General features: G+C 69.0%; 54 protein-coding genes and 1 pseudogene (2 of these 55 cut by a window edge). 31 read left to right on the forward strand and 24 right to left on the reverse strand.

Annotation, left to right across the window (positions count from 1 at the left end):
• Positions 1–1046 carry the 3' portion of a hypothetical protein gene (locus CFB34_RS00530; protein WP_089443149.1) on the forward strand. The gene continues 166 nt to the left of window position 1, outside the view, so 1046 of the gene's 1212 nt are visible here — the last part of the coding sequence; its start codon lies beyond the left edge, outside the window; its stop codon occupies positions 1044–1046.
• 97 nt (positions 1047–1143) lie between these two features.
• Here the strand turns inward: CFB34_RS00530 and CFB34_RS00535 are convergent, their stop codons facing one another.
• Complete coding sequence (locus CFB34_RS00535; protein ID WP_069252865.1) at positions 1144–1782, reverse strand: LysE family translocator; 639 nt, start codon at positions 1780–1782, stop codon at positions 1144–1146.
• Between the two features lie 150 nt (positions 1783–1932).
• Between CFB34_RS00535 and CFB34_RS00540 the strand changes: the two genes are divergently transcribed.
• From CFB34_RS00540 to CFB34_RS00555, 4 genes and pseudogenes are all read left to right on the forward strand, one after another.
• A complete protein-coding gene (locus CFB34_RS00540) occupies positions 1933–2397 on the forward strand; it encodes a GNAT family N-acetyltransferase (protein ID WP_089443150.1) in 465 nt (154 codons plus the stop codon).
• Between the two features lie 48 nt (positions 2398–2445).
• Positions 2446–3024 (forward strand): hypothetical protein, encoded by a 579-nt coding sequence (locus CFB34_RS00545; RefSeq protein WP_089443151.1) that lies wholly within the window; start codon positions 2446–2448, stop codon positions 3022–3024.
• Positions 3025–3232: 208 nt separating this feature from the next.
• Positions 3233–4612, forward strand: a complete 1380-nt coding sequence (locus tag CFB34_RS00550; protein ID WP_089443152.1) for an FAD-containing oxidoreductase — start codon at positions 3233–3235, stop codon at positions 4610–4612.
• Positions 4611–4742: pseudogene (locus CFB34_RS00555) on the forward strand (zinc-binding dehydrogenase); the annotation flags it as partial. The gene CFB34_RS00550 and the pseudogene CFB34_RS00555, both read left to right, overlap by 2 nt.
• 55 nt (positions 4743–4797) lie before the next feature.
• On the opposite strand, the gene CFB34_RS00560 reads toward CFB34_RS00555, so the two are convergent.
• Positions 4798–5691: an SDR family oxidoreductase gene (locus CFB34_RS00560; RefSeq protein ID WP_089443153.1), complete on the reverse strand. Its 894-nt coding sequence runs from the start codon at positions 5689–5691 to the stop codon at positions 4798–4800.
• A gap of 95 nt (positions 5692–5786) precedes the next feature.
• Between CFB34_RS00560 and CFB34_RS00565 the strand changes: the two genes are divergently transcribed.
• The 4 genes from CFB34_RS00565 to CFB34_RS00580 all read left to right on the forward strand — a co-directional run bounded on the left by CFB34_RS00565 (position 5787) and on the right by CFB34_RS00580 (position 9747).
• The gene (locus CFB34_RS00565) at positions 5787–6644 is read left to right on the forward strand and encodes a helix-turn-helix transcriptional regulator (RefSeq protein ID WP_089443154.1); all 858 of its coding nucleotides are present in this window, start codon (positions 5787–5789) and stop codon (positions 6642–6644) included.
• Between the two features lie 196 nt (positions 6645–6840).
• A complete protein-coding gene (locus CFB34_RS00570) occupies positions 6841–8070 on the forward strand; it encodes a cyanate transporter (protein WP_089443155.1) in 1230 nt (409 codons plus the stop codon).
• 142 nt (positions 8071–8212) lie between these two features.
• The gene (locus CFB34_RS00575) at positions 8213–8983 is read left to right on the forward strand and encodes an ABC transporter substrate-binding protein (protein WP_089443156.1); all 771 of its coding nucleotides are present in this window, start codon (positions 8213–8215) and stop codon (positions 8981–8983) included.
• A 275-nt stretch (positions 8984–9258) separates the two neighbouring features.
• Entirely contained in the window at positions 9259–9747 is a 489-nt protein-coding gene (locus tag CFB34_RS00580) for a RidA family protein (protein WP_089443157.1), read from the forward strand.
• A 54-nt stretch (positions 9748–9801) separates the two neighbouring features.
• On the opposite strand, the gene CFB34_RS00585 is transcribed toward CFB34_RS00580, so the two are convergent.
• On the reverse strand, positions 9802–10185 hold the full coding sequence (locus CFB34_RS00585; protein ID WP_089443158.1) for a hypothetical protein: 384 nt from the start codon (positions 10183–10185) through the stop codon (positions 9802–9804).
• 203 nt (positions 10186–10388) lie between these two features.
• On the opposite strand from CFB34_RS00585, the gene CFB34_RS00590 reads away from it, so the two are divergent.
• The gene (locus CFB34_RS00590; protein WP_089443159.1) at positions 10389–10910 is read left to right on the forward strand and encodes a GNAT family N-acetyltransferase; all 522 of its coding nucleotides are present in this window, start codon (positions 10389–10391) and stop codon (positions 10908–10910) included.
• A gap of 145 nt (positions 10911–11055) precedes the next feature.
• Here the strand turns inward: CFB34_RS00590 and CFB34_RS00595 are convergent, their stop codons facing one another.
• From CFB34_RS00595 to CFB34_RS00645, 11 genes are all read right to left on the reverse strand, one after another.
• Positions 11056–11520 (reverse strand): Ivy family C-type lysozyme inhibitor, encoded by a 465-nt coding sequence (locus CFB34_RS00595; RefSeq protein WP_089443160.1) that lies wholly within the window; start codon positions 11518–11520, stop codon positions 11056–11058.
• A gap of 84 nt (positions 11521–11604) precedes the next feature.
• Positions 11605–13077, reverse strand: coding sequence for an amidohydrolase family protein (locus CFB34_RS00600; RefSeq protein WP_089443161.1), 1473 nt, complete (start codon positions 13075–13077; stop codon positions 11605–11607).
• 56 nt (positions 13078–13133) lie between these two features.
• Positions 13134–14612: a sodium:solute symporter gene (locus CFB34_RS00605; RefSeq protein ID WP_089443162.1), complete on the reverse strand. Its 1479-nt coding sequence runs from the start codon at positions 14610–14612 to the stop codon at positions 13134–13136.
• Positions 14609–14857 (reverse strand): DUF3311 domain-containing protein, encoded by a 249-nt coding sequence (locus CFB34_RS00610; RefSeq protein ID WP_242808530.1) that lies wholly within the window; start codon positions 14855–14857, stop codon positions 14609–14611. The genes CFB34_RS00605 and CFB34_RS00610 overlap by 4 nt, the downstream gene beginning before the upstream one ends.
• A 39-nt stretch (positions 14858–14896) precedes the next feature.
• Positions 14897–15967 carry a porin gene (locus tag CFB34_RS00615; protein ID WP_242808622.1) on the reverse strand — a complete coding sequence of 357 codons (1071 nt, stop codon included), beginning with the start codon at positions 15965–15967 and terminating at the stop codon, positions 14897–14899.
• 444 nt (positions 15968–16411) lie between these two features.
• Positions 16412–16795 (reverse strand): BON domain-containing protein, encoded by a 384-nt coding sequence (locus CFB34_RS00620; protein ID WP_089443164.1) that lies wholly within the window; start codon positions 16793–16795, stop codon positions 16412–16414.
• 39 nt (positions 16796–16834) lie between these two features.
• Positions 16835–17896 (reverse strand): porin, encoded by a 1062-nt coding sequence (locus CFB34_RS00625; RefSeq protein ID WP_089443165.1) that lies wholly within the window; start codon positions 17894–17896, stop codon positions 16835–16837.
• Between the two features lie 119 nt (positions 17897–18015).
• Entirely contained in the window at positions 18016–19314 is a 1299-nt protein-coding gene (locus CFB34_RS00630; protein WP_089443166.1) for an MFS transporter, read from the reverse strand.
• Positions 19315–19358: 44 nt separating this feature from the next.
• Positions 19359–20510: a CoA transferase gene (locus tag CFB34_RS00635; RefSeq protein ID WP_089443167.1), complete on the reverse strand. Its 1152-nt coding sequence runs from the start codon at positions 20508–20510 to the stop codon at positions 19359–19361.
• Entirely contained in the window at positions 20507–21694 is a 1188-nt protein-coding gene (locus CFB34_RS00640; protein WP_089443168.1) for an acyl-CoA dehydrogenase family protein, read from the reverse strand. Before CFB34_RS00640 ends, CFB34_RS00635 begins: the two co-directional genes overlap by 4 nt.
• 11 nt (positions 21695–21705) lie before the next feature.
• A complete protein-coding gene (locus CFB34_RS00645; protein WP_089443169.1) occupies positions 21706–23259 on the reverse strand; it encodes an AMP-binding protein in 1554 nt (517 codons plus the stop codon).
• Between the two features lie 101 nt (positions 23260–23360).
• Between CFB34_RS00645 and CFB34_RS00650 the strand changes: the two genes are divergently transcribed.
• The gene (locus CFB34_RS00650) at positions 23361–24251 is read left to right on the forward strand and encodes a LysR family transcriptional regulator (protein WP_089443170.1); all 891 of its coding nucleotides are present in this window, start codon (positions 23361–23363) and stop codon (positions 24249–24251) included.
• Positions 24252–24396: 145 nt separating this feature from the next.
• Positions 24397–25734, forward strand: coding sequence for an MFS transporter (locus CFB34_RS00655; protein WP_089443171.1), 1338 nt, complete (start codon positions 24397–24399; stop codon positions 25732–25734).
• 134 nt (positions 25735–25868) lie between these two features.
• Here the strand turns inward: CFB34_RS00655 and CFB34_RS00660 are convergent, their stop codons facing one another.
• Together CFB34_RS00660 and CFB34_RS00665 are read right to left on the reverse strand one after the other, a co-directional pair.
• On the reverse strand, positions 25869–26876 hold the full coding sequence (locus CFB34_RS00660) for a 3-hydroxybutyryl-CoA dehydrogenase (protein ID WP_089443172.1): 1008 nt from the start codon (positions 26874–26876) through the stop codon (positions 25869–25871).
• Complete coding sequence (locus CFB34_RS00665) at positions 26873–27997, reverse strand: NAD/NADP-dependent octopine/nopaline dehydrogenase family protein (protein WP_089443173.1); 1125 nt, start codon at positions 27995–27997, stop codon at positions 26873–26875. Before CFB34_RS00665 ends, CFB34_RS00660 begins: the two co-directional genes overlap by 4 nt.
• 150 nt (positions 27998–28147) lie before the next feature.
• Between CFB34_RS00665 and CFB34_RS00670 the strand changes: the two genes are divergently transcribed.
• A complete protein-coding gene (locus CFB34_RS00670) occupies positions 28148–29122 on the forward strand; it encodes an AraC family transcriptional regulator (RefSeq protein ID WP_089443174.1) in 975 nt (324 codons plus the stop codon).
• Complete coding sequence (locus CFB34_RS00675) at positions 29119–30153, forward strand: LysR family transcriptional regulator (RefSeq protein ID WP_089443175.1); 1035 nt, start codon at positions 29119–29121, stop codon at positions 30151–30153. The genes CFB34_RS00670 and CFB34_RS00675 overlap by 4 nt, the downstream gene beginning before the upstream one ends.
• 44 nt (positions 30154–30197) lie before the next feature.
• On the opposite strand, the gene CFB34_RS00680 is transcribed toward CFB34_RS00675, so the two are convergent.
• The gene (locus CFB34_RS00680) at positions 30198–31316 is read right to left on the reverse strand and encodes a porin (RefSeq protein WP_089443176.1); all 1119 of its coding nucleotides are present in this window, start codon (positions 31314–31316) and stop codon (positions 30198–30200) included.
• A 409-nt stretch (positions 31317–31725) separates the two neighbouring features.
• Between CFB34_RS00680 and CFB34_RS00685 the strand changes: the two genes are divergently transcribed.
• The gene (locus tag CFB34_RS00685; RefSeq protein ID WP_089443177.1) at positions 31726–33123 is read left to right on the forward strand and encodes an MFS transporter; all 1398 of its coding nucleotides are present in this window, start codon (positions 31726–31728) and stop codon (positions 33121–33123) included.
• A gap of 178 nt (positions 33124–33301) precedes the next feature.
• Complete coding sequence (locus tag CFB34_RS00690) at positions 33302–34294, forward strand: PDR/VanB family oxidoreductase (protein ID WP_089443178.1); 993 nt, start codon at positions 33302–33304, stop codon at positions 34292–34294.
• A gap of 256 nt (positions 34295–34550) precedes the next feature.
• Here the strand turns inward: CFB34_RS00690 and CFB34_RS00695 are convergent, their stop codons facing one another.
• Positions 34551–35471 carry a LysR family transcriptional regulator gene (locus CFB34_RS00695; protein WP_089443179.1) on the reverse strand — a complete coding sequence of 307 codons (921 nt, stop codon included), beginning with the start codon at positions 35469–35471 and terminating at the stop codon, positions 34551–34553.
• A gap of 139 nt (positions 35472–35610) precedes the next feature.
• Between CFB34_RS00695 and CFB34_RS00700 the strand changes: the two genes are divergently transcribed.
• From CFB34_RS00700 to CFB34_RS00710, 3 genes are all read left to right on the forward strand, one after another.
• Complete coding sequence (locus tag CFB34_RS00700; RefSeq protein ID WP_089443180.1) at positions 35611–36894, forward strand: aromatic ring-hydroxylating dioxygenase subunit alpha; 1284 nt, start codon at positions 35611–35613, stop codon at positions 36892–36894.
• A complete protein-coding gene (locus CFB34_RS00705; RefSeq protein WP_089443385.1) occupies positions 36891–37394 on the forward strand; it encodes an aromatic-ring-hydroxylating dioxygenase subunit beta in 504 nt (167 codons plus the stop codon). The genes CFB34_RS00700 and CFB34_RS00705 overlap by 4 nt, the downstream gene beginning before the upstream one ends.
• A gap of 179 nt (positions 37395–37573) precedes the next feature.
• Positions 37574–37960: a tautomerase family protein gene (locus tag CFB34_RS00710; RefSeq protein WP_089443181.1), complete on the forward strand. Its 387-nt coding sequence runs from the start codon at positions 37574–37576 to the stop codon at positions 37958–37960.
• Between the two features lie 74 nt (positions 37961–38034).
• On the opposite strand, the gene CFB34_RS00715 is transcribed toward CFB34_RS00710, so the two are convergent.
• On the reverse strand, positions 38035–39603 hold the full coding sequence (locus CFB34_RS00715; RefSeq protein ID WP_089443182.1) for an ATP-binding protein: 1569 nt from the start codon (positions 39601–39603) through the stop codon (positions 38035–38037).
• Between the two features lie 144 nt (positions 39604–39747).
• Here CFB34_RS00715 and CFB34_RS00720 point away from each other — a divergent pair, with 144 nt between their 5' ends.
• From CFB34_RS00720 to CFB34_RS00740, 5 genes are all read left to right on the forward strand, one after another.
• Positions 39748–40941 (forward strand): acyl-CoA dehydrogenase family protein, encoded by a 1194-nt coding sequence (locus tag CFB34_RS00720; protein ID WP_089443183.1) that lies wholly within the window; start codon positions 39748–39750, stop codon positions 40939–40941.
• A 94-nt stretch (positions 40942–41035) separates the two neighbouring features.
• Positions 41036–41413, forward strand: a complete 378-nt coding sequence (locus CFB34_RS00725) for a hypothetical protein (RefSeq protein WP_011356094.1) — start codon at positions 41036–41038, stop codon at positions 41411–41413.
• A gap of 8 nt (positions 41414–41421) precedes the next feature.
• A complete protein-coding gene (locus CFB34_RS00730; RefSeq protein ID WP_089443184.1) occupies positions 41422–41943 on the forward strand; it encodes a nuclear transport factor 2 family protein in 522 nt (173 codons plus the stop codon).
• Positions 41944–41981: 38 nt separating this feature from the next.
• Positions 41982–43106, forward strand: a complete 1125-nt coding sequence (locus tag CFB34_RS00735; protein WP_089443185.1) for an amidase — start codon at positions 41982–41984, stop codon at positions 43104–43106.
• A gap of 59 nt (positions 43107–43165) precedes the next feature.
• Positions 43166–43909 (forward strand): SDR family oxidoreductase, encoded by a 744-nt coding sequence (locus tag CFB34_RS00740; RefSeq protein WP_089443186.1) that lies wholly within the window; start codon positions 43166–43168, stop codon positions 43907–43909.
• A gap of 46 nt (positions 43910–43955) precedes the next feature.
• Here the strand turns inward: CFB34_RS00740 and CFB34_RS00745 are convergent, their stop codons facing one another.
• A complete protein-coding gene (locus CFB34_RS00745; RefSeq protein ID WP_089443187.1) occupies positions 43956–44588 on the reverse strand; it encodes a response regulator in 633 nt (210 codons plus the stop codon).
• Positions 44589–44941: 353 nt separating this feature from the next.
• Between CFB34_RS00745 and hpaC the strand changes: the two genes are divergently transcribed.
• Entirely contained in the window at positions 44942–45487 is a 546-nt protein-coding gene (gene hpaC / locus CFB34_RS00750; protein WP_069252858.1) for a 4-hydroxyphenylacetate 3-monooxygenase, reductase component, read from the forward strand.
• Positions 45488–45507: 20 nt separating this feature from the next.
• On the opposite strand, the gene CFB34_RS00755 is transcribed toward hpaC, so the two are convergent.
• Positions 45508–46776, reverse strand: coding sequence for a YbfB/YjiJ family MFS transporter (locus CFB34_RS00755; RefSeq protein WP_089443188.1), 1269 nt, complete (start codon positions 46774–46776; stop codon positions 45508–45510).
• A gap of 226 nt (positions 46777–47002) precedes the next feature.
• A complete protein-coding gene (locus CFB34_RS00760) occupies positions 47003–47548 on the reverse strand; it encodes an alpha/beta hydrolase (RefSeq protein WP_089443189.1) in 546 nt (181 codons plus the stop codon).
• A 117-nt stretch (positions 47549–47665) separates the two neighbouring features.
• Here CFB34_RS00760 and CFB34_RS00765 point away from each other — a divergent pair, with 117 nt between their 5' ends.
• From CFB34_RS00765 to CFB34_RS00770, 3 genes are all read left to right on the forward strand, one after another.
• Positions 47666–48121 (forward strand): Lrp/AsnC family transcriptional regulator, encoded by a 456-nt coding sequence (locus CFB34_RS00765; protein WP_089443190.1) that lies wholly within the window; start codon positions 47666–47668, stop codon positions 48119–48121.
• A gap of 365 nt (positions 48122–48486) precedes the next feature.
• On the forward strand, positions 48487–48609 hold the full coding sequence (locus CFB34_RS38985; RefSeq protein ID WP_006766865.1) for a hypothetical protein: 123 nt from the start codon (positions 48487–48489) through the stop codon (positions 48607–48609).
• Positions 48610–48667: 58 nt separating this feature from the next.
• Positions 48668–49621, forward strand: a complete 954-nt coding sequence (locus tag CFB34_RS00770; protein WP_089443191.1) for a leucyl aminopeptidase — start codon at positions 48668–48670, stop codon at positions 49619–49621.
• Positions 49622–49637: 16 nt separating this feature from the next.
• Here the strand turns inward: CFB34_RS00770 and CFB34_RS00775 are convergent, their stop codons facing one another.
• Together CFB34_RS00775 and CFB34_RS00780 are read right to left on the reverse strand one after the other, a co-directional pair.
• A complete protein-coding gene (locus CFB34_RS00775) occupies positions 49638–50147 on the reverse strand; it encodes an N-acetyltransferase (protein WP_089443192.1) in 510 nt (169 codons plus the stop codon).
• Positions 50148–50202: 55 nt separating this feature from the next.
• On the reverse strand, positions 50203–51234 hold the full coding sequence (locus tag CFB34_RS00780) for an AraC family transcriptional regulator (protein ID WP_089443193.1): 1032 nt from the start codon (positions 51232–51234) through the stop codon (positions 50203–50205).
• A 145-nt stretch (positions 51235–51379) separates the two neighbouring features.
• Between CFB34_RS00780 and CFB34_RS00785 the strand changes: the two genes are divergently transcribed.
• The 3 genes in view from CFB34_RS00785 to CFB34_RS00795 are tightly spaced (at most 26 nt apart) and all read left to right on the forward strand, a layout consistent with a single transcriptional unit that may run on beyond the window.
• Positions 51380–51544, forward strand: coding sequence for a hypothetical protein (locus tag CFB34_RS00785; protein WP_179243704.1), 165 nt, complete (start codon positions 51380–51382; stop codon positions 51542–51544).
• A 26-nt stretch (positions 51545–51570) separates the two neighbouring features.
• Complete coding sequence (locus CFB34_RS00790) at positions 51571–53286, forward strand: choline dehydrogenase (protein WP_089443194.1); 1716 nt, start codon at positions 51571–51573, stop codon at positions 53284–53286.
• Positions 53273–55414, forward strand: partial view of an alpha/beta hydrolase fold domain-containing protein gene (locus CFB34_RS00795; RefSeq protein ID WP_089443195.1) — the 5' portion only. The gene runs 309 nt beyond the window's last position; only the first 2142 of its 2451 coding nucleotides appear in the window; it begins with the start codon at positions 53273–53275; the stop codon falls past the right edge of the window. The genes CFB34_RS00790 and CFB34_RS00795 overlap by 14 nt, the downstream gene beginning before the upstream one ends.

Raw genomic sequence — 55414 nt, forward strand, 5'->3', positions numbered from 1 at the left:
ACATCATCAACCTGAACAACCTGTTTCGCGACTACGCGGCCGCGAAGCCGTCCGAGCGGGACACCGTGCTGAAGCGCCAGGCGAACGCGATGATGCAGCACGAGATCCCGACGGATTTCGCCGTCGCGCGCGCGAAGCTGCGGCCCGTGATCCGCAGCGCGACCGAGCGCTGCGTGGCCGCGCTGCAACTGGCCGGGCAGCCCGGCATCACGGCGCTGGCGTTCCGGCCGCTGTGCGAGAACCTCGAGATCGGCATCGCGTACGACGGCGAGTTCAACATCGCGCGCCTGCCGACCGCGACGCTCGACCAATGGGGCGTCTCGTTCGACGAAGCCTGCGACATCGCGATCGACAACCTGCGGGCCGCATCGTCGACGCCGTGGGCCGCGCTGCCGAACGGGGTATTCCTGTCGCAATTCGACGACGCGTACGACGCGGCGCGGCTGCTGCTGACCGACCTGCTCCACCGGCAACCGATCGCCGGCGCGCCGGTCGTGATGGCGCCGAACCGCGCGGTGCTGCTGCTCACCGGCGACCGCAACCCGGCCGGGCTCGCCGCCATGGTCGACCTCGCCGAACAGGCGCAGGCGCAGCCGCGCCCGCTGCCGCCGCTGATGCTGCGCTGGGACGGCGCCGCCTGGCGGCGCTTCGTGCCGGCCGGGCTCGAAGCGAAGCTGCATGCGCTGCGCATCGGCGAGCTCGCGGGCGACTACCAGGATCAGCGGATGCTGCTCAACGACGTGCATGAGCGCAACGGCGCCGACCTCTTCGTGGCGGCCTACTCGGTGTACAAACGCCAGGACGGCAGCCTGTTCAGCGTGGGCGTATGGAGCGACGGCGTGCCTTCCCTGCTGCCCGAGACGGATATCGTCGCGCTCCATCGCGGCTCGAGGGGGCAATCCGCCTACGTGCCGATGGCCGAGCTGCTGCGCACGTGCGGCGACCTGATGACGGCCACCGGGCATCGCCCGGTGCGGTATGAAGTGAAGGCATTTCCGGACGACACGCGGTTCGCGGCGCTGCTGGCGCGGTTCAGCGAAGCCTGATGCCGATGCGCGTTCGCGCGGTGCGCGCCGGCAGCGGGCCCCCGGAATGGCCGGCCACCGTGCGATGCAGATCGGGAATGGAGGCGGTCAGATGCGGTCAGATGCCCGCTTTCGGGGCATTCAGGATCAGTCGCAGCCCGAGCAGCGTGATCGCGCCGGCGGCGATGCGGTCGACCCACTTCTTCGCGCGCAGGTAGAGCTCGCGCGGCCGGCGCGTGGAGAAGCACAGCGCGACGATCGTGTACCAGCCGAACTCGACGCCGAACACGAGCGGCGGCAGCGCCAGATAGCACCACAGCGGCGGATGCTGCGGGAGCAGCGCCGCAAAGATGCTGCCGTACCAGATCGCCGTCTTCGGATTGCTGAGCTGGGTCGTGAGGCCCGTCCAGAACGACTTGCGCGCGCTGCCGCCGGCCATCGCCTGCGGATCGTCCATCGCGATCGGCCGGTCGGCGCCGCGCCAGATCTTCGACGCCATGTAGATCAGGTACGCGCCGCCCGCCACCTTCAGGCCCACGTACAGCCATTCGACGGCCTGCAGCAGCGTATAGAGCCCGGCCAGCGCGACGCCGCCGAACACGATGCCGCCGATGCCCATGCCGAGCGCGGTAGCCAGCCCGTCGCGGCGCGACAGCCCGATCGAATTGCGGGCAACCAGCACGAAGCTCGGGCCCGGAATCATCGCGCCGAGAAACAGCGCAGCCAGGATGGCGAGTACGGCAGCCGATGCAGTCATCGAAGTCTCCTTGGTGAGCGACGCCGAATCGCCAGCGCCTGCGTGTCGTTTCCGAGGGTCGAGCCGCTGATTCTGGCACGCTTCGCGCATGGCCGAAAGCAACTTTGCGCTGCTATGCTGGCCCCTTTCCCGTGATTCGCGCCGCTCCCCATGATCGAGATTCGCGCCGCCCGCTATCCCGACGACGCCCGTGCCATCGAGGCGATCTTCCGCGAGTACATCGCGAGCCCGACCGTCAGCCTCGATTTCCAGGACTACGAGCCCGAGATCGCCGCGCTGCCCGGCAAGTACGCGGCGCCGCGCGGGCGGCTGCTGCTCGCGTGGCAAGGCGAGCGCGCGGTGGGCTGTGCGGCGTTCCGCGAGATCGACGCGACGACGTGCGAGATGAAGCGCGTCTACGTGCGCCCCGACGCGCGCGGGCTGAACGTCGGCCGCCAACTCGTCGAACGGCTGCTCCACGACGCGAAGGCAGCCGGCTATGCGCGGATGTGCCTTGACGTGCTGCCCGAATTCGTCGCCGCCAGGAAACTGTATGCGTCGCTCGGCTTCACGCCCGCGCCGCCCGTCGCGTTCAATCCAGTGCCGGGCACCGCGTTTCTCGGGCGGGACTTGTAACATCCATACCATCGGCACCTCTTTTTCCTTTCGACCGGACACCTCGTGATGCGCGCTTCCCGCCTGCCGTTCGTGCTCCTTCCGCTGCTCGCCGCGCTTTCGTTCAACGCCCGCGCCGGCGACCTGCCGAAATCGGTCGCCGTGCAGCTACCCGCCGGCTTCCAGCCGCTCGTCGCGCACGCCGGGCCCGATCTCGACAACGGGCGGCACAGCTGGCTCGTCGTCGTGCATCGGGCGGTCGATACGCGCGAGCAGCCGTCGCCGCGTCCGCTGCTGATCTTCGAGGAACAACCGGATCACGCCTTCCGGCTCGTCGCGCGCAACGATCAGGTCGTGCTGCGCGCGAACGAAGGCGGCCAGTGCGATCCGTTCGATCCCGAAGATGCCGCCGACAACGGCTTCGCGATCAAGGGCCACTATTTCACCGTGCAGAACTTCGTCGCGTGCGGGCAGCACTGGAGCGACTACGTGACGTTCCGCTACGACCCGCACACGCACGGGTGGCTGTTCTCGAACCAGATCGTCACCGAATCGTTCCCGCTCGACGACCAGCCCGACCACGTCACCGTCACGCGCGCCGATGCGCATCGGCCGGTGTCGTTCGGCCAATGGAAACGCAAGGACTGACGCGGCCGGTGCCACGCGCCGCAACCGGTTGCATCGCACGCCGGCCGGCGCGGGCACGGCCGGACGCAGTCACATCCCGCTTCTCCCGCGCTCGCGAGCGCACGCCAACAGGACTACCATAGGCGCTCGCCGTCGCGCGACCGCGCGCCGGCCTCGCACGCGGCTCGCCCGCCTACGCTCCCTCGCTGCACCCGCACTGGAGGACGTCATGACGCAACACTTCGACGCGATCGTCATCGGCACCGGTCAAGCCGGGCCGCCACTCGCCGCGCGGCTGTCCGCCGCCGGGATGAAGGTCGCGATCATCGAGCGCGGCCGCTTCGGCGGCACCTGCGTGAACACCGGCTGCATCCCGACCAAGACGCTGATCGCGAGCGCGTACGCCGCGCACCTCGCGCGGCGCGCCGGCGAATACGGCGTGTCGGTCGGCGGCCCCGTCACCGTCGACATGCAAGCCGTGAAGGCGCGCAAGGACCAGATCTCCGGCCGCTCGAACCACGGCGTCGAGCAATGGGTGCGCGGCCTCGCGAACACCACCGTGTTTCAGGGTCACGCCCGCTTCGAGCAGGCCAACACGGTGCGCGTGGGCGACGACGTACTCGAAGCGGAGCGCATCTTCATCAACGTCGGCGGGCGCGCGCAGGTGCCGGCCATGCCGGGCCTCGACACGGTGCCGTACCTGACCAACTCGACGATGATGGACGTCGACTTCCTGCCCGAGCATCTCGTGATCGTCGGCGGCAGCTACATTGGGCTCGAGTTCGGCCAGATGTATCGCCGCTTCGGGTCGAAGGTCACGATCGTCGAGCAGGGTTCGCGCCTGATCCGGCGCGAGGACGAGGACGTGTCGCAGGCCGTGCGCGAGATTCTCGAAAACGAAGGGATCGACGTGCAGCTCGATGCGACCTGCCTGAGCGCGCGGCGCAACGGCAACGGCATCGCGGTCGGCCTCGACTGCACGGGCGGCGGCCGCGAGGTCGCGGGCTCGCACTTGCTGCTCGCAGTCGGACGCGTGCCGAACACCGACGATCTCGGGCTCGACCGCGCGGGCGTCGCGACCGACGCGCGCGGCTACATCGAGGTCGACGAACAGCTGCGCACGAACGTGCCCGGCATCTGGGCGCTCGGCGACTGCAACGGGCGCGGCGCGTTCACGCACACCGCGTACAACGACTACGAGATCGTCGCGGCGAACCTGCTCGACAACGATCCGCGCAAGGTGTCCGATCGCATCGCGGCGTACGCGCTGTACATCGATCCGCCGCTCGGCCGCGTCGGCATGACGCTCGCGCAAGCGAAGCAGGCCGGCCGCCGGCTGCTCGTCGGCACGCGTCCGATGACGCGCGTGGGCCGCGCGGTGGAAAAAGGCGAGAGCCTGGGTTTCATGAAGGTGATCGTCGACGCGGACAGCCACGCGATCCTTGGCGCGTCGATCCTCGGCGTGACGGGCGACGAAGTCGTGCACGGGATGCTCGACGTGATGGCCGCCGGCGCGCCGTACACGACGATCAGCCGTGCGATGCATATCCACCCGACCGTGTCGGAGCTCGTGCCGACGTTGCTGCAGGATCTGCATCCGGTCGAATGACGGGTGGCGGGTGGCGGCCGGCGCGCTGAAGCCGCTGATCGATCGCACGTTCGCGTTCGACGACATCGTCGAAGCGCATCGCTACATGGAAGCCGGCGCGCAGGTCGGGAAGATCGTCGCCACGGTCTGAACGTTGCGAGGCGGGCGGGCCACTCGTCTGTCAACAGCAGCATGCCCGCCGCCGTTCAGCTTTCGAAATACCGCGGCCGGTCGATATCGGCCAGCAACCCCGGCTGCGTCGGCGCCCAGTCGAGCGACACCCGCGTACGCTCGCTCGTGGCCGGCGCATCCATCCCCGCGAACATCGCGAACCAGCCGAAGTGTTCGCCGGCTTCCGCCGCCGTTTTCGCGACGACGGGCACGTTCAGCCGCCGGCCGATCACTTCCGCGATGTCCCTGAACCGCACGCCGGTATCGTCGACCGCGTGATAGCGCGCGCCGGCCGCACCTCGCTCGATCGCGAGCCGGTACACACGCGCCGCGTCGAGCCGGTGCACGGCCGGCCAGCGGTTGTCGCCTTCGCCGATGTACGCCGACGCGCCCTTCTCCCGCGCGAACGCGATCAGGCGCGGCACGAAAGCGTGATCACCGTCGCCGTGCACGGACGGCGGCAGGCGCACGACCGACGCATGCACGCCGCGCGCCTCCAGCGCGGCCGCGGTCGCTTCGGACGCCCGCGGGTAGGTCGACGACACCGGCACGGGCGGATCGTCCTCGGTTGCCGCGCGCCCGGGTGCGACGAGCGCGAGGCCCGACGTGACGACCAGCGGCCGCGCCGAGCCCGCGAGCGCCGCACCGATCGTCTCGATCGCGCGGCGATCGAGCTCGCAGTTCTGCGCGAAGCGCGAGAAGTCGTGATTGAATCCCGTGTGGATCACCGCATCGGCGGCTTCGGCGCCGCGCGTGAGGCTGTCGAGATCCTCCAGCGACCCGCGGTGGACCTCGGCACCGGCCGCCGCGACCGACGACGCGGCCGCATCGGACCGCGCGAGGCCGAGCACCGAGTGCCCGGCAGCAATGAGTTCGGCCACGACGGCCGCGCCGACGAAGCCCGACGCTCCAGTAACAAAGACACGCATGTTCAACACCTCCGGATGGCAGGGAGGCTTACTATCTGTCGATCGCCGTGCACGGTGAAGCCGTGACGGTTTACCGGTAAACGAACTAACAGGCTATGGCTGACGCCCCCGACAACCTGCTCGGCGCATACCTTCGGGCCCGCCGCGAGAAACTCGACCCGGCCGCGCTCGGCCTGCCGGCCACGCGCCGCCGCACGCCGGGCCTGCGGCGCGAGGAAGTCGCCCAGCGTGCGCACGTGAGCACCGCGTGGTACACGTGGCTCGAACAGGGGCGCGGCGGTGCGCCGTCGGCCGACGTGCTCGACCGGCTCGCCCGCGCGCTGCTGCTGAACGACGCCGAGCGCGAGCACCTGTTCCTGATCGGCGTCGGCCACCTGCCGGAAGTGCGCTATCACGCGGCCGACCATGTGTCGCCGCGCGTGCAGCACGTGCTCGATTCGCTCGATGCGAGCCCCGCGATCGTGCGCTCGGCGACGTGGGACGTCGTCGCGTGGAACGACGCGGCAGCCGCGACGCTGACCGACTACACGACGCTGTCGCCGCAACGGCGCAACATCCTGCGGCTCATCTTCGTCGATCCGCACGTGCGCGGCGTGCAGGCGAACTGGGAACGCGTCGCGCGGTTCGCGGTGGGCGCGTTTCGCGCCGACGTTGCGCGCGGCGGTGCGACGCAGGCCGTTCAGGCCTTCGTCGACGAGATGCGCGCGGCGAGCGCGGAGTTCGACGCGCTGTGGCGCGACCACGATGTCCGCTCGCACGAGGAAGGCACCAAGGAGATCCACCATCCTGCGGTCGGGCGCATCGCGCTCGAATATTCGGCGTTCGCGGTGAACGGCCGGCCCGACCAGACGCTCGTGATCTTTACGCCGGAAACGGCGGCCGATCGCGCGCTCGTCCGGTCGCTGGTGGCCGCGCGCGCACAAGCGCTGGCCGAGCAGATGCCCGTGGCATGACGGCGCGCGTTTCATCTGATGAACGCGCCGTCGAACCGTCTCGCCGGCCACGGCCATCCGCCCCCGTCGCCCCGTGACGCCCCATCGCATTCCGCACTGATTCCCAGTCGAATATTTAATTTTCACCTGGCGTAGCGCGCGCTTACCCTTTCGGCATCGCATCACAGGGCCACCGGCCCCTCCCTGGAGCATTCCGATGTCCGACCCCGGCACCGCGCAAGCCGTCCCCCGCCCGCATGCGGCTTCCGTGTCCTATGGCGCGCTCGCGCTGCTGGTGCTGGCCGGCCTCAACCTGCGTCCGTTCCTGACCGCGTTCGGCCCGGTGCTCGACGTCGTGCGCGCCGACACGGGCCTCGGCTTTCGCGCGGCCGCGCTGCTGACCACGCTGCCGTTCGTGCTGATGGGTGTCGTCGCCGGAGTCGGCGTCGGGCTCGCGCGGCGCGTGGGCGAGCAGCGCGCGCTGAGCGTCGCGCTGGCGCTGATCGCGGCAGGCTGCACGGTGCGCCTGTGGACCGACGGCAGCGCCGGCCTGATCGGCACCGCGATCGTCGCGGGCGCCGGCGTCGCCGTGATCCAGGCGCTCGTGCCCGGCCTCGCGAAACGCTGGTTCGTCGACCGGCTGCCGCTCGCGATGGGCCTCTACTCGGCCGCGCTGGTCGGCGGCGGCGCGTTCGGCGCGGTCGCGAGCCCGTGGCTCGCCGCGCACGGCGGCTGGCATCTCGCGCTCGCCGTGTGGGCCGTACCCGCGCTCGTCACGCTCGCGCTGTGGCGGGCGAAGGCGCCGCGCGACGCCGTGCGCGCGACGGCCGTATCGGCTCCGCTCACCGCGTTCATCCGCATTCCGCGCGCGTGGCAGCTCGCGCTGTTCTTCGGGCTCAGCAACAGCGGCTACGCCAGCCTCGTCGCGTGGCTGCCCGCGTTCTACCGCGGCATCGGCATGAGCCCGCAAGCGAGCGGCAACCTGCTCGCGTGGATGGCGCTGTTCCAGGCGACCGGCGCGCTCGCGATGCCGATGCTCGCAAAACGCTCGCCCGACCGCCGCGCCGTGCTGTGGCTCACGCTCGCGCTGCAGGCGGCCGGCTTCATCGGGTTCGCGACGCTGCCCGCGCTCGCGCCATGGCTCTGGGTCGCGAGCGTCGGCCTCGGTCTCGGCGGCTTCTTCTCGATGAGCCTGATCGTCACCCTCGACCACCTGCCCGATGCCCGGCTCGCCGGCGCGCTCGCCGCGTTCGTGCAGGGCATCGGCTTCCTGACCGTCGCGGCCAGCCCCTGGCTGATCGGCTGGCTGCGCGACGCGGGCGGCGGCTTCGCGATCGCGTGGTGGATGCATCTCGGCGTGATCGCCGCGATGGCCGCGCTGAACGCCGCGTTCGCGCCCGCCGGCTACCGGCACAGCATGCTGCGCATCACCGGCGCCGCCCGCTAACGCCCCTTCGAATCCGGACGTTTCGCCGGCCGCTGCCGGCGCAACGTCCCGCCGCCCGCGCATGGCCGGGCGCGGGCAGTCACGCCCGACGGCCGCTGGTTCGCTTCACGACAAACAACATCAATCGGTATTGGAGACAGACATGAAAAAGCTCGTTCTGGCCGTCGCGCTCGCGCTGACGGCCGGCGCCGCCGCCGCGAAAGACCCGGCTGTGCTGCGCCTCGGCGTCGACCCCAGCTATGCGCCGTTCGAATCGCTCGCGCCCGACGGCAAGCTCGTCGGCTTCGACATCGATCTCGGCAATGCGATCTGCGAACGGATGAAGGTGCGCTGCGTGTGGGTCGAGAACGCGTTCGACGGGATGATCCCCGCGCTGAAGGCGCGCAAGTTCGACGGCGTGCTGTCGTCGATGAGCGTGACCGAGAAGCGCCTCGCGCAGATCGCATTCACGGACAAGATCGACAACGTGCCGCCCCGGCTCGTCGCGCGGCGCGGCTCGAACCTGCAGCCGACGCCCGAATCGCTGCAGGGCAAGAGCGTCGGCGTCGAGCAGGGTTCGACGCAGGAAACCTATGCGCGCACGTACTGGGAGCCGAAGGGCGTGATCGTCCGCACGTACCAGACGCAGGATCTCGTCTACCAGGACCTGCTGTCGGGGCGGCTCGACGCGTCGCTGCAATCGTCGGTGCAGGCCGACCTCGGTTTCCTGAAAACCGCGAAGGGCGCGAACTTCGAATTCGCGGGGCCGCCGCTGCATGATCCGAAGACGCTCGGCGTGGGTTCGGCGATCGGCGTGCGCAAGGATGACGACGCGCTGCGCACGCAGATCAACCAGGCGCTGGCGAGCCTGATCCAGGACGGGACGTACCAGCGGATCGCGAAGAAGTATTTTTCGTTCGACATCTACAACTGACGGGAACGAACGAGGCAACGCGAAGGGGTGTCGTACACGAATGCACGACGCCCCTGCATAATTTCCTCGACCCGTCGATGCCGATCGCCAGCCGCCTTTCGTAGGACAAACGGAGCACCGGCCGCCCCCTTCTCCCGGTACGGCACCCTCCCGCGCGGGAAACCTAACCCTTTGTACTTCGATTTCCTAAACTGTCTGGAGGAGTTCACGATCCGCTGTCTCGCAGCGTGCCCACTGCCGGATCGCGCACTGGACCGATCCCGGGAGAGAACACGATGCGAACGCCCTTCCTTGTTGCCGGACTCGTCGGATCCGGCCTCCTTCTGGACGGCTGCGCGACACCGATGGGTCAGCAAGCCGCTTCCGCTCGGACACCGCTGGAATATGTGCAGCCCCCCGATCAGTACGTGATCCCCGTACCACTCGCCCCGGCCATCAAAGCCGGCAATCTTGTGTTCGTTTCGGGGATTCCCGCTTATGACCGAAACGGCAAGCTCGCCGTCGGCGATTTCACCAGGCAGATGACCCAGGCGATGGAGAACGTCACGGGCATCCTCAAGGCCGCAGGCACAGGATGGGACCGCGTGGTGAAGGTGGATGTGATGCTGGTGCGCCGGGAAGACTTCAAGGAGATGAACCGCATTTACGCGGGATACTTCCAGGCCGGGAAATTCCCGACCCGAAGTACCGCCATCGTGGCGTCATTGCCGAATCCCGACTTTCTCGTCGAAATCGACTGTATCGCCGTGCTCGACAAGCCGTGACGCCTGTCGCGAGCGATCGCGACAGGCACGACCCGTCAGCGTCGTACGGAGCGACTACGCCGCTCGCTGCAACAGGTCGGTGGCGAACGACTTCGCGTGCGCGACGGCTTCCTGCGCGTCGCCGAACACACCGAGTTCATCCCAGTGTTCTTCGGCCGCGTACGTTCCCTTCACGGCGAGCGCCCGCTGCACGCTCAACTCCGCGGCGTATTTGCCGTCCTGCAACGGCCGGGCCGTCGCCACCACCTTGTGCGGCGGGCTGGCACGCTCCGGCTGAACCAGTTCGACGCCGCCGCCGGCCACGTCGACGTACATCAACTCGTTCCGGGTGTTGCAGTCCGGGCAGTGGAAGCACCACCCCGCGTCCTCTTGATGGGGCCTGACCTGCCCGCGAGCCAGCACGGCGCGGCATGCAACGTTTTCGCAGATGAACGGCATGGCAGTCTCCGAAGTTGTTTGTCGGAAATCCTAGCATGTCCGTCGGCGGTCAACCACCGGCATCGGCGGGATTGCCTTGCGGTTGATCAGGTGCGGGCTCATACGCCCTTGATACGGCTTACACGCAGGTCGACCCGGCGCTCGCAAGCCGTTCGTCAGCCGGGATAAACTGTCGGCCCGATCCACGAACCCAGCCATCCTCCATGTTGATCCGCGTTGCCATGCCGTCCGATGCCATCCCGCTCGCCGAACTGAAGCGCGACACGTTTCGCGAAACCTTTCTGCATGACGGATTCAATATCGACTACCCGCCGCACGATCTGGCTGCGTACGAAACCCAGACCTACTCGGTGGAAACGGTCACGGGCCAGCTCAACGATCCCCAGTGCCGCACGTGGGTCGCCGAAAGCGACGACGGCCGGCTGGTAGGGTATGCGCACGCAGGGCCATGCAAGCTCCCGCACCCGGAGGTTACCGACGGTGCCGGGGAGATCCATCAGATCTACCTTCGGCGCGGCACGCAAGGGACCGGTGCCGGGCGCGCATTGTTCGATTCCGCACTGGACTATCTGGCCACGGAACGCCCCGGCCCGGTGTGGCTGGGCGTGTGGTCCGGCAACGCGAAGGCCATCGCCTTCTACGAGAAAGCCGGGTTCAAGCGCGTCGGCACGTACGATTTCAAGGTCGGGGAAGCGACCGACCTGGAGTTCATCTACCGTCGCTGACCTTCGTAGCGGCATGCCGACCGAGGCGCGCTGGCAAAAGAAAAAGGGCGTCGCGTAGGATCGCGCGACGCCCCTGCTTCACTTCGGTCGCCCCGTTCGGGCAGCGACGGCGATTGATGCATGACTGACCGTCAATCGGCCGGCATCACTTGTAATTGAACGCGTCCGGGTGGTTCTCGAGACTGCCCGTCAGTGCCGCATACAGAATCGTCCGTCCGTCGATCGATTCGCTACCGCCGCCGATATTGAGCCACGTCAGCTTCTCGGCGCCCTCCTTCGGGCTTGCGACGGACAGCACACCGTACATCACCTTCTTCTGCGGGTCGTACAGCACCGCGACGCGCTCCGTCCCGCAGTTGTGCGGCTTGCAGGCCGTCATCACGTAAACGTCGTGCCCGCCGAACACGACGGTGGTCGCCGGCGATTCGGTGCCGTTCGTCACCCATGCCGGCACCGCGTGGCCTTTCTTCATCGCGGCGAATGCATCGCTCGCCGCGCGATCGCCGGGGATCGCGCTCATCGTCCAGGTTTTCGTCGGCGCGGGGCCCGCGGCCCATGCGGCCTGGGCGAGGATCAGTGCGGCAGCGGCAAGACGCATCCTGACGTTCATTTATCCATACTCCTATCGATGTGACGATTCCTTAGTCGCCACAAAACCGACACGAGTTCGTCCCGTCATGTCAATTTTTGTCAGTCAATAGCGGCTGCGCCCCCACAGCGTCTTCGGCTCGTCGAGCAGGTGACGCAACCCGCTGCGCTCGATCGTGAGTGCCGCGACTTCGTTCACCCGTTCGAGAATCGCCTGCTCATCGACCGACAACACGCGCCGATCCTCCATCAGCACCCTTCCGCCGACCATCGTCATGCACACGTCGGCCGCGTTCGCGAAGCACGTCACGCGATACACCGGCATGTTCATCGGCATCATGTGCGGCCGGAACAGGTCGACGAGGATGACGTCGGCAAGCTTGCCCGCTTCGAGCGAACCGACTTCGTGATCGACCGACAGCGCCTTCGCCGCGTCGATCGTCACCATCTCCAGCACCTTGCCGTGCGGCAACACGTCCGGGTCGCGGAAATGCCGGCGGTGGTAATGCATGCACTGCCACATGTGGCGGAACATGTCGTAGCCGCGATCGGGCGCCGCGCCGTCCGACGCGATCGCCACCGTCACGCCCGCATCGATCAGCTCGGGCACCGGGCAGCGACCGATGATCGACATGATCGCGCTCGGGTTGTGGACGATCGCGGTGCCCGTCTCGACGCATGCCGCGATGTCGTCGTCGGTCAGGTCGATGCTGTGCGACATGAACGACGTCGGGCCGAGCAAGCCCAGCTCGCGGTGCGCGAACGCGAGCGTGCCCGCGCGGTGGCCGTCCTGCGTGAACGTCAGCCCGCGCTCGCGCGCCAGCGCGCCGTAACGCGCGGCCTGGTCGCGGAAGTCGCGTTCGTACCGCGCGAGTTCGGGGTCGTGCTCGGGCCCGTACACGGGCAGCGTGAGCGCGATGCGGATCCGGCCGTCGGCATCGCCGTGGCATTCGTCGATGATGCTTTGGCACACCGCGTACATCGTGTCGAAGTCGATGTCGCGCGTGTCGCTGCCGTCCGGCGTGTGGCGCGTGTAAGCACGCGGCGCGGGCGGCCGCGACGGGCCGACCGCGACGATCGAGCGCGTACCGGTGCGCACGACCGCATCGCAATGGCGCCGTGCATAGACCGGATCGTCGACGCGCATGATCGAGTTGCCGCCGCCGAGCAGCGACACGCCCGTCGTCACCCCGGCCTTCAGCCGCTCGAGCGCGGCCAGGTGCGATTCGGTCTCCCAGAACGCCTCGTCGGACGCACGCGTGTAGATCGTCTCGGCCGCGGCCGACCATGCATCGCCGTCCGCGCCGCCGATCGTGCGCAGCATCGCGTGGCCCGCATGCGCATGCGCATCGATCAGGCCCGGCAGCACGGCCTTGCGGCGCGCGTCGATCGTGCGTGCGGCGCGGTAGCGCGCCTGCAGTTCGTCGGTGCCGCCCACGGCGACGATCCGATCGCCCTTCACGGCGACCGCGCCATGCTCGATCACGCGCCGCTGCGGGTCCATCGTGATCACGCAGCCGTTCGCGATCAGCGTGTCGATCGCTTCGCGGTTGTCCGCTCGGTTGTCCTCGGTCGTCATCGCATAGTGTCCTGTTGTCGTTCGATTGATGTCATTGCCGCCCAGCCGTCCAGTCGTCACGCGGAACCGACCGGCGCAGCAACCCGCGCCTTCAGCCTGCGCTGCCCCGCGCTGATCACGACGAACACCACCGCATTCACCGCGAGCGCGACGAGCCCGGGGTTGATCGACGTCAGCGTGTTCGGCGCGCGCGGGAACAGCGACGCGAGCGTCACGCCATAGGTGTTCGTCATCGCGATCACGATCGCGCCGGCGGCGATCCCCGCGAACGCGCCTTCGCGCGTGCCGAACGGCCGCTTCAGGAAGCTCGATGCGAGCATCGGCACGAGTTGCGTGAGCAGGCTCGACGAGAAGATCGCGAGCGTGACGAACGTCGCGCCGCCGCGCAGCACGAAGTAGACGACCACCAGCGTGAAGATCGGCAGCGCGATCCGCGCGACGCGCGTCACCTCGCGGTCGGTCGCGTTCGGCGCGAAACCTTCGCGGTAGATGTTGCGCGCGATCGTCGTCGACGCGTTCAGCATGATCAGCGAACCCGGCACCAGCGCGGTCAGCAGGCCCGTGCCGCCGACGATGCCGACGAACCATGCAGGAAACGTCTGCTTCACGAGCCGCAGCAGCGCGAGATCGGCCTGCGCGCCTTCGAGCCCGTGCACGATCATCACGGCCGCGAAGCCGACGAGGAACAGGAACGCGATCAGCACCTGGTACAGCGGCATCAGGATCACGTTGCGGCGCAGCGCGCGCTCGTCCTTCGCGACGTAGATCGCGGTGAAGCCGTGCGGATACAGGTAGTAGCCGAGCGACGTGAGCAGGATCGTCGAGTTGTACCAGCTCAGGTTGAAGCCGTGCTCGGGCATGCGCAGCAGTTCGGGATGCGCGGCATCGAGCTTCGCGAACATCGCGCCGAGGCCGCCGTAGTAATGCATCGGCAGGTACAGCCCGAGGAAGATCGCGATCGCGAGGATCAGCACGTCCTTGAAGATCGCGATGCTCGCCGAGCCGTGGATGCCCGACACGACCATGTACACGGCCATCAGCGTCGCGGCGATCCAGATCGCGGCCGCTTGCGGAATCAGCCCGTACGACATCTCCGACACGATCACGCCGAGCCCGCGCAACTGGATCATCAGCAGCGACACCATCGAGAACACCGCGACGACCGACACCAGCACGCCGATCGCGCGGCTGTCGTACTTCGCCGCGAAATAGTCGGCGAACGACACGAGCCCGCGCGCCTTCGCGTAACGCCAGATCGCCGGCAGCATCCAGTAGCCGATCACGAACGCGAGGCAGCCATACGACAGGATGTAGAACGCGGGCACGCCCTTGCTGTAGGTCCAGCCGCTCGCGCCGAGGAACGAGAAGGTCGAGAACGCCTCGCCGGCCATCAGCAGGAACGTGAGCAGCGAGCCGAAGCCGCGGCCGCCGACGGCCCACTGCTCGAGCGTGAGCTTGCGGCCGCGGCGCGCCATCACGCCGATCGCGAGCGCGAACACGGCGAACGCCGCGATGATGAGGATCGATGCGTTCATCGCGCGTCTCCCGGGCGGCCGGCGCGGGCCGTGGCGCGTTCATCGCGCTCGTCGCGTTCATCGCGTTCATCGCGTTCATCGAGATGGAACAGGATCGCGAGGATCGCGGCGGTGGCCGCCATCCAGACCAGGTTCCAGACGAGCAGGAACGGCAGCCCGAACAGCAGCGGCCGCACCTCGGCGAGCGAGCCGCCCGCATACATTCCGACGAACGGCAACGCCGCCAGCAACAGTTTGAGTTTCATGAGTGCCTCCTCCGGAAGACGCGCGTATGCGTCAGAACATCAGAACTTCTGGCGGATGCCGACCACCACCGCCACCTGCGACGTCGTCGACGACGCGCTGTCGGTGCCGTCGATCCACGCCCGGCCGATACCCGACGACGCCTTCTGGTAGAAGCCGTTCACGTACACGTCGGTGCGCTTGGACAGCAGGTACTGCATGCCGGCCGATACCTGGTGATAGTGGCCGCTGTCGCTGGCGCGCGCGACCTGCGTATAGGTGTAGCCGGCCGCGGCCATCAGCGCCGGCGTGATCAGGTAGCGCAGGCTGCCTTCGTAGTTGTTGAAGCGCAGCGCACCGCCCGTCGCCTGCCCGAAGTTCGAGCCCGTGTACAGCAGGCCGAGCGTGGCCGGCCCGATCGCGTAGCTGCCGCCCGCGCCCCAGATCTGCTGGCGGATCGCGTTCCCGAGGCTCGCGCCGAACACCGATGCCGACGCCGGATAGTAGTTGTCCGAAGCAACGGCGCCGCTCGTGCTGACCGCCGGATGGTTCACGCGCGCATACGCGGCGCCCGCGTTGAGCGGCCCGTCCACGTACGTGACGCCCGCGCTCCAGCTGTTGTCGTTCGCGAAGCCGGTCGAGTTGGAGAAGCCGTACACGAGGTTCGCCTGCAGGCCCGCGATCGTCGGCGACACATACTTCACCGCGTTGTTGGTGCGGAACGTGTTGTTGATGTCGTCGTTGTCGAACGGGTGCGTCGAGTACTGCGCGAGGAAGCTGCTCATCTGCAGCGAGCCGAGGATGTCCTGCGTCGAGTTGTACTGGCGGCCGAGCGTCACCGCGCCCCAGTTCGCGCCGCTCAGGCCGACCCACGCAGACCGCCCGAACATCCGGCCGCCCTGCCCGAGCGCGCCGTTCGCGACGTTGAAGCCGTTTTCGAGACGGAAGTTCGCCTTCAGGCCGCCGCCGAGATCCTCGGTGCCGATCAAGCCCCAGCGCGGGCCCGATTCGTTGCCGCCGGTGAATTGCCACAATGCGTGGCCCTTCGCGTTGTTCGTGTAGGTCACGCCCGCGTCGACGATCCCGTACAGCGTCACCGTCGACTGCGCGTGCGCGGCGCCGGCAAACAGCATGACCACCGCTGCGCCCACGCCTGCGGCGCCCGCCTTCCCACCTTTGATTCTCACCATCTCCGTCTTCTCCGCTCCAAACCTGTTCATCGATGTGTTGTGTTTTTTTTGAGCCCGCCCATACGCGCCGATCGGGTTGTATAGACAGTCGCTGGATGGTATCCAGCCGCAATCACATCAAGAAATGAAATGTTCAACTGAGCGGCAGTTGAAAATCGAATGACGAGGAAACGAGCGGGGACGGCGCGCCGCTGCAAGACAAACGAAAGCGCGCGTGTCCGCTGGACATGGCGCGCTTTACTCAGACATGAATGGCTTGCGTAAGCAAGCTGACGAAACGGCGACGCGTGATGCGCCTATGCGGTTTTCCCGGATAGCCCGTGCGATGCGCGCAACGGCATGCGCTCGGGCACCGACCGCTCGGGCCGTGAGCCCGAGCCGTACGCGTCACAACGGCTGGCTGTCGATCCGTAACTGGTTCACGACCGACACGACGCCGTCGACGCCCCGCGCCGCCTCGGCCGCCAGCGCAGCCTGGCCCGTGTCGGACACCGACCCGGCGAGCGTCACGACACCGTCTCGCACGCGCACGAGCACGCGCGTCGCATTCAGCCCCTGCGTGCGGGCCAGTGCCGCGCTCACGCGCCGCATCAGCTTGCGGTCGGCCGCCTTGCGCTGCTTGACGACCGATGCCGCCGGCGCGGCAGCGGCAACCGGCGCGGATGACGGCCCGGCTGGCGCGTCCGATTGCGCCAACGCCGGCGTCAGGGCGGTACAACACGCTGCGATCGCCAGCATGTTGTACGCAACGGACTTCTTCAGGATGTTCATGAGGATTCCTCTTTTCGTAGAATGAGAAAGACGCGGCGTTCAGAAGCGCGTCATCATCCCGAGCGTCACGCCGGTCGTTGCGCTCGCACCTGGCCGCAAACCCAACGCGGCGCGCGTCACGGGGTCGCGCATATAAGCGCCCGTCATGCCGTTGCGATCGAGTTCGACATACAGCTCTGTGCGCTTCGACAGAAAGTACTCGGCAACCGCGTAGACCGTCAGCTTGTTGCCGTCCGCGCCCGGGACGTTGCCGATGCGGCGTGCGATGTCGTAGAAGCCGGCTGCGGAAAACTGCAGGCGCGGCGTCGGCTGCACGAGCAGCGCGAGCGACGGGATATCATCGTGTCGCGTCGGCGCGCCGGCGCGTTGTGCGGTCACGGCCAGCGACGCGTAGCTGGCATACAGGCGCGCGGGCCCGAACTGCAGCGTGCCGCCCGTCTGGATCGTCTGCGCGGATTGCGTGCCGTCGGCGCTGTACGTCTTCGAATAGGACGCGCCGCCCATCACGTTCGCGAACGAGTACATTGCCGCCGCCGAGAAATTCGTGCCGGCACGCGTGTTGCCCGCGACGCCGCCCGGCGAATAGCTCGCGCCGAACCGCAGGCCGCCCGCCTGGCCGAGATACTTGATCGTGTTGTTGAAGCGCGAGTCGAGCGTGAAGAAATTGCCCACGAACTGCACGCCCGGCTCCACTGTCAGCGATTGCCCGCGCCCGCCGAGCGGATCGAGCGCGATGCCGAGATCCTCGGCCGCATTGAACTGGCGGCCGAACGTGAATCGCCCGAACGCGCCCGACACGCCGACATAGGCGGCCTGCGAGAACAGCGTGCCCGGCGTCTTCAACGCGCCGGTGCCGGTGTTGTACGCACCGTCGAGCACGAACAGCGCGGTCGTGCCGCCGCCCAGATCCTCCTTGCCGCGTATCCCGAACTCGTTGCCGGCAATGATGTTGGTGCCGTTGAAGCCGACCTGGCTGCCGCCCTGTTGCCCGTTGACCCATCGCACGCCGCCGCCGACCTGGCCGAACAGCGTCACGCTCGACTGCGCATGCGCGCTCCCCCACAGCGCGCCGATCAGCGCCGCCGCGACCATCTTCTTCATGTCTCCTCCTGCCGCGTCATCGCGCGGCGTGTCGTGGTACTGCTCCCGTCGAAAGGCGCCGCGGCCCGACTGGCAGGCCGTACGCCGAATGCGATGCAATGCGATGTGCGCGGCAAGCGCTAGCGGCCGCACGCGCCGACCGTCGGCGCGGCACGCTCCGTGTCGCCCGCGAGGCGCCGCAGCGACCGCTGCGGATCGAGGCACCAGGCGGCGAACACGCCGCAGGCGATCAGCACGACGCCGCACACGACGCTCGCCTGTTCGAAGCCGCGCGCGACCGACGCGCCGCTCGCCTCGATCAGCATCCCGGTGACGACCGGCGCGCCGAGGCCCGCGAGCGATGCGAAGCCGTTGCTGAGCGCGAGCACGCCGCCGCGCTGGGCATCCGGCGTCACCTCGGCGAGCATCGCGGGGCCGATCGAGTACATCGTCAGCGTAAGGCCGCTGCCGAGCGTCAGCAGCACGAGCTTCGCCGCGCGCGGCAGCTCCGGCACCGGCAGCATGGCCAGCATCGCGCCGGCGATCGCGAGCGTGACCGCGATGAACGTGCCGCGCCCGTGGCGTGACGGCATGCCGCGCGCGAGCAAGGTTTGCGACAGCCAGGCCAGCGCGAGACTGAGCGGCGACGTGACCGCGACGAACAGCGCGAACATGCGCCCCGCCTCGTGCGGCCCGAAGCCGAGCCCGAGCTGCAGGTAGGTCGGCATCCACGTGAGCGTCATCGCGAGAATCCAGTTCGCCGCGAAGTGGCCGAGGAAGTTGCCGAGCACCGTGCGGTCGGTGAGCAGCCGCCCGTACGGCACGCGTTCGCCGCCGGCCGCGCGCGGGCCGCGCGACAGCGTGCCCTCCTCGCCGAGCACCGCCCACGCGATGCACCACACGGCCCCGAGCACCGCCAGCACCGCGAAGTTCGCGCGCCAGCCCCAGTGCGACGTGACGACCGGAATCGCGAGCCCCGCGATCAGCAGGCCGAGCGCGCTGCCCTGGTGCAGCAGCGCGACCGGGAGATTGCGCCGTGTATCGGGAAACCATTTGTAGATCGCGTGCGTCGCGACCGGCGATGCGGGCCCTTCGCCGATGCCGAGCAGCACGCGGCACGCGATGACGACCCAGATCGAGCTCGCGGCGAGCATCGGCAGTTGCAGCAGCGCCCATGCGGCCGCCATCGCGAACAGCAGCCATTTCGCGGGCCAGCGGTTCGCGGCGATACCGCCTGCGACCGCCGCGACCGCGAACAGCCAGTTGAGGCTGCCGCCGATCACGCCGAACTGCGTCGGGCTCAGATGCAGGTCGCGCATCATCGGCACCGACACGAGGCCGAGCACGACCTTGTCGAGAAAATTCACCAGCATCATCAGCGCGAGCATCGTCGCGATGGACCACGCCCGTCCGGGGCGGTACTGCGCACCATTCGTCATGGCTGTCTCCTGAGTATTTATCGTCGGCGGCCGGTGGCGTCGCGCTATCCGCCGCCGTGCTCGCCGGGCGCCGGCACCCGGTCGTCACCATCCGACAGGCCGAGCGAGAACTTCACCGGGAAGCGCACCGCGAGCGACCGGTCGGCCGCCACCTCGCGGGCGACGCCGCGCTCGCGCACGTGCGGATCGTCGAACACCGCGCTCGCGTCGGGCACGCGCGACACCGGCAGCCCGAGCGTGCCGAGCACGCGCATCCAGTCGTCCTGCGTGCGCGTCGCGAAGATCGCGCGCAACAGCGCACCCAGCGCGTGCCGATGCTGCTGCCGGCCCGCGCGTTGCGCGAAGCGCGGTTCGCGCAGCGCCGGATACGCGTCGCCGAGCGCATCGGCGAACACGGCCCAGAACTTGTCCTCAAGCGTCGCGAGCACGATGTGCCGGCCGTCGGCGGTCTCGAACAGGTCGTTGTCGGGCATCACCCAGCGCGCCGCGTCGGGTGTATCGCGGCCGGTGCGCAGCGCCCACGCGGCCGGCGCGGTCCACGCGAAGATCGCGTCGTGGATCGACACGTCGAGATGCTGGCCGCGCCCGCTCGTGCGGGCGCTCATCACGGCCACCGCCAGCGCGAGCGCGGCGTGCAACGCGGCCGCGTGGTCGGCCAGCCGCACGCGCGGCCGCGCGACGGTGTCATGCAGCTGCGCGGGCACCGACCAGTAACCGGCGTCGGCCAGGAAGTTCAGGTCGTGGCCGGGACGGTTCGCATACGGGCCGTGCTGCCCATAGCCGGTGATCGAGCACAGCACGATGCGCGGGTTCGCGTGCGCCAGCACGTCGTAGCCGAGCCCGAGCCGCGCCATCACGCCGGGCCGGTTGCCTTCGACCACCGCATCGGCATCGCGCACGAGATCGAGAAAGCGTGCGCGGCCGTCGGGCGTCTTCAGGTCGAGCACGATCGAGCGCTTGCCGCGGTTGAACTGCGCGAACGTGTCGGCGCCGAACTGCCGCAACGCATCGCCGCCCGGCGGCTCGACCTTGATCACGTCCGCGCCGAGCTGGCGCAGCAGCGCGCACGCATGCGGCCCGGGCAGCAGTTGCCCGGCATCGACGATCCGCACGCCGCGCAGGCACGACCAGGCCGGCGCGTCGCCGTCACCATCGGCGGCCGGCCACGCGCCACGTGCGTCGTCGTGGGCCGTCATGCAGCGCCTCCCGCGCTGGCCGGCTCGAGAATCGCCTTCGCGATCGTGTTGCGCTGGATCTCGCTGGTGCCTGTCAGGATCCGGAACATCCGCAGCTTGCGGAACGTCTGCTCGACCGGATGGCCGCGCGTGACGCCGACGTTGCCGTGGATCTGCACGGCCTTGTCCGCGACCTCGAAACAGCGCTCCGACACGTAGAGCTTGCAGGCGGCGGCCGTCATCCTCAGGTCGGCGCCTGCATCGGCGAGCGCGGCCGTATGCGCGATCATGCTTTCGCATGCCCACAGCGCGGCGGCCATGTCGGCGAGCATGTGCTGGATCGCCTGGAACCGCGCGATCGGGCCGCCGAACTGCCGGCGCGTGCGTGCGTAATCGAGCGACGCCCGGTACGCGGACATCGCGAGGCCGAGCATCGTCGGGCAATGCAGCAGCCGGTTCACGTTGATGCGCGACATGCCGAGCCGGAAGCCGTTGCCGAGCCCGCCGAACACGTTCTCGCGCGGCACGCGCACGTCGACGAAGCGGAGGTCCGCATCGATGTGCTGGCCGGACATCGGCACGTATTCGTGCTCGACGCTCACGCCGGGCAGGTCGAGATCGACCAGCACGGCCGTGATCTGCGGCGGCGTCGCGGACGCATCGGTCACGCACATCACGATCGCGAAATCGGCGAACGGCGCGCCGCTGATGTAGTGCTTCGTGCCGTTGATCACGAGCGCATCGCCGTCCTCGACCGCCGTGGTGCGGATGCTCATCGCGTCCGAGCCCGAGTGCGGTTCGGTCAGCGCGAAGCACGTCGATTTCTCGCCGCGCATCACCGGCTTGAAATAACGATCGAGCTGCGCGGGCGTCGCGTACTTCAGCATGTTGCCGACGCGCGGCGGCCCGCCGAGTTCGCCGAGCACGTGCGGCGCGAGCGCTGCGCCGCTCGCGGCGAGGTCGGCCTTCAGCGCGCACCCCTCGGCGATCGACAGCCCCTGCCCGCCGATCTCGACGGGCAGGCTCGCCGTATAGAAGCCGAGCGCGGCGGAGCGTTGCCAGACGCGGCGCAGCACGTCGCGCGGCCACACGTCTTCCGAGTCGAGCCGCAACTCGCGCTCGATCGGGCGCAGTTCGTCGTCGACGAAGCGCAGCACGGCCGCGCGCAGCGCGACGAATTCAGGGCGTTGCAGATGATCGAACATGGCGGATTCCTTCAGTTGACGCGGCGCGTGACACCGCGCCAGTACGGCTCGCGCACGAGCTTGCGGGCGATCTTGCCGTTCGCGTTCTTCGGCAGCTCGGCGACGAAATCGATGGAGCGCGGCAGCTTGTAGTCGGCCAGCTGCGCGCGGCAGTGCGCGACGAGATCGTCCGCCTGCGCATCACGGCCGGCGCGCAGCACGACCACGGCCTTCACGGCCTCGCCCCACTTGTCGTCGGGCACGCCGACCACGCAGGCCTCGAGCACGCCTTCGTGCCGGTACAGCGCCGCTTCGACTTCGGTCGGATACACGTTGAAGCCGCCCGAGATGATCATGTCGTGCTTGCGGTCGACCAGATAGATGAAGCCGTCGCAATCGGTGCGCGCGAGGTCGCCCGTGTGCAGCCATCCGTCGACCAGCACCTCGCGCGTCAGCTCCGGCGCATTCCAGTAGCCCTGGAACACGTCCGCGCCGCGAATCACGATCTCGCCGATCGCGTCGCCTTCGACTTCGCGCCCGTCGGCATCGACCACCCGCACCTCGGTTTCGCCGAGCGGCCGGCCGCACGATCCAAGCCGCTCGCGATCGTGCAGCAGCGCGTGCGCGTGGTCGGCGATGCCGAGCCGCGTGACGCCCGACGTCGATTCGCTCGCGCCGTAGCCCTGCGACAGCACGGGGCCGATGCGCGCCCACGCTTCCTCGATGCGCGCCGGCGCCATCGGCGCCGCGCCGTAGCCGAGCACCTTCAGGCTGCGCAGGTCGGCCTGCGCGAGCTCCGGCGCGTTCAGCAGCATGTTGACCATCGCCGGCACCATGAACGTGTGCGTGATGCGCTGGCGCGCGACCTCGGCGAGGAAATGCGCGGGCTCGAACACGTCGAACAGCACGAGCGTCGCGCCGCAGAACAGGTAGGGCTGCATCAGCATCCCGGACGCATGCGTGATCGGGCCGATCAGCGCGAGCCGGTCGCCGGGCTGCGCGGGGCGGTCCATCCCCAGCACGATCTTGCGCAGCGACGCGAGGCGGTTGCCGTAGCTCTGCATCGCGGCCTTGATGCGCCCCGTCGAGCCGGACGAGAAATGCAGCACGGCGAGGTCGTCCGGCGCCGGCTGGTAGTCGGACGGCATATCGCTGCCCTGTGCGACCAGCGTGTCGTAGTCGAGATAGCCGGTCGTCGCGCCGCCGATCGACACGAACCGCTCGACCGACGAAAAGCCCGGCGAATCGGGCGTGTAATCCGTGTAGCCGCGCCCGCCGATGAACGCGGCGGGCGCGCAGTTGCCGACGACGTCGGCCGCCTCGGCTGCCGTGAAGCGCGGATTCAGCGCGGCTTTCACGAGGCCGGCCTTGTACAGCGCGCATTCGATCTCGACGAGCTCGATGCAGTTGCGCGCCTGCACGGCGATGCGGGTGCCGGGTGCGAAGCCGAGGCCGCGCAGCGCATTCGCGAGCCGTGTCGAGCGCTCGTCGAGCTGGCGGTACGTGACGGCGCGGTCGCGGTGGATCACGGCGGGCTGGCTGCCCCAGTAGCGGGCCGCGCGCCGCAGGAAGTAGGCGAAGCTCAAAACGATTCTCCTGGTCGAACAGTGCCGCCAGTCTGTAAGATGCCCAGGCATCACCACAATGCATCACCGGATATAAAGTCATAACCGACAGGAATCCCCCGATGGATACGCGCGATCTGGAGTACCTGCTGGCCGTCGAGCGGCACGGCAGCATCGGCAAGGCCGCCGAGGCGCTGGGGCTGTCGCAGCCGGCGCTCACGAAAGCCGTGCAGCGGCTGGAAGGGCAAGTCGGCGTGACGCTGTTCGAGCGCACCGCGAACGGGATGACGCCGACGCCGGCCGGCGCACGCTTCGTCGCGCGGGCGCAGCGGATCGCGCTCGAGTTCGATGACGCGCTGCAGGAGATGCGCGCGATCCGCGGCGGCGAGCAGGGCGTGGTGCGGATCGGCTACTCGCCGACCGTGCCCAATGCGTTCGTGCTCGGCGCGTGCCGGCAACTGATCCGCGAGCGGCCGGCCGCGCGGCTGCGGTTGCGCTGCCGGCTCGCGCGCGAACTGCTCGACTTGCTGGCGGCCGGCGAGCTCGATCTCGTCGTCGCGCCCGAACCGCAGCAGCAGGACGCCGGCCTCGACACCATCGCGCTGTTCGACGACCGGCTGGCGGTGCTCGCCGACGCCGCGCACCCGCTGCAGCGCAAGCGCGGGCTCACGCTCGCGGATCTCGCCGACCAGGAATGGCTGCTGCCGGAAGCGACGATTCCCGTGCGGCACCGGATCGACGACGCGTTCCGCGCACGCGGCCTGCCCGCGCCGCGCCTGCGCATCGAGACGGACTTCGGCAATACGTCGCTGCTGCAGTTGTTGCGCGGTACGCCGCTGCTGTGTGTCGGCGGCGCGGATGCGCTCGACCAGGTGACCGGGTTGCGCGCGCTCGACCTGCGGGCCGGCGAGCTCGACCTCGACCGCCGCATCGGCGCGATGCACCGGGCAGGCGCGTACGTGCCGCCGCTGGCGCAGCGGATGATCGCGCTGCTGCGGGAAAGCGTGGGGTAGGCGCGGGGACGCGCCGCGACCATCATTTGCGGGAGTGATGACCCTCCCCTTTTTCTGCGGATTTGACCGGGGGCACGGTGCCGACAACACTAGCCCGCAGTGCTGCACAGACGGCACGCGCCTGCCTTCCCCTTCAGAGTCCGCCATGTATCCAACCGACACCGTGCAATCCCCGAGCGCCGCCCGGCCGCTCGCCGACCGGCAACTGCGCCGGATCGTCATCGCCTCCGTCGCCGGCAACGCGATGGAGTGGTACGACTTCTTCGTGTACGGCACGGCCGCGGCGCTCGTGTTCGGCCATGTGTTCTTCCCGCCCGGCGCATCGGCGCTCACGGGCAGCCTCGCCGCGTTCGCGGCCTTCGCGCTCGGCTTCGTCGCGCGGCCGCTCGGCGGGATCGTGTTCGGCCACGTCGGCGATCGCTACGGGCGCAAGGCGTCGCTCGTGTGGACGCTGCTGATCATGGGCGCATCGACCTTCGCGATCGGCCTGCTGCCGACCTATGCGCAGATCGGCGTGTGGGCGCCGGCCGCGCTCGTCGTGCTGCGTCTGCTGCAAGGCATCGCGTCCGGCGGCGAATGGGGCGGCGGCGTGCTGATGATCAGCGAGAACGCGCCGCCGGAACAGCGCGGCTACTACGCCGCGTGGAGCCAACTCGGCGTGGGCGGCGGCTTCGTGCTGTCGTCGGCCGCGTTTCTCGCCGCGCAGGCGCTGCCCGACGACGCGTTCCGCACCTGGGGCTGGCGGCTGCCGTTCCTCGCGAGCGTCGTGATCTTCGCGATCGGCATCTACATCCGCCGCCATCTGCCGGAAAGCCGCGACTTCGAGCAGGCCGGCAAGCGCGGCGCGCACACGCACCTGCCGATCGTCGAATGCATTCGTCGCCATCCGAAGGAAATCCTGCTCGCGATGGGCTTGCGCGTGGCCGAGAACGGCGGCGCGTACATCTTCCTGGCGTTCTCGCTCGTCTACGGCAAATACGTCGGCATCCCGAACGGCGTGATGCTGACCGGCGTGATGATCGCGATGATCGTCGAGATGGGCGCGATGCTCGCATGGGGCAAACTATCCGACCGGATCGGCCGCAAGCCCGTGTACCTGATCGGCGCGCTGAGCCTCGTCGCGTGCGCGTTCCCGTTCTTCTGGTTGCTCGACACGCGCGTGACGCCGCTCGTGTGGCTCGCGCTCACGGTCGGCACCGCCGTGAGTCACGGCGCGATGATCGGCACGCTGCCCGCACTCGTCGGCGAGCTGTTCAGCACCGAGGTGCGGTACTCGGGCGTCGCGCTCGGGCATGAAGTCGCGTCGATCTTCGCGGGCGGGATGTCGCCGCTGATCGCGACCGCGCTGCTCGCGCGCTATCACGCGTCGTGGCCGGTGTCGCTGTTTCTCGTTGCGCTCGGCCTCGTGACCGTCGCGACGCTGTGCGTGATGCGCGAGACGCACGTCGCGCCTGACGCCGCCACGCGCGGCGATACGGCGTGAGCGTGCTGCACGCGTCGGCCGCATCCGTGCCTTCGACGTTTGCGGCGGGTGAGCAGCTTACCCGCTCGCGGTGCCGCGTACGCGCATTCGCGGCACCGCGAGCGCGCGCGGCCGGGTCGTTCGCGCCAGTCGCGCTACTCGCGCGGGTCGCGCCGCCCGCCGTCGAACACCGGCGCCAGTCCCAGGTGATCGAGCAGCCGCGCGAATTCGCCGAGCCGCTGCCGCACGTACGCGGGCACATCCACGTCCGCATAGTCGTGGAAGCCGGCCCCCGTGCGCACACCGTCGCGCCCGGTTTCCATGTTGCGCGCGACGCTCGCGGCCGGCGCGAAGCGCGGGCCGATCTCGCCCGCCAGGTACTGCGACGCGTAGTACAGGATGTCGCAGCCGCCCCAGTCGATGAATTCGAGCAGCCCGAGCACCGCGAAGCGCGGGCCGAAGCCCGTGCGGATGGCCGTATCGATATCCTCCGCGCTCGCGACGCCCTCCTCCACCATCCGCGCGGCCTCGTTCATCGCGAGCGCCTGGATGCGCGGCACGATGTAGCCGGGCGCCGGCCCGCAGATCACCGGCTTCTTGCCGACGCGCTCGAGCAGCGCGGCGAGCGCGTCGACCACCGGCTGATCCGTCAGATCGCTGCGGCTGATCTCGACGAGCGGCATCAGCAATGCCGGGTTCAGCCAGTGCGCGTTCAGCATCCGTTCGGGGTGCACGACATGGCGCTGCAAGTCGGTGACGACGAACGTCGACGTGGTCGACGCAATCGTTGCGCGCGCATCGACATGCTCGCCGAGCCAGCGCAGCGCGTCGGCCTTCGCGTCGAGCACTTCGGGCAGCGCCTCGAACACGACGTCTGCATCACGCACGGCTTCCGCGGCGCCATCCCGGGAAACGATCGCGATGCGCGCGACGACCGCCTCGGCCCGCGCGGCATCGATGCGGCCGAGCGCAACCTGCGCGTGCAGCGGCCTCGCGATCTCGTCGCGCGTGCGCTCGTCGAAGGCGCTTCGGCCGGCCGCATCGCGCCGCTTGAAGTCGATCAGCGTCACGTCGAGCCCCGCGAACGCGAACACGAGCGCGATCCCCTGCCCCATGCGCCCCGCGCCGAGCACGTGCACGCGCGTCAATTTGACGGCGCTCATGCTGAAACTCCCGCGATGCCCGAGAGGCCCTTGTCGAGCAGCGCACGCATCGCGTCCTTCGACAGCGCCGCGATCCCGAGCCGCTCCAGCGTGCGCCCTTGCGCATACAGGTCGCGCACCGCGACCGCACTCGCGATGCTCAGCAGCCCCTGCGCGACCGGCGTCGGCACACCGGCCCAGCGCCCGCACGACACGATGAACGACAGCCCGAGCCGGGTGTCCTCGAGCATGTAGCGATGGGCACGCAGATCGATCTTCTCGCGCCAGTCGCCGCTATCGGTCAGCTTGCCGTGCGCGCCGCGCCCATACATCCATTCGTCGCCATCGGCCGCATAGTGATCCGCGAGCGGGAAATGCGGCGCGCGGTAACCGAGCGCTTCGCGCACCGCGATGCGTTCGGCATCCAGCGCATTCGTCACGCGGCGGATCGACGGCTGCGTGCCTTCGTTGTGGATGTCCCATGCGTCGAAGTGTTCGAGCGGCCCTGCGTTCATCAGGATCAGCGGCGGATGGATCACGGGCCCCGCGTTCATCAGCGCACCGGACAACGCATCCTCGACCGGCTCGACCGACGGATAGCCCGCGCGCAGCATGTCGAACGCCCAGCCGGCCGCGTTCGCGGGAAATACACCGGTCGGCAAGCGTGTCGCATAGGCGCTGATCACGACGTCGTTGTCGCCATGCTTGCGCACGAGGTACGGCAGCGTGCCCGTCTCGGCGAACGCGACGCGCGAACGGTTGCCGGCATCGGCCGCCGCCTGCGCGAACACGAAGCTGCCGAACGTGCCGGGCGGCAGGAACACGACCTGGCCGTCCTCCAGCAGCGGCGCGACCTGCGCGGCGAGCGCTTCGTGCGACGTAGCCGGCAGCGGCACCACGACGAGTTGCGCACCGCGCAGCGCGGCCGCGAGATCGCCGGTCAGGCGGATCGCACCCGGCGCATCGCCGAGCGGCACCGCGCGCGTGCCGCGATAGTCGGTCACGTTCAGCACGCCAAGCTCGCGCAGCCGCGCATGCGGCTCGCGGTCGCGCCGCCACCACGTCACGTCATGGCCCTTCTCGAGCAGGTCGATCGCCGCCGCATGGCAGCCGTGGCCGCCGCCCAGAACACATACCTTCATCGTCTTCTCCCGGTGATTGAGTGTTTCCGAGACTACGCGGCCGCTTTCGCCGCGTCGCTTCAAAACGCGCAACGGCGCGCCCGTTCGCGCAACGCAATCGCGGCGATGTGCATGCCGCCGCGCCCGCCGCATCCGCTACGAGGTCCGTGAATGGATATCGCCCTGTCCCGCCATGCGCCGAACCGGCTCGGCACGCTGCACGCCCCCGACGAAGTCGAACGCGCGGTCGCGCACCGGCTCGGGCCGCACCGGATGGCCGCACGCGGCCGCGATCCGTTTCATGCGGAGCTGTACGAAGTGCCGCTGCATCACGGCGCGCTGCTCGAACTCTGCTACGGCCGCGAAACGCGCATCGATTTCGGCGACGACGCCGACCACTTCCTGTTCAGGCTGACGCTCGCCGGTGCATGCGAGCTGCAGGCCGGCAGCGTCGTCGCGCGCGCCGGCCCCGGCGAGCTGACCGTGTCGTCGCCCGCGCTCGCGAGCCGCCTGAGCACGAGCCCCGATTGCCGCAACCTCGTGCTGCGGCTCGAACGCGGCGCGCTCGAACGCAAGTTGCAGGACATGCTGCAGGCCACGCTCACGCGGCCGCTGCAATTCGACCTCGCGGCCGGTGGCACCGGCGCGGGCGCCGCGCTGCTGCTGCCGACCTTCGAATACCTGTGCCGGCTCGGCGCGCAACCGGGCATCGGCACGGCCGCGACGACCTTCGGCGCCGACCTCACCACGTGGCTGATGTCGCTTCTGCTCACGCACCTGCCGCATTCGTACAGCGACGCGCTCACGCGCGGCACGCCGCCGCTACCGGCGCACGTGCGGCGCGCGTGCGATCACGTCGATGCGCACCTCGGCGAACCGCTCGCACTCGCCGCGCTGGCGGCCGTCGCGGGCGTCGCGCCGCGCACGCTGCAGCACGCGTTCCGCGCGTTCCTGCACACCACGCCGGCCGCCTACGTGCGCGAATGCCGGCTCGCCGCCGTGCACGCGGCGCTGCAACGCGGCGACGCGCGCAGCGTGACCGACGTGCTGATCGCGCACGGCATCCATGGTTTCGGCCATTTCGCGAAGGCGTATGCGCGGCGTTACGGCCACGCGCCTTCGGTCACCGCGAGGCAACCCCGATGACGCACTCCGCACCCGGCCGCCCGGCGGCCCCGGCCCGCACCGAATCCGCGCCGCACGACAACGACCCGTCCGAGTTGCGCGTGCAGGATCTCGATCTCAACTTGCTGAAGACGTTTCGCGCCGTGTACGAGGAGCGGCATGTCGGCCGCGCGGCGCTGCGGCTCGGCGTCACGCAGCCGTCCGTCAGCTACGCGCTCGGCCGGCTGCGGCTGATGTTCCGCGACGCGCTGTTCGTGCGCACCGGCACCGGCGTCGAGCCGACGCCGCGCGCGCAGCGGCTCGCGCTGTCGGTCGACAAGGCGCTCGCGATCCTGCAGGACGTGCTCGACGAAGGCTCGCGCTTCACGCCCGACAGCACGCAGCGCGTGTTCCGCCTGCACATGAGCGATTTCGCGGCGAGCGCGTTCCTGCCGACGCTGCTCGCCGCGTTCGACCGCCGCGCGCCGGGCGCGGTGATCGAGACGCTGCACGTCGACGAATGCCAGCTCAATGTCGCACTCGAATCGGGGCGCATCGACTTCGCGCTCGGGCATTTCGCCGATGCGTCGAGCCACTTCCAGCGCACCGCGCTGCTGCACGAGCGCTGCGTGCTGCTGATGCCGCGCCGCACCGCGCAGCGCGTCGCGCTATCCGACGATTACGTGCTCGACGGCGACGCGCCCGACACGCTGCGCTTCGTCGCGGTCACGTCGCACCCGCAATCGATGCAGTTGCTGGAGCGGCACGGGCTGATGCCGCGCGTGCGCGCGGCGCTCCCCGATTTCCTGGTGGTGCCCGCGCTGCTGCAGGACGGCGACTATGCGCTGATCCTGCCGGAGACGATCGCGATCACGTTCGCGGCGCGACAGCCGTGCGCGCTGTACGAGATCGCCGGTGCGAGCGAATGGGCCGTCAACGCGTACTGGCACCGGCGCTTCGACGCCGACCCCGGCCATCGCTGGCTGCGCGCGCTGCTGCTCGAACTGTTCAACATCGGCGAGCTGGCGCCGTTCGATGCATGGCTCGCGCCGCAGCCGCCCGCCTGCGCGTAGCGGCGCAAGCGGGAAGGCACGCGGCCCCGGAGCGGCCGAAGCGCTCAGAACGCCGTGAGGATGCCCGCGACGATCGAACTCGCGGTCGCGCCCGGCTTCGCGACCGCGACACCGCCACCCGCCGCGCCGTTCACGACGAAGCGCGCATGCGCGCCGTTGCGCACCATCGCGGCGCCCGTGTACAGCACCGTGCGCTTCGACAGCGGATAGTCGAAGCGGATGCCGTACGAATCGGCGTTGCCGTCGCTGTCCGCGACCTTGCGGTAGTGGCCCACGCTCAGCAGCAGCGACGCACGCCCGATCGGCACCGTCGCGCTCAGCTCCATGATGTCGCTGTGCGGATACGCGCTCTGGCTGTCGATCGCGGTCGCGACGTCGGGGCCGCCGCGATGGCGCATGTACAGCGCGGCGACCTTCACGACGCTGAAATCGTACGAAATCGCGCCGAGCGTGTAGTTGCCGTTCGCGGCCGGGCTCGTGTCGCCGAGAGCGGATGCCGCCACCGGGCTGAACTTCTGCTGCATGTAGTCGACGTCGACAGACAGGCCGCCGCGCGCGTAGTTGAGCCCCGCGCCGTACGTATCGCCGAGCGTCGCCGGCTGGCCGGCCGCGCCGTTGGTGCCGCGCGCGGCCATCGCGCGCAGCATCAAGCCCGCATAGCGCGGCGACGTGTAGCGCATCGAGTTGCGCACGCGCAGGAACGCGGGCCCGACGAAGTTGTTCGTCGCATTGCCCCACGCGAGCCCCGCGCCGAGGCCCGGCAGACTGTACGTGACGAGCGTCGTGTGCAGGATCGTGTACAGCTCGCCGAACTGCACGCCGCCGAACGGCCCCGTGATGCCGACCCACGCCTCGCGGCCGAACAGTGCGCTGCTGTTCGACAGTGCGCCGCTTGCCGCGTTGAAGCCATCTTCCAGCTTGAAGATCGTCGCGTAGCCGCCGCCGAGATCCTCGACGCCCTTCAGCCCCCACTGCGACGCCCACAGGTTGCCGCTGCCCATGCGCGTCACGTGGTTCGGCCCGGCGTTCGCGTATTCGATCGCGGTGTCGATGCGGCCGTAGAGCGTCACGCTCGATTGCGCGAAGGCGGGCAGCGCCGCGCAGGCAAGCAGCGCGGCAAGCGGTACGGCAAGCCGGTCGGCCCGCCCGTTCGGTTGGTTCATCGTCGTCGTCCCGTAGAGTTTGCGGCGCCGGTCGGCGTTGCGCCGTGTGGTGTGAAGCGCGTTCGCCGCGAAGGGCCAACGCTGCCGATCAAAAACGGGCCGAGTCTAGGAACGACAATTTCGGACGTCGACGCAATGCGCTCTATAACGCTTATAGATGCGCCGCATGATGCACGTGCGCCCCGCCGCAGGCGCGCTGCGCGGCGGCCGGCGCGCGCGACCCTGGTGTTTTCTTTATCCGGGTCGGTAAATGCCCGTGTGGTGCGGCTGTCACTCCGGCTATGGCGGCCGAATTTGGCCGACTACGCTGCGTCTCCGACACGTGCCCCCGCACGCTTTCGCGCCGCGACGGCGCCCGGCCCGCCAGGCCGCTGCCGCGCTTTTCACCGCCCGCTCCTGGAGAATCCGCATGTCCGCATCCACGGCCCGCGCTGCCGACGGCAAGCGCTATACGTACGAATGGTATGTCGTCGTCATCTGCATGCTCGCGTACGTCTTTTCGTTCGTCGACCGCCAGGTCCTCGTGCTGATGATCGAGCCGATCAAGCGCGATCTGCATCTGTCCGACACGCAGTTCAGCCTGCTCAACGGCTTCGCGTTCTCGCTGTTCTATGCGGTGATGGGGCTGCCCGTCGCGTATCTCGCCGACCGCTATGCGCGCCCGCGGATCATCTCGCTCGGCATCGCGCTGTGGAGCGTCGCGACTGCCGCGTGCGGGCTCAGCCAGCATTTCGTGCAGATGTTCATCGTGCGGATGGGCGTGGGTGTCGGCGAAGCCGCGCTGTCGCCCGGCGCGTACTCGATGCTCGCCGACTACTTCCCGAAGGAGAAGCTCGGGCGCGCGATCGCCGTGTATTCGCTCGGCTCGTTCATCGGCGGCGGCGTCGCGTTCCTGATCGGCGGCTACGTGATCGCGCTGCTCAAGCATGCGAGCGCGTTCACGCTGCCGGTGGTCGGGCAGGTGCATGCGTGGCAGGTCACGTTCCTGATCGTCGGGCTGCCGGGGATCCTCGTGGCACTGCTGTTCGCCGCGACCGTGCGCGACCCGCAGCGCAAGGGGCTCGCTCAGGATCGCTCGGGCGCCGTGCGGCGCGTGTCGATGCGCGATTCGCTGCGCTTCGTCGGCACGCATCGCGCGACTTTCTCGTGCCACTACCTCGGCTTCTCGTTCTACGCGATGACGCTGTACTGCCTGCTGAGCTGGACGCCCGCGTTCTATATCCGCCACTTCGGGATGACGGCCGTCGAAGCCGGCTACACGCTCGGCATCGTGCTGCTGGTCGCGAACACGGCCGGTGTGTTCTGCGGCGGCTGGCTCAACGACTGGCTGCTGCGGCGCGGCCGCGAGGATGCGCCGATGCGCGCCGGTGCGATCGGCGCCGCGTGCATGGTGATCCCCGCGACGCTGTTCACGCAGCTCGACTCGCTGCCCGCATCGCTCGCGATGCTCGTCGTCGCGATGTTCTTCGCGTCGTTCCCGATGCCGACGTCCACCGCCGCGATGCAGACGCTCGCGCCGAACCAGATGCGCGCGCAGATCTCCGCGCTCTTTCTGCTCGTGTCGAACCTGATCGCGCTCGGGATCGGGACGACCGTCGTCGCGCTGTTCACCGATCGCGTGTTCGGCGCGCCGGCGGCGGTCGGTCATTCGATGTCGATCGTCAACGTCGCGGCGGCCACGCTCGCCGCGCTGCTGCTCGCCGCCGGGTGCCGGCACTATCGCCGCAGCCTCGACCGCGAACGCGGTCTTGCGTCGGCCACCGCGCCGCACGCCGCCGAAGCGGGCAACGCGATCGCCGCGCGCTGAACACCGGGCGAGATCGGGCGCAATCAGGCGCAATCGCGCCGCCCGACCATCATCCATCTCACTGATTCAGGCATCAGTTTTTAATCGATTTGATTTATGCGATGCCCCTCCCTATTCTCGATCGCATGACGGCGCGGTGCCCGCCGCGCCGCGTTTCCCCTACCCCACGGATTGACCCATGCAAGCGAACCGCCACCAAGTCCGGATCGACGCGCTGATCGACGCGGCGCAGGACATCCGCTGTTTCCGGGTGTCGCGCGTCGACGGCCAGCCGTTCGACGCGTACGAACCAGGCGCCCATATCGATGTGACCGCACCGTCCGGTATCACGCGGCAGTACTCGCTGTGCGGCAACCCCGACGAGCGCGGCAGCTACCTGTTCGCGGTGAAGAAGGAAGCGCAGTCGCGCGGCGGCTCGCGTTCGCTGCACGACGACGTGCAAATCGGCGCCGAGCTGTCGATCGGCGTGCCGCGCAACCTGTTTCGTCTGACGGATGACGCGAGCGAGCACGTGCTGATCGCGGCCGGCATCGGCATCACGCCGCTGCTGTCGATGGCGTATGCGCTGCATCGGCGCGGCGCACGCTACCGGCTGCACTACTTCGCACGCAGTCGCGAGCATGCGGCCTTCGTCGACGAATTGTCGGCCGAGCCGTTCGCGTCGCACGTGACGTTCCACTACGGCATCGAGCCCGTCGCGCTCGCGGCCGAGCTGGGCCGCTGCGTCGAATCGGTCGACGCGCGTGCCCATGTTTATACATGCGGCCCGGGGCCATTCATGGATGCGGTCGTCGCGGCGGCCGCGACGTGCTTGCCGGAAGATTCGATCCATCTCGAACGCTTCGCGGCGGAACCGGCCGCCGCCGATGCGGGCAATGCCGATGCCGGCGCCGGCCCGGCCGCCGACGGTTTCGAAGTGCGCCTCCAGCGCAGCGGGCAATCGGTACGCGTCACGCCCGACACGTCGATCGTCGACGCGCTCGCACGCATCGGCATCGAAGTCGACACGTCATGCGGCGAAGGCGTGTGCGGCACCTGCATGGTGCCCGTGATCGACGGCGAGCCCGATCATCGCGACCATTGCCTCAGCAAGGCCGAGCGCGCGAGCAACACGGTGATCTGCTGCTGCGTGTCGCGTGCGCGCTCCGCGGTGCTCGTGCTCGATCTCTGATGCGCGAGGTTCGGGCGACGTCTGTCAAGGACGTCGCGCGCGCTCGAACGGCTCGATGCATTCGGCCAGCTACGCGCGCCTCCAACGCACTGCCCGCGCTCTCGTGGATCACACGTCGCCGACACGCTCGACAAGCTTGACCAGCCGCGTGCGCATCCGCGCGCTGCCCTTGTCCTCATGCGTCACGCGTCGTCGCGCGATCCGATCCGCTCGGCAAGCAACGCGTGCAACTGGGCGTTGCTGGCGCGCTCATCGATCACACGTCATCGAACCGCTCGACGAGCTCGGCCAGCAACGTGCGCATCCACGCATTGCCTTCGTCTTCATGAAAATGTTCGTGCCAATGCATCGTCACCGGCGCGGGCGGCAGCGTGACGGGCAGGTCATAAAGCCGGAACGCATTGTCGCGGTTCAGGATCTGCGCGAGCCGCTTCGGCAGCGTCGCATACAGATCGGTGACCGACAGCACGCTCGGCAGCGCGACGAAATGCGGCACTTCGAGCGCGATGTTGCGGCCCACGCCCTGCGCGCGCAACGCATCGTCGAGCGCGTGGTGGCTGTGCTCGACCGATTTCACGTTGATGTGCGCGGCGCGCACGAATTGCTCGAGGCTCAGCGCGGCGCCGCTCGGCACCCCGCGCCGGCGGCCCGTCATGCACACGTAGGTTTCCTCGAACAGCGTCTGGTGGCGCGTGCGCGGCATCAGCTCCGGCAGGTTGCCGATCGCGAAATCCAGCCGGCTCGCGCGCAGCGCTTCCTCGATCTCCTCCACCGGCAGCGGCTGCACGCTCAGCGTCACGCGCGGCGCGCGCTCGCGCAGCGCCTGGCAGATCGCCGGCAGGTACGCCATCTCGCCCGCGTCCGACAGCGACAGCCGGAACGTGCGCGTGCTGGTGGCCGGATCGAAGCGCTCCGCGTAGCGCAGCGCCACGCGCACCATGTCGAGCGCCTTGCCGACGATGCCCGCGAGTTCGAGCGCGACCGGGGTCGGCTGCATACCCGCGCGCGTGCGCACGAACAGCGGATCGTCGAACAGCGTGCGTAGCCGGCCGAGCGAATAGCTGACGGCCGGCTGCGACAGCGCGAGCCGCTCGCCGGCCTTCGTCAGGCTGCGTTCCTCGACGATCGCCTGGAATACGCGCAACAAATTCAGATCGAGATGATCGACCGATGTCATGACCGCCTCCATTATTTGCCGCATTTATTGATCCGCCAATTTTAGATCAATTTGACGGATATGTAGTGGGAGACGAGACTGGGTACTCGACACCGCGCGCTGCGCGGCCCGATTTCGCGACTCTTTCCCCCACACGACGATGAGCGACATTTCCTACCAGACGATCGACACCAGCGCGTTGCATGGCCTCGCGCAACCCGACCGCATCGCGCCCGCGATGTATCACGATCCCGCGCTGTTCGAAGCCGAGCTCGACCGCATCTTCTACCGCACCTGGATCTGGGTCGCGCACGAAAGCGAGCTGCCGAACCCGGGCGACTTCATCACGACGACGATCGGCCGCCAGCCGGTGATCGTCGTGCGCGACAAGACCGGCGAGATCAACGTGCTGCAGAACCGCTGCCGCCATCGCGGTGCGACCGTGTGCGAATCGCACAAGGGCAACGCGAAGGGCTTCACGTGCCCGTATCACAGCTGGTCGTACGCGCTCGACGGCACGCTGCGCGCGCTGCCGTACGGCGACGGCTACGAAGGCGTGTGCGAGAAAGGCGACCTGCCGCTCGTGAGGCTGCGCGTCGGCGTGTACCAGGGGCTGATCTTCGCGAGCTTCAACGATGCGATCGAATCGCTCGAGGATTTCCTCGGCGGCGCGAAGCCGTGGATCGACCTGTTCATGAAACAGGGCGCCGGCTACCCGATCAAGGCGAACGGCGAGCACAAGTTCAAGTTCAAGGGCAACTGGAAGATCCAGCTCGAGAACACGACCGACCTCTATCACTTCCCGGTCGTGCACAAGTCGTGGATGAAGTCGATCGACGACGAGACGGCCGCCGCGATCACGAGCTTCATGACGAGCGAGGACGCGTTCTGCCGCGGGCTCGGCAACGGCCACAGCCTCGCGGTGCTGATGCCGGAGCTGATCGACCTCGACGAAGACGACGGCGCGCCGCTGCCCGAGCGCTTCGCGCCGCTCGCGGCGACGCTCGCCGAGCGCCACACGCCGGAGGAAGTGCGCCGCATCGTGCGTTCGCTGATGGGCGTCGGCTTCAACCTGAACCTGTTCCCGAACCTCGCGCTGTCGATGGCGTTCTTCCGCGTGCTGCGGCCGATCTCCGCGAACGAAACCGAGATCCGCCACGTCGCGCTCGCGATGGACGGCGGCCCGGACGAAGCGAACCGCGAGCGGCTGCGCATCCACGAACACTTCCAGGGCCCGTTCGGTTTCGGCAGCCCCGACGACGCGGAAGCGTGGGAGCGCGTGCAACGCGGCGCGCATGCGGGCCCCGACGTGCCGATCCTCGTGAATCGCGGGCTGAACCGCGAAACGACCGCCGCGAACGGCGAAAAGACCGCGCATGCGACCGACGAGACCGGCATGCGCGAGGCCTACCAGCAATGGCGCAAGATGATGGAGCAACAATAATGGACGACCGCAACGCCCTCTTTTCCGAGCAGACCTTCGCCCGCGCGGTCGAATTCGTGTGGCGCGAAGCCGAGATGCTCGACCGCCGCGACTATCGCGCGTGGCTCGACATGTGGGACCCGGCCGGCCACTACGTGGTGCCGATCGATCCCGATACGACCGACTTCGCCGCCACGCTGAACTACGTGTTCGACGACCACGACATGCGCGAGAAGCGCGTGCAGCGGATGGTGTCCGGCTATTCGGCGTCGGCGACCGACGCGGCGCGCACGGTGCGCACCGTGTCGCGCTTCACGCTGGAAAGCGGCAGCGCCGACACCGTGGAACTGAAATCGGCGCAGGTCGTCGTCGCGTACAAGCGCGGCGTCGCGACGCTGTTCGCGGCCGACGTCACGCACAAGCTGCACGTCGATGCGGAAGGCGAGATGCGGATCGCCGAGAAGGTCGTGCGCCTGATCGATTCGACCGAAGCGCTCAGCGCGATCGGCTTCCTGCTGTAAGCGGCCGCCGGTTCGCCGTCGCCGGCGCAACGGTGAGCCGGTCACCTTCACCTTTGAGCGATCACCGGTTTGCCGTCGCCAACGCAACGGTGAGCCGGTCACCTTCACCTTTGAGCGACCACCGGTTTGCCGCCGCCAGCGCAACGGTGAGCCGGTCACCTTCACCTTTCCCGACGACCATGCCCACACTCGAAGTTTTCCTGCCGGCCGGCCATGACGACGCCCGCAAGGCCGAACTGATCGCGCGGCTGACCGGTGCGACCGTCGAATCGATCGGCGCACCGATCGATTCGGTGCGCGTGTTGCTGACCGAATTGCCGGCGACGCACATCGGCCTCGGCGGCCGCAGCGCCGCCGACGGCGCACCACCATTGCTGCCCGTGATCGTCGCGATCCTGATCGCCGGCCGCACCGACGAACAGAAGCGTGCACTAATCGCCGCGCTGTCGGAGACGAGCGCCAGCGTGCTCGACGCACCGCTGCAAGCCACCCGCGTGATGATCAAGGACATCCCGAACACCGATTTCGGCATCGGCGGGCAAACCGCACGGGCGCTCGGGCGCTGATCATGCGTTGCGCGCGTGCCTGCCCGCTCATGCACCGCGGCCGCCGGGCGGCCGCGGCATCAAGCATTCCCTTGCTAAGTTGCGTCCGCCCGAGCCTTCGTCGCGACAAGCGGCAGCGTCACGCGGCAGTCGAGCCCGCCGCCAGCGGCCGGGCTCGCAGCGATCCGGCCGCCGTGGCGCGTGACGATGCTCTTGCACAGCGACAGCCCGATTCCGTTCCCACCGGCCTTCGACGACGAGAAGCCGTCGAACAGCCGGTCGTGCGCATCGGCCGCGATACCCGGGCCGTTGTCGATCGCGCGCAACTCCGCATCTCCGCCGACGTTCGCGGTACCGAGCGTCAGCGTGCGCGGCACACGCTCGCAACCGGCGAACGCCTCGATCGCGTTGAACGCGAGATTCAGGATCACCTGCCCGATCAGCACGCGCTCGCAGCGGATCGGCAGCGGCGCGTCGGCCTGCACGATCGTGACCGTCACGCCGGCCTCCTTCGCGCGCAGCTCGATGAAATACGCGACGTCCGCGAGAATGTCGCGCAGGTCGGCGAGCGCGACGACCGGCTCGCGCTTCACGATGAACTCGCGCACGCTCTTGATGATCAGCGCCGCATGCTCGGCCTGCCGGTCCGCGCTGCGCAGCCCCCAGATCGCGTCGTCGATCGCGCCGCGCGCGTTCAGCCGCTGCACCGCGCCTTCGATGAAATTGCGCACGGCCGCGAGCGGCTGGCTCAGCTCGTGCGCGATCACGCTCGCCATCTCGCCCATCGCGTTGTAACGGCCCGCGTGTTCGAGCATGCGGGCTTCGGCGCGGCGGGCATCCTCGATCGCGACTTCGTCGCTCACGTCGCGGAACTGCACGAGCAGGCCGTCGAGATCGTCCTCGATCTCGACCTGCCGGCACAGGATGCGCAGCCAACAGGGCGAGCCGTCGCGCCGCACGATCCGGTAGCGCTGCGGCGCGGACGGATACGCGGACGGCGCATCGCGCAGCTGCGCGACGAGCCGGTCGCGGTCGGCCGCGGAGCAGTAGTCGAGCACCTCGCCGAGCGCTTCGTCGGGTGCGAGGCCGAGCACGCGGCGGCCCGACTCGCTGATGAACTGCACGCCGCCGTGCGGCGTAACGACCGCGATGCCTTCGTCGAGGTCCTGCATGAATTCGCGCAGCCGCGCCTCGTAGCGGCGCAGTTGCTGGCGCACCGCCTCTTCCGCGCTGATGTCGCGGAACTGCACCATCACGACGTCGCGCCCGCGCAGCGGCACGTAGGTGGCGGTCGCCTCGGACAGCATGTCGACGCCCGTGCGCGACCGGTAGCACCACTCGTACACCTGCGGCCCGTGGACGAGCGCGCGATCCCACGCGCTCACGGCAATCTCGCGCTGGTATTTCGGCTCGGGGCGCGTCATGTCCGGCGCCTTCAGCGGCAGCAGCTCCTCGACGGAAAAACCGAGCGCGATGCACGCGGCACGGTTCGCCCACACGATCGCCTTGGTGTGCGCGTCGTGCAGCAGCACGCAGGTCGTCAGCGCGTCGAGCAGCCGGTGGAAATCGTCTTCGTCGGGAAAACTCATGATCGGCTTCGGATGAGGCCGTGCGGCATCGCGCGGCCGGAAACCCAACATAGCACCGGCGCGCGCCGCCCGCATCTGAAGATTTCTTTAGTGCGGCACGGAACGTCACCAGTCGCGCGGCTTTTCGTCCCAATTGCTGCGCGCTTTCGGCGTTTCTAGACTGCTTGCATCGTCGTGACCACCCCGCATTCGAACCCCCATCCACCCCAGGAGACAGGCATGCCCCACGCCGCCCTTGCCCTCGATACCGCCCCGGGCGCTCGCCACGCGGCCAGCGAACCGGCCGCCCGGCTGTCGCCGCTCGACGTCGTGATCGAGACCGTCGCCGCGCGCCGCGAAGAATTCGACCGCCTGTCGCACGTGCCGCGTGACGTGATCGCGCTGTTCAAGCAGGCCGGCATCTATCGCGCGGGCACGCCGCGCCGGTTCGGCGGCGATGCGCTCGCGCCGACCGCGTTCCTCGACATGATCGAGCGGATCGCGACCGCCGACGGCTCGGCCGCGTGGGTCGCGAGCTTCGGCTCCGCGAACGTGTATCTCGCCGCGCTGCCGCTCGACACCCAGGCCGAGTTGTACGCGAGCGGCCCCGACCAGGTGTTCGCGGGCGGCCTGTTCCCGGTGCAGCCGGCCCAGCCCGCGCCGGGCGGCTGGCGCGTGAACGGCACGTGGAAATTCGCGAGCGGCTGCAAGGGAGCCGACTGGCTCGGCGTCGGCATCGCCGTGCCGGGCGCGCAGGACGCCGCGCCGAACAAGCCGCGCACGGCCGTGTTCCGGGCGGCCGACGTCGAGATCGTCGAGAACTGGAGCGTGGTCGGCATGCAGGGCACCGGCAGCCACGACCTGCGCGTGGACGACCGCTTCGTGCCTGAAGCGTGGACCTTCGTGCGCGGCGGCGAGCCGACCGTCGACGAGCCGCTGTACCGCTATCCGACCGTCGCGTACGCGGCGCAGGTGCTGGCCGTCGTGAACCTCGGCCTCGCGCGCGCGGCGCTCGACGTCGTGAACCGGATGTCGGGCGGCCGGCAGACGACGACCGGCGCACCGCGCCTCGCCGATCGCGCGTACTACCGCATCGAGCTCGCGAAGGCCGAGGCGCAACTGCGCTCGGCGCGCGCGTTCTTCTACGACGCAACCGACGGCGTGTGGCAATCGATCCTCGCCGGCAACCCGGTGACGCCCGACCAGGTCAGCCTGCTGCGGCTCGCGGCCACGCAGATCGCACGCGAAGGCGCGAGCGTCGTCGAACGCGCGTACCGGCTCGGCGGCACGGCGGCGATCTATCGCACGCATCCGCTGCAGCGGCTGCTGCGCGATGCGATGGTCGTCACGCAGCACGCGTTTCTCGGCGAAGGCAACTTCGACGGCGCCGGCGCGGTGTTCACCGGCGTCACGCCGTTCCCCGGCTATCTGTAACCTGCATCGACCGAATTGTTTTGAACGCGCATGAAGCCGACGCACCGTCGCCGGCCGGTTCATGCGCCCCACCGATTCCTCTGGAGAACCTGATATGTCCGATTCGAATCCGCTGCCGCTGCGCGTCCTGTTCTGCTGCGGCGTGTCGCAAAACTTCTTCGACCTGCCGCGCGAGAAAATCGGCGAAGTGTGGCAGGCGTACGGCGCGATGCTCGCCGCCGTCGAAGCGATGCCCGGCGTGCGCGTGCTCGGCGTGATGGACGACGATCGCCTCGTGGTCGGCCAGGCCGACGGCGCGCCGTGGACCTTCTACATCATGGCCGACGTCGCCGACTTCGACACGACCGTCGCCGTGTGCAACCTGTATCGCACGACGCCGGTCGGCGAATACAACCTGTGGCGCTACGGCAAGATCGAAGCGCGCGTCGGCCGTGCGCTGACGGTGCCGCCGGCCGCGAAGCCCGCGGCGTGAGGCGCGCGATGACCGACCTGTCCCCCGGCCTGATCGATACGCTCGCGCAGCGCGTGGCGGCGCTCGACGCCGAACGCGCGGTACGCGCGACGATCACGCGCTACATGGCGCTGTGCGACGTGCCCGAGGATGCCGGCGACGGCCCGTCGCTCGCCGCGCTGTTCACGCCCGATGCCGTGTGGGAAGGCATCGGCCCGCAGTACGCGCAAAAGTTCGGCCGCCTCGAAGGCACGGCCGCGATCGTCGCGATGCTGGGCCGCTACCTGCCGCCCAATCCGCACTTCTCGGCGAACCTGCACTTCCTCACGTCGGAGTCGATCGAAATCGGCGTCGGCAACGCAAGCGCGCGTGGCCGCTGGATCATGCTGCAGGCGTCGCGCTACGCGGACGGCTCGGCCGAACTGATCGCCGCGCGGCTGACCGTCGATTTCGCGCCGGCCGCTGACGGCGCTGCGTGGCTGATTCGCCATTTCCGCACCGAACGCGTACTCGACGGCCCGTGGCCGCTCGCCGCCGCGCCGCGGTCCTGATTCCTGCTCCTTTCCACCGCTTGCTCACGATACCGACCATGACAGGCTTCATCGACACCTTCACGCTCGGCGGCCCCGGCCCCACGATCGCGATCAAGGACACGATCGACATCGCAGGCTATCCGACCCGCGCGGCGAGCCGTGCGCTCGCCGACGCACCGCCGGCCACACAACACGCGGACGTCGTCCGCCTGCTGCTCGACGCGGGCTGGCAGATTGCCGGCAAGGCGAACATGCACGAGCTTGCGTTCGGCATGACCGGCATCAACGACTACACGGGCACGCCCGTCAATCCGCAGGACGCGGCGCGCATTCCGGGCGGCTCGTCGAGCGGTTCCGCTTCGCTCGTCGGGCTCGGCACGGTCAATGCGGCGCTCGGTACCGACACCGGCGGCTCGATTCGCGGGCCGGCGGCCTGCTGCGGCGTGGCCGGGCTGAAGCCGACGTTCGGCCGCGTATCGCGGCGCGGCGTCGCGCCCGTCGACACCACACTCGATTGCGTCGGGCCGTTCGCACGCGACATCCGAACGTTGGTTGCGGTGATGGCCGCGATCGCACCGGGCTTCGATCATGCGCAAGCCGCGGCCTCCGTGGCAGGCTGCACGGTCGCGCACGTCACGGTCGACGCCGATCCGGCCATCGCCGCCGCGCTCGACGCGGCCGTACGCGCATCGGGCCTGCACGCGCACGCGGTCGTGCTCGACGACATGCCGGCGTCGTTTGCCGCCGGGCTCACGGTGATCAACGCGGAAACGTCGCGTGCGTTCGGCCATCTCGTCGAAACCGGCAAGCTCGGCGCCGATCTCGATGCCCGATTGCGTGCGGCCGCAACGACCACGTCCGCGGCATTGCAAGAAGCCGAAGCCGTACGTGCACGCTTCACCGCACAGGTCGACGCCGCGCTCGAACACGCGGACGTGCTCGTGCTGCCGACGCTGCCCGCGCTGCCGATCACGCTGCAGCAGGCGCGCGATGGCGTATCGGTGATCGCGATGTCGTCGCTGATCCGGCCGTTCAACCTGAGCGGCCATCCGGCGCTCAGCCTGCCGCTGCCACTCGCCGGTTCGCCGCTGAAGGCCGGCCTGCAGATCGTCGGGCGCAAGGGCGCGGACGAACACGTCTGCGCGATCGCGGCACACTTCGAAACGGCACTCGCCGCATGAACCACGATGCGGGCGCGACATCGACGGATGCGCGCTCGCGAACCAGGGAAACACGCACCATGTCAGACCGAGTCGTCCTCGTCACCGGCGCCGCGCGCGGGCTCGGCGCCGTCATCGCCGAACGTTTTCATGCGGCCGGCTACCGCGTCGCGCTGGCCGATATTGCCGCCGACGCGATCCAGGCACACGCACGCGAACTCGACCCGAGCGGCGAACGCACGATCGCGCTGCCGCTCGACGTCACGTCGAAACGCGATTTCGAAGCCGCGCGCGATGCGCTCGTCGCACGCTGGGGCACGATCGACGTGCTCGTGAACAACGCGGGCGCCTCGAAGGTCGTGCCCGCGATGGAGATCACGGCCGAGCAGTTCGACCAGGTGATCGATGTAAACCTGCGCAGCGTGCTGTTCGGCTGCCAGGTGTTCGGCCAGTACTTCGCGACGCGCGGCGCGGGCCGCATCGTCAACATCGCGTCGCTCGCCGGGCAGAACGGCGGCTCGGCGACGGGCGCGCACTACGCGGCCGCGAAGGGCGGCACGCTGACGCTGACCAAGGTGTTCGCGCGCGATCTCGCCGCGCAGGGCGTGACCGTCAACGCGATCTCGCCCGGCCCGCTCGATTTGCCGATCGTGTATGAAAGCGTCGCGCCGGAGAAGCTGCGCCAGGTGCTCGCGAGCCTGCCGGGCGGCAAGCTCGGCTCGGCCGGTTTCGTGGCGGATGCCGCCGTGCTGCTCGCGTCGGGCGACGCGCATTTCGCGAACGGCGCGTGCTGGGACATCAACGGCGGGTTGTACATGCGCTGAGCGGCGCGCATTGCGTGCGGCGCCTCGCCGAAGCCGCGGCGAGCCCCTATCGCGACGCTTCCCCGTCGTCGCCCCACACGACCATCACGTCGCGCACGAGCGCGGCGATCGACGTCGCGCCGAGCTTCTCCTTGATGCTCGCGCGATGCACGTCGACGGTCTTCACGCTGATCGACAGGTCCGACGCGATCTGCTTGCTGCCCTTGCCGTCCACCACGCCGCGCAGCACTTCCTTCTCGCGCGCGGTCAACGCATCGAGCCGCTGGCGCAGCTCGCGGTGACGCTGGCTCACCGCATGCCGCTGCTGCGCGAGCCGCAGCGCGCGTTGCACGCGCTCGAGCATCTGTTGCGAGTTGTACGGTTTCTCGACGAAATCGATCGCGCCGTTCTGCAGCGCGCGCACGGACATCGGGATATCGCCGTGCCCGCTGACGAAGATCACCGGCAGCGTCGCGCCGCGCGCGTTCAGTTCCGCCTGCACGTCGAAGCCGCTCTTCTCCGGCATCCGCACGTCGAGCACCAGGCATGCAGGGAGGTTCACGTCGAAGCGCGCGAGAAAATCGGCGGCGTTCGCGAACCCTTCGGACGCGATGCCGACCGATTCGAGCAGCCACGCGAGCGAGCTCCGCATGCCGTTGTCGTCGTCGACGATGTATACGATCGGTGCGGGTGACGTCATCGCGGGTGTCTCACTGAATATCGGTATCGGTATCGCACGCGCCGCATACGGGGCCGGGTGCCGGCGCGTCGCGCGCGTCGTTCGCTGGGGGTGTGCGGCACATCATAACGAGCCGAAAACCCGCTGAAAACCCCTTCACGGGCCGCACGAACGCACATTCTCGTTTTTTTTCGCGCGGGGTGCCGCGCATCTAGGTAGAACCTTTAGACGCGTTGGCGAGAACGCCATCTCCATCGTCAATCGTGCGAATGGTCGCCGGCATTTTCGCGTCGTACGCTTGGGTCATCGTCGGCGAACCGGCGCTGCACCGGTAGCGCCAAGCGATCGCCGCTTTCGTCCAACCAGGAGCGCCCATGTCTTCCACGACCGATATCCAGCGACCGGCACGCGTCGAGCCGAGCGACGCGCAGAAGGCCTTCCGGCAAGCGATGGCCCACCTCGGCGCGGCCGTCAACGTGATCACCACCGCCGGGCCGCACGGCCGCTGCGGCATCACCGCGAGCGCCGTGTGCTCCGTCACCGACACGCCGCCGACGCTGCTCGTGTGTCTCAACCGGTCGAGCGCGATGCGGGCGACGTTCGAACGCAACCGCCACGTCTGCATCAACGTGCTGCCGGCCGAACACGAGCAACTCGCGCGGCATTTCGCGGGGCTCACCGACCTGCCGATGGAACGGCGCTTCGACCTGCCCGTGTGGGATCGCGGCGAACAGGACGTGCCCGTGCTGCGCGACGCGCTCGCGAGCCTGCAGGGCACGATCGCCGACATGAAGGAAGTCGGCTCGCATTCGGTGATGTTCATCGAGGCGACGTCGATCCGCGTGCGCGACGACGGCGACAGCCTGATCTACTTCAGCCGTGCGTTTCATCGCGTGTCGCGCACGGCGTGCGTGCGGTGAATGGCACGTTCAGCGGATGATTACTCGGCGGCCCGCAACGCGCGCTGACTGGCCGCGAGCGCGGCGCCCGCGAACAGCGTCAGCGCCGAATACACGAGTCCGCGCGCGAGCCCCGCGCTATCCGACACCCAGCCGATCGCGACCGGCCCGGCGATCTGCCCGAACGCGAAGACCGTCGTGAACGCGCTGATCCCCTTCGCCCAGCCGTGCGGCGGCAGGTTGTGGCGCACGAAGGCCGTCGTCGATGCGACGGCCGACAGGAACGTCGCGCCGAACAGCACGCCCGACGCGAACGCGGCCACCGGATGCACGAACATCGCCGGCATCAGCGTCGCGATGCCGAGCAGCGCGTTGAGCACGGCGAGCGCCTGGCCGCCGCGCATCCGGTCGAGCAGCCCCGACCACAGCCGCGCCGACACGACGGTCGCCACGCCGAGCATCACGTAGAACGCGGCGACCACCGTGCCGCTCATCCCCGCGCCGCGCAGCAGCGCGACGATGAACGTCATGTAGCCGATGTAACCGACGCCGAACAGGCCGTAGCCGGCCAGCGCGAGCGCGAAGCGCGCGGGGCTCGCGGTCGCGGCCGGCGCTGCACCGCCGCGCGGCGCTGTCGGTGCCGCGTGCATGCGCTCGATGCGCCGCGCGGCCGACACGGCCACCACCGAGAACAGCACGCATGCGAACGCGAGCGCGAACCACGCGGGTTGCCAGCCGTGTACGCCGTGTGAAAGCGTCGCCGGCACGAGCAGTGACGATGCGACGATGCCCCACCCGGTGCCACCGTAGTAGAGGCCGAGCAGCAAGCCCGCATCGCGTGGCGACGCCGATGCGAGCCGCGCGGCCAGCACGCCGCCGCTGATGAAGATCAGCGCGCTGCCGACGCCGGTCGCGAGCCGCTGCACGAGCAGCGCATGCATGCCGGACGTGAGCCCACATGCGGCCATCAACAGCGCAGTCAGCACGCATCCGGCCGCCAGCAGCGAGCCGGCTCTCCAGCGCCGCGACAGCCACGGAAACGCGAGCGCTCCGACCAGGTAGCCGGCCGCGTTCGCCGTGTTCAGCGCGCCGGCCTGCGCGAACGTCCAGCCGAGATCGGCCTTCATCGGCGGCAGCAGCAGCGCATACGAAAAGCGCGCGAGGCCGAGCGCGATCGCGCTGCCGAGCGACAGGCAGATCGCGAGCCGCCACGCGGCGATGCGATCGGGGTCACGTTCGGGGAAGGTGCTGGTCGCGCCGGTGCCAGGCCGCGACGGGCCGGCCTGCTCCGGTTGCGGCGCTGCGCGCATCGCGTGTCTCCTTGGTCGTTCGAAGCCGCGGCCAGTCGTGACGGCGGCACCGGTGTTCCGCACGCGTCCATCCCGACTGTCGAGGCTTCCGATTCTGTCGGAAGATCATACTTGAGCCGTCGCGGGCCGGCATGCGTTGGCGGCAGGAACCCGGCCACCGCAGCCGGATCGTCCACGCATTGCCCGCCGCAAGCCGTCGCGAAAGTACGTCGGCCGCCTGCCCGCGCTACCCCCGCAATCCCGCCATGAAAGCCGTGAACAACGCGCGTCCCTCGGGCCATTCCGCCAATCCCGCTTCCGTATTCAGATGGCCGCGCGGGCCGAGCAGCAACGGCGTCGCGCCGCGCGCTTTCGCCCACGCCATGCCGCGCCCGGACGGGTCGTACCCATCGTCCGAACTGGCGATCGCCAGCACCGGCAAGCCGCCGAAATCGCCGTCCGGCACATCCGCGAACGCACGGGCCGCAGCCGGAAAACGCGGGCCGCCCGGATCGGGCACCGCCACGAGCCACGCACCGCGCACGACGCGCGCCGACGCCGCCCGCCAATGCGCGAACAGCAGGCACCCCAGCGAATGACAGATCACCACCGGCGGCGACGCGGCTTGCGCAACGGCTTCATCGAGCGCCGCCATCCAGTCGCGCAGGTCAGGCGCATCCCATGACGCCGGCGCGATGCGCACGGCGCCCGGCAGCGCAGCCTCCCAGTAGCTCTGCCAATGATCCGGTCCCGAGTTGCCGATCCCCGGCACGATCACGATCGTCTGGTCCATCTCCGTCTCCATGAATAAGCGAGCTCGCAGTCTGGCCTGCCGGAAACCGGCCGGGAATGGCAAATCATCGGATATTGAGACAATATGCCGATGAATTAACGGAGCGGAAAAGCGGACATGTCGAACGGAGAGCTCGATCGCCTGGATCTGTCGATCCTCGAGGCGCTGCAGGAAAATGCACGGATGCCGCTGTCGGAAGTGGGCCGCCGCATCGGCCTGTCGCAGCCGGCCACGTCGGAGCGCGTCAAGCGGCTGGAAGAGCGCGGCATCATCTCGGGCTACGGCGCGCGGATCGATCCGGCTGCGCTCGGGTTGGGGATGATGGCCATCATCCGGTTGAAAACCACGCATGAACACATCAAGCCTGCGCTGCGCGCGTTCGCCGAGATGCCGCACGTCATCGAGGTCCACCGGATGACCGGCGAGGATTGCTTCTTGCTGAAGGTCCTGGTGCCGACACCGGGACAACTCGAAACCATCATCGATGCGATCGCCCGCTTCGGCGCGGTCACGACGTCGCTGGTGCTGCGCTCCGAGCCGGCCAAGCCGCTCGGCAAGGCGCTGCTCGGTTGACACGCGCAGCGGGCCGCTGACGCGCCGCCGATGACCGGCGACGCGTTCGCGCGCACGCAGGGTTGCGGCGATTGAATTCCCAATGAAAAATCGCCGAATGCAATACAACGCTCGGAATTCCCGTCATTGAAAAAATGACATCGAATCCGTCATTCGCTTTATCCGTGTTTTACGTCACGCGCCCCGCCAATCCCCCGTGTTTAGCACGCTTCGGCTAAAAACCTTGCAACGCATTGCATTCGCAAATTCGTCAGACTAATATCAACGCCACTCGTCGCGCATTCACGAAATGCGTGATGAGGAGTGGCAACTTTTTTGCCGCGCTTTCATGTTGAATCACTCATGTTCACCACAGGAGAATTGACATGCAGGACACTCAGCAGATCGAATTGCTTGACTGGATGCAGGAAGACACGCACCCCGAGGCCGTCGACATGATGGTCGAGGACGCCGTAGTGCCGTTCGGCACCGCGCTCTGGCCGGTCTGAGCGGGCCACCCGTTCTTGCGGAAGGGCCGCGGCCCTTCCGCCGCTTCCGGAGACACGCATGCTGAACCTGCATCGCGCGCTGGGCTTCCACCCTGCGCTGCGCGACAAGCTGGCGCGCGGCGAGTCGGGAAAACTGCTGGTCGGCCATGACACCCGCAACCGCGACATCGCGTTGCGCGCGTTTTCCGCCCTCCCCGATTCGCTCGACGCGACCACGCTCTGCCTCGAAAGCACCCCACCCGCCGATATCGCCGCCGCGCTCGATCGCGCCGATCTGTTCGTGCTGCTGTACGACTCGTCGTGCCTGCCGACGCCGTCGCCGAGCGGGCCGCCGTTCCTCGCCGCGATCCGCCCCGCGATCGTCGAGCACTGGAGCAAGTCGGTGCTGTTCAAGGATTACGGCCCGCATCTCGACGAGGCGTTCGCCGAATCGCTCGACGACATCGCCGCACGCAACGGCCGGCTGATCGACGCAGCCGCACGCGCATCACAGATCCGCTTCATCGATGAAGCCGGCAACACGCTGACGGGCTCGCTCGCGCCGGACCAGAAATGGACGAGCGTAGACGGCATGGGCAACCTCGACGTCGTGCCCGGCGAGATCGCGACGCACGTCACCGACCTCAACGGCACGGTCGTCTTCAGCGGCACGTTTCTCGGCACCGTGCCGTTCGCGATCAAGTACAAGGTGGCCGAGCAACTGGCTACGCTGCGCGTCGAGAACAGTACGATCGTCGGGTTCGATACGGATAACGAAGGTTTTCGGCGCGACTTCTCGACCTATCTCGACCGGCATCGGAATCACCGGCGGATCGAGGAATTCGGCATCGGCACGAACCTCGGGATTCGCGGGCTGTACGGCCGCAACGCGGGGTTCGAGGAACGCCATCCGGGCCTGCACCTCGGGCTCGGCGGCGGCGAAAACGGCAGCCACCATCTCGACCTGATCTTCGCGCGCGGCACGCTCGCGCTCGACGAGCGGATCGTGTTCGACGGCGCGTTCGCCGTCTGACGATACGGCTGCGTGCTCAGGCTTCGGCGGCCGCCGGGTCGCCGAGCCACTTGACCATCACGAGGCTGTCGACGAAACCGAGCCGCGCGTGGCGATACGCACGCGGCAGGCGGCCGACGATTTCAAATCCCAGCTTCTGCCACAGCGCGACCGCCACTTCGTTGGTCGACACCACCGAGTTGAACTGCATCGCGAGGAAACCGCGCTCGCGTGCGACCTGCTGCGAGTGCTCGCACATCAGGCGCGCGACGCCGCGGCCGCGCGCGGCCTCGCTCACCATGTAGCCGCAGTTGCTCACGTGATTGCCGGGGCCGCCGGCGTTCGCCTTCAGGTAGTACGAGCCCAGGAGCACGCCGTCCTCTTCGGCGATCCACGTGCACAGCGGCGCATCGAGCCACAGTGCGCGCGCCGCTTCCTGGGTCGGCGTCGCATCGAATGCATAGGTTTCCTGAGCGGCGACGATCGCGCGATAAGTCGGCCAGAAGCGCGGGAAATCGTCGTCGGTCATCGGGCGAATCGCGATCATGCGGAGTCTCTCGTGATGGGAATGTCGGCAGGCATGCCAGCGATCGTACCGTGATTCAGGAACGGCTGCCGTCCCGTTGCGCCGCGCTGCGATACGCGCCCGGCGGCACGCCGTACCAGCGCTTGAACGCCTGCGAGAAGCTCGACAGGTCGCTGAAGCCGAGCCGCTCCGCGACTTCCGCGAGCGACAGCCGCGCGTCGCCGAGCAGCGTCTCGGCCATCGCGCCACGCGCCTGCGCGAGCAGTGCGCGGAACGTCGTACCCTCCTCCTGCAACCGGCGCTTGAGCGTGCGCGGGCTCGTGTTCATCAGCCGCGCCATGTCCTCGAGCGAGAACGGCGCGGGGCCGGGCGTCGCGCTCAAATACTGGCGCACCATCTCCGACGTGCCCACGCGCGCACGCCGCGCTTCGAGCAGCTGGCCGCACATCTGCTCGCACATCGACACCGTCAGTGGATTCGCGTGCGGCAGCAGCCGGTCGAGAAACGCGCGGTCGAAAGCGAGGCTGTTCGCGCGCGCCGAGAACGCGGGTTCGACGCCGGCGATGCGCGGCACCGGCATGGCAGGCGTGCGCGCCGCCTGCACGGTGAAGCGCGACAACGCGAATGTGTCGTCGCCGATTTCCTGCAGCAGCACCGCCGCGGCCGTCATGTCGCGCTCGACGAGAAACCGGCTCAGCGTGCCATCGAGTTCCGGCGCGCCGAAATTGAGCATGCACGTGCCGCCTTCCTCGCGATACGTGATCACCGTGAACGCATAAGTGAGCGGCAGGAAGCGCAGCGCCAGCGCGAGCGCGTCGCGTGCGCTCGCGCTGGCGATCAGCCCATAGCCCCACACGCCGTACGCGGAGAAGTGATAGCGCTGGCCGACCTCGAACCCGAGGCCCGGCGCACGCCCGAGCGCGCGCAGCAGGTTGCCGGTCAGCCGCAGTTCCTGCGCGGCCGTCACCTCGACCTTCGGATCGTCGAGCTGCGCGTTGGCGAGCCCGGTGCCGGCCAGGAGCGTCGTGTGCGGCACGCCGCGTTCGTCGCCGAAATCGACCAGCAGCCGGGCGCTGGCCGGACTCCGGGTGAAATCCCAGAAGCTCATGCGGAGAAACCCTCGAAGCGCCGATTTGGCCCAAATACTAAAACAATTGTCCCGAAGCAGCATTGGTGTTTTCCCATGCGGCCAGCACCATCGGCGTCATCCAGTCGTCATCCGAACGACGCCATCGCCCCCCGGAGGAGACACCATGCGACCGAATCGCCCGACCGATCCCGCAGCTCGCTTCGCATACCGGCGCGACGCCTTCGTCGCGTTTGCCGCGTTTGCCGCGTTTGCCAGCCGCCCCGCGCCGCCGCTCGCGCCCCGCCTGCCGCACGCCGGCCGCCCGGGCACGCTGCCGCGCCTCGCTTGATCCATCGACCCTCGGAGGACGAATCCATGAGCAAGACTTTCGACTACATCGTCGTGGGCGGCGGGTCGGGCGGCAGCGTCGTCGCCGGTCGGCTGACCGAGGACCCGGCCGTGACCGTCTGCGTGCTCGAGGCCGGCGGCCGCGGCGACGGCACGCTCGTCAACGTGCCGACCGGCGCGGTCGCGATGATGCCGACCCGCATCAACAACTGGGCCTTCGACACGGTGCCGCAGCCGGGCCTCGGCGGGCGCATCGGCTACCAGCCGCGCGGCAAGGTGCTGGGCGGGTCGTCGGCCATCAACGCGATGGTCTATATCCGCGGCCATCGCGTCGACTACGACGGCTGGGCCGCGCTCGGCAACGAAGGCTGGAGCTACGACGACGTGCTGCCATACTTCCGCCTGAGCGAGCACAACGAGCACTTCGACGATGCGTGGCACGGCCGCGACGGCCCGCTGTGGGTGAGCGACCTGCGCACCGGCAACCCGTTCCATGCGCGCTACCTGGAAGCCGCTCGGCAGGCCGGCCTGCCGCTCACCGACGATTTCAACGGCGCGCAGCAGGAAGGCATCGGCCTCTACCAGGTCACGCAGAAGCACGGCGAACGGTGGAGCGCGGCGCGCGCATACCTGCTGCCGCACGTCGGCCGCCGCGACAACCTGCAGGTCGAGACGCACGCGCAGGTGCTGCGCATCCTGTTCGACGGCACGCGCGCGATCGGCGTCGAGGTGCGGCAGCATGGCGAGGTCCGCACGCTGCGCGCGCGGCGTGAAGTCGTGCTCGCGGCCGGCGCGCTGCAAACGCCGCAGTTGCTGATGCTGTCGGGCGTCGGCCCGGGCCGCGAACTCCAGCAACAGGGCATCGCCGTGCACGCCGACCTGCCCGGCGTCGGCCGCAACTTGCAGGATCATCCGGATTTCATCTTCGGCTACCGCACGCGCAGCGTCGACACGATGGGCGTGTCCGCGGGCGGCGGCCTGCGCATGCTGCGCGAGCTGGCGCGTTTTCGCCGCGAACGGCGCGGGATGCTGACGTCGAATTTCGCGGAAGGCGGCGGCTTCCTGAAGACGCGCGCCGGGCTCGACGCGCCGGACATCCAGCTGCACTTCGTCGTCGCGCTCGTCGACGATCATGCGCGCAAGCTGCACGCCGGCCACGGGCTGTCGTGCCACGTGTGCCTGCTGCGGCCGCGCAGCCGCGGCTCGGTCACGCTGAACAGCGCCGATCCGCTCGCGGCGCCGCGCATCGATCCCGCGTTCTTCGACGATCCACGCGACCTCGACGACATGGTCGCGGGCTTCCGCCTCACCCGACGGCTGATGGAAGCGCCGGCACTCGCCAACTGGACCACGCGCGACCTGTTCACCGCGAACGTCGACACCGACGATGAAATCCGCGACGTGCTTCGGCGGCGCACCGACACCGTGTATCACCCGGTCGGCACGTGCCGGATGGGGCACGACGCGCTCGCCGTCGTCGATCCGCAACTGCGCGTGCGCGGCCTGCAGGGGCTGCGCATCGTCGATGCGTCGGTAATGCCGACACTCATCGGCGGCAACACCAATGCGCCGACGATCATGATCGCCGAGAAGGCCGTCGACCTGATTCGCGGCGTGTGCCGCACATCGGTACAGCCGCAACGCGGAACTGTCAGGACAACGACGGATCGCGACACCGTTCCTGCCGCGTGTACCGCGCACGATGCCATCCAGCCAGAGGAAACCCGCCATGTTGTCGCCTGATACCGCTCGCACCGCCGACTCCGCCGCCCCGCTTGCGGCGATCATCATCGGCGCCGGTTTCGCCGGCATCGGCATGGCGATCGCACTGCAACGCGCCGGCATCCACGATTTCGCGATCGTCGAACGCTCGCACGACGTCGGCGGCGTGTGGCGCGACAACCGCTACCCGGGCGCCGCCTGCGACGTGCCCTCGCACCTGTACTCGTTCTCGTTCGAGCCCAATCCGGCGTGGTCGCGCGTGTTCGCGCCGCAGCCCGAAATCCATGCGTACCTGCAGCATTGCGCGCGCAAGTACGGCCTCGCACGCTACCTGCGCTTCGGCGCCGAGGTCACGCACGCCCGCTACGACGAAGCCGCGGCGCTGTGGCGCGTCACGCTCGCCGACGGCACGACGCTCAGCGCCGCCGTGCTCGTCAGCGGCACCGGGCAGCTGAGCCGCCCCGCGCTGCCCGACCTGCCCGGCATCGACACGTTTCGCGGCCGCGCATTCCACTCCGCGCACTGGGATCACGACTATTCGCTCGCCGGCAAACGCGTGGCGGTGGTCGGCACGGGCGCGTCGGCGATCCAGTTCGTCCCGGCGATCGCGGGCGATGTGAAGCAGCTGGTCGTATTCCAGCGTTCGCCGGCCTATGTGATGCCGCGCCCCGACCGCGCGTACCGCCCGTGGGAGCAGGCGCTGTTCCGCCGGTTGCCGTGGGCGATGAAGCTGCATCGCGCGTCGATCTACCTGCGCTACGAATCGCGCGCGATCGCGTTCACGCGGCTGCACAAGCTGATGAAGGTCGCGGTCGGCCGGCCGTTCCACACGCTGCTTGCACGCGACGTGCCGGACCCCGCGCTGCGCGCACAACTCACGCCCGACTATCCGATCGGCTGCAAGCGCATCCTGCTGTCGAGCGACTACCTTGCCGCGATGAGCCGCGACAACGTCGAGCTCGTCACGCAGCGGATCCGGCGCGTGACGGAGGACGGCATCGAGACCGTCGACGGCGTCCAGCATCCGGTCGACGCGATCGTGTACGGCACGGGGTTCGCGGCGACCGCGTTCCTGTCGCCGATGCGCATCACGGGCCGCGACGGGCTCGACCTGAACGACGCGTGGCGACGCGGCGCGCAGGCGTATCTCGGGCTCACCGTGCCCGGCTTTCCGAACTTCTTCATGCTCTACGGCCCGAACACCAACCTCGGCCACAACTCGATCGTCTATATGCTCGAAAGCCAGATCGCGCACGTGATGCGCTGCCTGCACACGATGCGGCGCGACGGCGCGCGCGAGATCGACGTCGATGCGCGCCGCTACCGGCGCTTCAACGTGCATGTGCAGCAGCGGCTCGAAGGTTCGGTGTGGAACAGCTGCAAGAGCTGGTACGTCGATGCGTCGGGCCACAACAGCACGAACTGGCCGGGCTTCACGCTGACCTACCGGTGGATCACGCGCTTCACCGGGATGGGCGCTTATCGCTTCACGCATCCGTTGCCCGAGTCGGTCGCACCGGCGCGCGACGTGGTGGTCGCGCCGCCCGCCGGCAGGCTGGAGGCGCTGACCGCCGCATCGCTGCGCGGCTTCCTGCGCGTCGCGTTCCGGCCGTTGATCGGGCCGCCGTTCGGCGCGCGCATGCAGCGGTGCGTGGTCGCGTTGCTGTCGCCGCTGATGCCGGGCACGCGCGGCACGCTGCGCTACCGCACGTCCGCGCATCGCGTGCCGGTCGAAGTCGTGGCGCCGAAACGCGGCGACACCGGCGGCGCGATCCTCTATCTACACGGCGGTGCGTTCTGTCTCGGCGGGCCGCATACGCATCGCGGCGTGACGACGCGGCTGGCGAACGAGGCCGCCCTGCCGGTGTGGGTGCCCGACTACCGGCTGGCCCCCGAGCATCCGAGCCCGGCCGCGCTCGACGATGCGCTGGCCGTCTACGACGCGATGCGCGCGCAGGGCCACGCGCCGCACCGGATCGTGATCGCCGGCGATTCGGCCGGCGGTGCGCTGGCGCTCGCGCTGGCCATCGCGCTGCGCGAGCGCGGCGAGCCGGCCGCCGCCGCGCTGCTGCTGATCTCGCCCGTGACCGATCCCGCGCTCGGCGGTGCGACGCTGGCGTCGCGGCGTCATGACGATCCGATGATCCGT

It is taken from the genome of Burkholderia sp. HI4860 (assembly GCF_002223045.2).
GTDB lineage: Bacteria > Pseudomonadota > Gammaproteobacteria > Burkholderiales > Burkholderiaceae > Burkholderia.

What these genes read in the sequence shown, in the direction of transcription:
- CFB34_RS00615 (WP_242808622.1), bottom strand. Translation starts at nt 15,967, where the DNA reads ATGCTGTTTGCCGGCGCCGCGCACGCGCAGTCGACGGTGACGCTGTAC.
- CFB34_RS00700 (WP_089443180.1), top strand. Translation starts at nt 35,611, where the DNA reads ATGAGCGACATTTCCTACCAGACGATCGACACCAGCGCGTTGCATGGC.
- CFB34_RS00590 (WP_089443159.1), top strand. Translation starts at nt 10,389, where the DNA reads ATGTTGATCCGCGTTGCCATGCCGTCCGATGCCATCCCGCTCGCCGAA.
- CFB34_RS00650 (WP_089443170.1), top strand. Translation starts at nt 23,361, where the DNA reads ATGGATACGCGCGATCTGGAGTACCTGCTGGCCGTCGAGCGGCACGGC.
- CFB34_RS00770 (WP_089443191.1), top strand. Translation starts at nt 48,668, where the DNA reads ATGCTGAACCTGCATCGCGCGCTGGGCTTCCACCCTGCGCTGCGCGAC.
- CFB34_RS00715 (WP_089443182.1), bottom strand. Translation starts at nt 39,603, where the DNA reads ATGCGGGCGGCGCGCGCCGGTGCTATGTTGGGTTTCCGGCCGCGCGAT.
- CFB34_RS00755 (WP_089443188.1), bottom strand. Translation starts at nt 46,776, where the DNA reads ATGCGCGCAGCGCCGCAACCGGAGCAGGCCGGCCCGTCGCGGCCTGGC.
- CFB34_RS00585 (WP_089443158.1), bottom strand. Translation starts at nt 10,185, where the DNA reads ATGCCGTTCATCTGCGAAAACGTTGCATGCCGCGCCGTGCTGGCTCGC.
- CFB34_RS00740 (WP_089443186.1), top strand. Translation starts at nt 43,166, where the DNA reads ATGTCAGACCGAGTCGTCCTCGTCACCGGCGCCGCGCGCGGGCTCGGC.
- CFB34_RS00610 (WP_242808530.1), bottom strand. Translation starts at nt 14,857, where the DNA reads ATGAAACTCAAACTGTTGCTGGCGGCGTTGCCGTTCGTCGGAATGTAT.
- CFB34_RS00690 (WP_089443178.1), top strand. Translation starts at nt 33,302, where the DNA reads ATGCAAGCGAACCGCCACCAAGTCCGGATCGACGCGCTGATCGACGCG.
- CFB34_RS00785 (WP_179243704.1), top strand. Translation starts at nt 51,380, where the DNA reads ATGCGACCGAATCGCCCGACCGATCCCGCAGCTCGCTTCGCATACCGG.
- CFB34_RS00680 (WP_089443176.1), bottom strand. Translation starts at nt 31,316, where the DNA reads ATGAACCAACCGAACGGGCGGGCCGACCGGCTTGCCGTACCGCTTGCC.
- CFB34_RS00735 (WP_089443185.1), top strand. Translation starts at nt 41,982, where the DNA reads ATGACAGGCTTCATCGACACCTTCACGCTCGGCGGCCCCGGCCCCACG.
- CFB34_RS00725 (WP_011356094.1), top strand. Translation starts at nt 41,036, where the DNA reads ATGTCCGATTCGAATCCGCTGCCGCTGCGCGTCCTGTTCTGCTGCGGC.
- CFB34_RS00670 (WP_089443174.1), top strand. Translation starts at nt 28,148, where the DNA reads ATGGATATCGCCCTGTCCCGCCATGCGCCGAACCGGCTCGGCACGCTG.
- CFB34_RS00760 (WP_089443189.1), bottom strand. Translation starts at nt 47,548, where the DNA reads ATGGACCAGACGATCGTGATCGTGCCGGGGATCGGCAACTCGGGACCG.
- CFB34_RS00565 (WP_089443154.1), top strand. Translation starts at nt 5,787, where the DNA reads ATGGCTGACGCCCCCGACAACCTGCTCGGCGCATACCTTCGGGCCCGC.
- CFB34_RS00600 (WP_089443161.1), bottom strand. Translation starts at nt 13,077, where the DNA reads ATGACGACCGAGGACAACCGAGCGGACAACCGCGAAGCGATCGACACG.
- CFB34_RS00605 (WP_089443162.1), bottom strand. Translation starts at nt 14,612, where the DNA reads ATGAACGCATCGATCCTCATCATCGCGGCGTTCGCCGTGTTCGCGCTC.
- CFB34_RS00545 (WP_089443151.1), top strand. Translation starts at nt 2,446, where the DNA reads ATGCGCGCTTCCCGCCTGCCGTTCGTGCTCCTTCCGCTGCTCGCCGCG.
- CFB34_RS00570 (WP_089443155.1), top strand. Translation starts at nt 6,841, where the DNA reads ATGTCCGACCCCGGCACCGCGCAAGCCGTCCCCCGCCCGCATGCGGCT.
- CFB34_RS00640 (WP_089443168.1), bottom strand. Translation starts at nt 21,694, where the DNA reads ATGTTCGATCATCTGCAACGCCCTGAATTCGTCGCGCTGCGCGCGGCC.
- CFB34_RS00625 (WP_089443165.1), bottom strand. Translation starts at nt 17,896, where the DNA reads ATGAAGAAGATGGTCGCGGCGGCGCTGATCGGCGCGCTGTGGGGGAGC.
- CFB34_RS00720 (WP_089443183.1), top strand. Translation starts at nt 39,748, where the DNA reads ATGCCCCACGCCGCCCTTGCCCTCGATACCGCCCCGGGCGCTCGCCAC.
- CFB34_RS00685 (WP_089443177.1), top strand. Translation starts at nt 31,726, where the DNA reads ATGTCCGCATCCACGGCCCGCGCTGCCGACGGCAAGCGCTATACGTAC.
- CFB34_RS38985 (WP_006766865.1), top strand. Translation starts at nt 48,487, where the DNA reads ATGCAGGACACTCAGCAGATCGAATTGCTTGACTGGATGCAGGAAGAC.
- CFB34_RS00745 (WP_089443187.1), bottom strand. Translation starts at nt 44,588, where the DNA reads ATGACGTCACCCGCACCGATCGTATACATCGTCGACGACGACAACGGC.
- CFB34_RS00695 (WP_089443179.1), bottom strand. Translation starts at nt 35,471, where the DNA reads ATGACATCGGTCGATCATCTCGATCTGAATTTGTTGCGCGTATTCCAG.
- hpaC (WP_069252858.1), top strand. Translation starts at nt 44,942, where the DNA reads ATGTCTTCCACGACCGATATCCAGCGACCGGCACGCGTCGAGCCGAGC.
- CFB34_RS00580 (WP_089443157.1), top strand. Translation starts at nt 9,259, where the DNA reads ATGCGAACGCCCTTCCTTGTTGCCGGACTCGTCGGATCCGGCCTCCTT.
- CFB34_RS00595 (WP_089443160.1), bottom strand. Translation starts at nt 11,520, where the DNA reads ATGAACGTCAGGATGCGTCTTGCCGCTGCCGCACTGATCCTCGCCCAG.
- CFB34_RS00775 (WP_089443192.1), bottom strand. Translation starts at nt 50,147, where the DNA reads ATGATCGCGATTCGCCCGATGACCGACGACGATTTCCCGCGCTTCTGG.
- CFB34_RS00765 (WP_089443190.1), top strand. Translation starts at nt 47,666, where the DNA reads ATGTCGAACGGAGAGCTCGATCGCCTGGATCTGTCGATCCTCGAGGCG.
- CFB34_RS00635 (WP_089443167.1), bottom strand. Translation starts at nt 20,510, where the DNA reads ATGACGGCCCACGACGACGCACGTGGCGCGTGGCCGGCCGCCGATGGT.
- CFB34_RS00560 (WP_089443153.1), bottom strand. Translation starts at nt 5,691, where the DNA reads ATGCGTGTCTTTGTTACTGGAGCGTCGGGCTTCGTCGGCGCGGCCGTC.
- CFB34_RS00535 (WP_069252865.1), bottom strand. Translation starts at nt 1,782, where the DNA reads ATGACTGCATCGGCTGCCGTACTCGCCATCCTGGCTGCGCTGTTTCTC.
- CFB34_RS00655 (WP_089443171.1), top strand. Translation starts at nt 24,397, where the DNA reads ATGTATCCAACCGACACCGTGCAATCCCCGAGCGCCGCCCGGCCGCTC.
- CFB34_RS00575 (WP_089443156.1), top strand. Translation starts at nt 8,213, where the DNA reads ATGAAAAAGCTCGTTCTGGCCGTCGCGCTCGCGCTGACGGCCGGCGCC.
- CFB34_RS00665 (WP_089443173.1), bottom strand. Translation starts at nt 27,997, where the DNA reads ATGAAGGTATGTGTTCTGGGCGGCGGCCACGGCTGCCATGCGGCGGCG.
- CFB34_RS00710 (WP_089443181.1), top strand. Translation starts at nt 37,574, where the DNA reads ATGCCCACACTCGAAGTTTTCCTGCCGGCCGGCCATGACGACGCCCGC.
- CFB34_RS00730 (WP_089443184.1), top strand. Translation starts at nt 41,422, where the DNA reads ATGACCGACCTGTCCCCCGGCCTGATCGATACGCTCGCGCAGCGCGTG.
- CFB34_RS00790 (WP_089443194.1), top strand. Translation starts at nt 51,571, where the DNA reads ATGAGCAAGACTTTCGACTACATCGTCGTGGGCGGCGGGTCGGGCGGC.
- CFB34_RS00620 (WP_089443164.1), bottom strand. Translation starts at nt 16,795, where the DNA reads ATGAACATCCTGAAGAAGTCCGTTGCGTACAACATGCTGGCGATCGCA.
- CFB34_RS00660 (WP_089443172.1), bottom strand. Translation starts at nt 26,876, where the DNA reads ATGAGCGCCGTCAAATTGACGCGCGTGCACGTGCTCGGCGCGGGGCGC.
- CFB34_RS00780 (WP_089443193.1), bottom strand. Translation starts at nt 51,234, where the DNA reads ATGAGCTTCTGGGATTTCACCCGGAGTCCGGCCAGCGCCCGGCTGCTG.
- CFB34_RS00630 (WP_089443166.1), bottom strand. Translation starts at nt 19,314, where the DNA reads ATGACGAATGGTGCGCAGTACCGCCCCGGACGGGCGTGGTCCATCGCG.
- CFB34_RS00550 (WP_089443152.1), top strand. Translation starts at nt 3,233, where the DNA reads ATGACGCAACACTTCGACGCGATCGTCATCGGCACCGGTCAAGCCGGG.
- CFB34_RS00675 (WP_089443175.1), top strand. Translation starts at nt 29,119, where the DNA reads ATGACGCACTCCGCACCCGGCCGCCCGGCGGCCCCGGCCCGCACCGAA.
- CFB34_RS00540 (WP_089443150.1), top strand. Translation starts at nt 1,933, where the DNA reads ATGATCGAGATTCGCGCCGCCCGCTATCCCGACGACGCCCGTGCCATC.